Raw genomic sequence first — 56,898 nt, 5'->3', positions numbered from 1 at the left:
ACCTGCGCTGCAGCGGAACGCTGGTCGCGCCCGATGTCGTTCTGACGGCCGGCCACTGCTTTGTCGGCAAGAAGGGCCGCCTCGACCCCGCGGTCAGCTTCATGCTGGGCATTGACGGCGATACTTACGATACATTGGTCGGCGTCAAGCATGTCTACGTGAGCCAGGTGCTGCTCAAAGGCATTATTCGCCACCCTCATTCGATGACGATTCCGCCCGCAGTCGCCCCCTACGATTTCGCCTTTGTCCGCCTGAGTCAACCGGCGGGCAAGGAATTCGGTTACCTGCCGCTGTTCCAGGGCAATGCCGCTGCTCTCAAATCCCTGCTGGTGCGGAATAACTGGCGTGTCACCCAGGCCGGCTACCCGGTCGATACCAACGGGGTGATGATGGCGCACAAATCCTGCCAGGCGATCGAATTGCAAGACGACGGCCGGCTCGGCCATCGCTGCAATACCCTGCCCGGAGACAGCGGTTCGCCCATTCTTGCGCAACAGAACGGCAAGTATGTGGTGATCGGGCTGCAAAGCTCGGCGCCGAGCGCGCGCGACCGCCAACGTGCGAACAATATGGCGTTGACGGCCCCGGTATTCGGCGGACTGCTGCAGCGCTTCATCGCCGGCAAGTTATAGCCGCCCGGGCAAGGCGGCGCCGGCCCGGCTCACTGCGCGGGGATGCCGAGCGCCTCGCCCTGTGCGGCGATCAGCTCGCGTATGCCTTTTTCTGCCAGCTTCAGCAACTCCGCCATTTCATCGCGGCTGAAGGGTTCGCCTTCGGCCGTTCCCTGGATTTCGACAAAATGCCCGGAGCCGGTCATCACCACATTCATATCGGTTTCGCAGGCAGAGTCTTCCGGATAATCGAGGTCCAGTACCGGCGTCCCCTGGAAGATGCCAACCGAAACCGCGGCGACAAAGTCGCGGATCGGACTTTGCTCCAGTTTGCCGGCGGCCAGCAAACGGCCTATGGCATCATGTAGTGCCACAAAAGCACCGGTGATGCTGGCGGTGCGGGTTCCACCATCTGCCTGAATCACATCGCAGTCGATCACGATCTGCCGCTCGCCCAGGCGCTTGAGGTCGACCACGGCACGCAGCGAACGGCCGATCAAACGCTGGATTTCCTGCGTACGCCCGGACTGCTTGCCGCTGGCCGCTTCGCGCCGCATACGGCTGCCGGTGGAGCGCGGCAGCATGCCGTATTCGGCCGTGATCCAGCCCTGGCCCTTGCCTTTGAGAAAACCGGGCAAGGATTCTTCTACGGTGGCAGTGCAAATGACTTTGGTATCGCCGAACTCCACCAGCACGGAACCTTCGGCATGGCGAGTATAGTTGCGGGTAAGACGAACGACGCGCAGGGCATCGGCGGAACGTGAAGAAGGTCGCATGAGATCCATCCGGGCAAAAGGTCTGATTATACGTGGCCGTCCCGGAACCGTGTCCCGCATGCGAGTACATTGAGTCGCAGGATGGCAATTGCTATAGTGACCGGGCCTGGATTACCCGGATATGCCAAGCAATTCGGGCCTGATCGCTGTAGAATTTATGGATGTATTGCAGGAGCCCACTATGATTTTGAGTATGACAGGCTTTTCCTCCACAACCAGAGAGTTTCCTGGGGGAGTTTTAAGCCTTGAGCTGCGCGCCGTCAATCACCGCTACCTCGATGTCCAGATGCGGCTGCCTGAAGAATTGCGCATTATCGAGCCCCATTTGCGCGAGCAGATTGCCGGGAAGGTATCGCGTGGGAAACTTGAGTGCCGCCTCGGGCTCAATCAGGTCGAAAGCAGTGCACCGACGCTGGAGCTGAACCGCGACTTCCTGGCCAAGCTGCTGAGCGTCGCTTCCGAGGTGCAGGAACTCGCGCACGATACCCGCGGCCTGACGGCGGGCGAGATCCTACGCTGGCCGGGCGTACTGCGGTCAAACGAGCTTCCCCCCGAGGTCCTGCACAAATTGTGCTTCGAGGCCCTGGTAACGGTTCTGCTCGACTTCAACGCTTCGCGCGAACGCGAAGGCGAGAAGCTCAAGGCCGTGTTGCTCGAACGCGTGGTCGCCATGGAGTCGATCATCCAGACGATCAAACCCAAGCTGCCACTGATTCTGGAAGCGTATATGGGCAAGCTGTCGAGCCGCCTGCGCGAAACGCTCGATAATGTCGACGACGATCGCATCAAGCAAGAGTTCGCCCTGTTCGCCCAGAAAATCGATGTCGATGAAGAACTGTCGCGCCTGAGCACGCATCTGAGCGAGGTAAGGCGCATTCTGAAGGTCGGCGGTCAGACCGGCAAGCGGCTCGACTTTCTGATGCAGGAGCTCAACCGCGAAGCCAATACGCTGGGTTCCAAATCGGTATCGACGGAAACCACCCAGGCGTCGGTCGAACTGAAGGTGCTGATCGAGCAGATGCGCGAGCAGATCCAGAATCTCGAGTAGCCTGTCACCGCATGCCACACCGTGGCAGAGAACCCACAAAAGCCCCGCCAGCCGGGGCTTTTTTCATGCATATTGCATGCAACAATATTTTTTGGCATACACTAGACATGCCGGCGCCGGGATTCACAGCCATCAGTCGATATCGCCTTGCCCCGGTGCCCTTTCCAGGTGAGGATCACCATGATTGCATATCAATCGCCTTTTTTTTCTTATTACACCGGGCACCCGCTGAAGGCGATCGGGTGGGTTCTCACGGTCATGCTGACGCTCGCCGTTACCTTGATGCTAGACATCCGCTCAGCGCTAGGCGGAATGATGCTGATCGGTGTGCTCCACCCGGTATGGGTGAGCATGCGTTTATCCGATTTGGTCGGCCGCAAGGCAGTGGCTTATGGCGACAGTCCCGAGCAGCGCATCGTGTACGTACAGGGCATTCCCGTTTCCGACACGGTCAAGCCCTTGCGTAATGTACTGTTTTTTTCGGCAGAACACATGCGCAAGGAATTGCCCCGGTTCGCCTTGTTCCGCGTCCTGCTCTACCTGATCTGCGCGGCGATAGCCGTTAGAGACCTGTTGCAGGAGTTGGCCGTCTGGCAGCACTCTCCGGATTGGCATGCTTCGGGACCCGTTGTGGCCAGCGCCTTGATCGGCTTCTTCGCCTGGCGGGCGCGACTCTGCTTCGCGTTGTGGCAATCGGGGGTTCGCGGGCAGTGGCGGATCGCTTCATCCACGCTTGACGGCATTCAGGTCTCGGCGGCCTACGTCAGCCGGCCAGGCGATCGCGATGCGGCTGGCGTGCCTTATCTTGAAGCCCTGCTCGCCCCGCGCTGGCGGTGACGCCTACCCTTGCCGGGCGAACCGCCATGCGACGATGGGCGGATGCATTTTCGCGCGATTCCCGCGACAAGACGTGGCGTTAGCATGATGAACGGGTGCCGGATCAGGCAGGGTCCGGGTACGACGGCAAGGCGCCAACTGGGAAAAATGGCGTATTGTCAAAGGCTTAAATTCGTGCCATAGTTAAATCACCCATATAGCATACCGACATCCTTCAGTGGACGTTCGCCATGAGCATTGCCGCGGTTTCAAGCTACTCCTCTCAACCCTCTGCCCAGACAGGCAGCAGCCTGCATGCGCTCGCCATCGCCGTACAGTCGGGCAACATCGCCGCCGCGCAACAGGCGTTTAACTCGCTCAGCCCCCATGCCACCCAGGGCATAGGTTCGGCGCCGCTGCAACAACTCGGTCAGGCGCTGCAATCCGGCGATTTGCGTCAAGCGCAAAGCGCGCTGTCGCTGATCCAGGCCACGCAGGCCCGCGCGGCCGAAATCGGTGCCAGCAGCGCTGCGACTAGCAGAGCCATCGAGTCCGCTCTGGGCGGCAACGTGGATACTTCCGCTTAGCATGTTCAGCGCGGCGGCAGCAGCGGCCTCTCCGCCAGCGGCGTCGACAAAATGATAGAGGTTCGGGTTTCGCCCAGGTGATTGACGCGAGCGACCAGGGCTTCGAGGTGGGCCACATCGCGCGCAACGAGACGGAACAGATACGAGTCGGCCCCGGTCACATGGTGACATTCGGTCACCTCGGGCATGGCGGTCAACACGTCAAGCAAAGTCTGCTTGTAGGGCTGCGGCACCGTGATTCCCACGATAGCACACAGCGTGTAGCCCACTTTCTCAGTGGCGACGCGCGCATGGTACCCCTTGATGACGCCCGCCTCCTCCAGCCTCTTCAAGCGCTCAGAAACCGCCGGCACGGATAACTCTACCGCCCGCGCCAGCTCGGTCAGCGAAAGCCGGGCTTCGGCCTGCAGGCACTCCAGTATCCTCCACGATTTTCCATCGATTTCCATATTTCAGCCAATCTGTACCATCAATTTAATATATTAATAATAATAGACAATACGCCTTAAATCGAGCATCCCAATCGACGTCACTAGCCCTCAAACTAGACTCCTGCCACCTCTACATCCCCGGGAGAATACGATGAGTGCCGTGACCTTGTTTACCCAGTCTGCCCTCGCCGGGCTGGCTATTGCCGCTCCGATCGGGCCGATCGGCATGCTTTGCCTGCAGCGGACCATACGACAAGGCCCCGCCCACGGCATGGCGACCGGCCTCGGAGTCGCCAGCGCAGACGCCTGTCATGCCCTGCTCGCGGCGCTGGGAGCGGGAGCGGTCGGCCGGCTGCTGCTCCCGCTGGCCCCATGGCTGGCTCTGGCCGGGGCCGGCTGTCTGATCTGGATGGGCTACGGCAGCTTTTGCCGCCAGCGTCAGGAAGCCGCCTGCGCACGCGGTGCCAGTAGCTTGTGGTCCAGTTGGGCATCCGCCCTCGCGCTGACCATGAGCAATCCGCTGACCATACTCTCGTTTCTCGCCCTGTTCATGCAGCTGGCCGGCCGCGCCGCACCCGGCATCATGGAAAGCGGGCTGATGGTCGCCGGCATTTTCACCGGTTCGACACTGTGGTGGCTGCTGCTGACGCAGGGTTTCGGCCGTTTGCTGCTGCAGCTGGGGCAAGCGGTCGGCCACCGTCTTCAGCAGTTGTGCGGGCTCATTCTGATGGGGATGGGTGCCTGGCTGGGGGCGATGGCAGCGGCGCGTCTGGCGCTGTGAGCGCTCGATGCGCCTGACGCGGGAATGGCAGCGACAAGGTCGCCCTGTTCCGCCCATGCCGCCAGGAGCGATCGAGGCGCGATCCGCTTACTTGATCGGTGCCGCATTCTCGTTCGCATCGACGGTAAACAAGGGGGTGCCGATACTGACGCCGGGGCTGGCCCGGGCAGGGAGGGGGCGGCAAACAGGGTGCCGCTCAGTCGTCTGCCGCTTCGTTGGCCACTGTCGGCTCCAGCACGCCCTTATTCCCTGCGGATTTTTTCCACACCCCGGACAGGCTCCAATCGCCATCTGGCGACAGCACATCCATATCCCAGCGCGTGGCCTGCGAGGCCTTGAAAGTGCCGCTGTACTCGCCGGGCGCACTCTGGACAACGGTGACCGTCTGATCGAAACGGCTGAGGGTGGGATGGCGCAAGCGCAGTTGCAATACCGGCGGCAAGGGCTGGCTGTCGGTATGGCTCAGTTGCATCGCGATCGTTCCGGCTGCCGGATCGAGAACGATGCGACCGGCCAGCCCGCGCTTCGCCGCCGCGGCGCCAGCGTGCAACGTCTTGTTGATCGCCTGGCCCGAGGCATAGTAGTGGCTATCGACCATCGGGTCCTGCTTGCTATACGCCTCGTAGGCCAGGTAGGAGCCGACACAGACGGCGGTCGCCGGCAGTGCCAGCAACAACCAGGGCCAGAGCTGCCGATACCAAGGAACAGCACTGCGATCACTCATGCTCGACGTCCTTGCGCGGAGAAGGGTGACCCATTATCACCTATTTTGGGTAAACATTTCAGCCCCCGCGCGTCTGGCGCTGGGCCAGCCATGCTCCAAGCTCATAATCCTTACCCGCGGCCTCGTGCTCGAGAAAATAGACGAAAGCCAAAATTTCCGCTACCGCGCGGTAAAGCTCGGGCGGGATCTGCTGATCGAGGTCAACCTGCATCAGCAAGGACACCAGCTCGGGCGAATCGTGCACGAATACCCCCGCGGCACGGGCGCGGTCAATGATGCGCTCCGCCATCTGGCCATAGCCCTTGGCGACGACATTCGGCGCACGCCGACCTTCTCGATAGCTAAGCGCAACCGCGGAGCGTCGCAGCGTGCTGCCTTTGTCAGCCGCCATCGCTCTTGACCGTCATGCCTGCCAGCGTGATGCCGGCGGCAGCCATGGCATCGACCAGACGCTGGCCATTCGCCTCGATCAGCCGCCCAGCGGCCTCTTCATCGGTGGTAAAGGCAACCTGGACCGCGCCGCCTACCAGGCGCACACGCGCCTTCATGCCGCCAAGCACGGGCATGTTCAGCGACAGTTGCGTCGACCAGCTGCGCTCATCGTCTTCGCCGCCTCGCGCCTCGCGTTCTTGCGCGGTCTCGGGCTGGATCTGCATCTGCATAGGCTGTCCGGGCCAGGCATAGCCCTGCAGCAGAACCTGTTTGTGTTCGAGGGTGTCGAGCTGGTTCTGGACCAGGCGGCCGAGTTCGGGCGTCGTGGCCCCGGCATCGTGCGCATGGGTGGCGGCTCCGATATCCAGCGCAGCGGCCCGCAATTGCGCAGCCTCCCCTATCCGCGCCTGCGGCTCGAGCCGCAGGGTGTCCAGCGGCAAGCGCCCGCCTTCCCAGGCTTTCAGGTGCGACTCGTAAAACAGCCCGCTGCGCTCCACCGTATGCTGCAACTGGGTGGCTACGCTGGCCGGGTTCTGCTGCCCGGCATCGACAAGCACCGTTGCCGCCGGCCGCGTCTGTACGGTCAATCCGGCCGCCGTGTCTCCACCCGCCGCCGCGCCCGACAGCATCAGACCGCTGCTCGCCCCGGTGCCCGCCTCGGCACCGGCCGGGGCCTCCTGTGCCGCGCTCAGCAGATCGGTCAGATAGCGCGATGCCCGGCTCAGCTGCACGTCGACAGAGGCATTGCTGTCGCCGCTGCTCGCCGCACCGGCATCGCCGCCTGCCGTTCCCTGATCCAGCAAAAAGCTCAACTGGGGTTTGACACTCGCGACGCGCAACTGAATCAGGTCGCCGTTCAACTGAGTGCCGGCGGGGAGATTCAGGGTGAACAAGCCGTTCTTGATCAGTACCGCGACCTGGTTCGGCCCCAATCGCTCAGCGACGCGGGCATTGACCACTTCATCGAGCAACAGCAGCGGCGGGCGCAACGGCAAGGCGCCAGCCTGAACCAGCAGGCGGCCGCCTTCTCCCAGTTGACCGAGCGAGTTGACCGGCTGCGTCGAGAGTTCGGCCGGCGCCGGCGTGATCGAGGCCAACGGCGAAATCATGAGGTGGAGTTGTTACGGTACAGGGAAAGAATCAATTCGGCTTCGCTGCGCGAGATGCCGCAGCGAGACGCGACTTCGGCGGCGCCGAGGCCCTGCCGTATCATTTCGATGGCCTGGTTGTAGGGCGAGACCACGGCATCGTCCTGCGCCTTGCCCTGCTGGCGCTCGAAACGTTCGGCCAGGCGCAGCAGGTCGCGCTGCTGATTGCTGATCTGATGCTGCAATTGCTCGATATAGAGGGCCGTCACCTTGTCGCCGTCACGCTCGAGCCGACGCAGGCGCTTATGGAGATACCATCCCTGCGCGACGATCACCGCAAGCAGGATGACATTGCTGGTCAACAAGGCAAAGGCGGACATGAGGATATCTCCGGCGGACCGATTCCCTTTAAGGATAGCAAGGACTGATGCCCGACCGCCAAGGATAACGCATCCAGCATCAAGAACGATATGATTGCCGCAGGCGCTTTTGTTGCGTCAGCGAGGACATCCGGGCTTTGAGCTCCAGACAGGTACGGTCCAATATAGCTTCGATCTCGCGATTTTTCACCAGTGCCCGCGCAAATGCGGCGCGGCTCTCGGCATGGGACTCCAGCCAGGCGCCGCTGACGCCCTGCTGAATCTGTTCGAAATACTCGCTGCGCTGCTGCAGCATGGCGACGAAGTCGTCCCACTCTTGCCGCTGGGCCAAATCCAGCATGCGATCGGTCAGCCCCAGAAAGTCGTCGAACACCTTCTCGTCCATCGCGCTCACGCCGCAGGCGTCGTATGATTCTTGCGGTCGAGTTGTTGCCAGGCTGGCAGAATGGTTTCCAGCAAATCGCGAACTTCCGCCAGGATGGACTGGTCGTTCTTCATGTTGGCAATGCTGATACGGTACTTCATATAAACATACAGCTCGTTCAGATTATCGGCCGCCTCGCTGCCCGCCTCCAGATCCAGCGCCAGACGCAGCCCCTCCAGTATCTGGTTGGTCTTGTTGATATAGCGCGCCTTTTCCTCGTATTTCTTGTGCTCCATGGCGATACCCGCCTGAAGCAATGCCTTGAGTGCGCCCTGGTACAACATCACCACCAGTCCGGTCGGGCTTGCGCCATAAACGGCCGACTTCATGGCATCGTTTTCGTAGGCCTTGTTGAACTGTTTGCGCAAAAATGCATTAACCATTAAATGCTACCTTTTAACCAGAAGAAGACGACGACGACGAAGCCAGCATGGAAGACATCTGCGACGAAGTCTGCTGCATCTTTTCCAGCGCCGAGTTCAGATCGGAATACTGTTTCAGATACTGCGCCTGCAAATGGGTCAGATTGGAGGTCAGCCTATCCTGCTGCTGCTTTTCGCTGTCGATGCTGCTATTGATCGCCGCCTTCTCCGACAGGACGATGCCGTCCGGGCCGAGCAGATCGTTGATCGTCGTATTGTAGCGCTGCGCCACGCCATCGTTATTCGAATTGCTGAACAGGCGGGACACCTCTTCGGGCTTCGCGCTGAGTGCGGCCTGGAACTTGGCGCTGTCCAGCGCGAGAGTGCCATCCTTCTGCGTCGTGATGCCGACCTGTGCCAGATACGCGTAGGACGTGGTCGAATCGACCCCGGAAATCGGCACCTGCAGCATGTTCTGCAACGTATTTCGCATGCTGCGCAAACTGCCGTTGGCCTTCATATTGCCGTCCAGCATCAGGCCGATCTGCGTCTGCACCGAATTGTAGGCCGAGACGAAGTCCTTGACGTTGCTCTCGACCGCCTTGGCGTCCTGGGTCACGGTCAACGTCGCCGAGCCGATCTTGTTCAAGCTCAGATTCAGACCCGACACGGCATCACCGACTTGATTGCTGCTCGAAGTGATGCCGACGCCGTTGACGGTAAAGGCGGCGTCGCCCGCCGCGCTGGATTCGGAGATTCCGGTACTGCTCTGGGTCAGTCCATCCAGGCTCGCGGCCGAACCGGCCGGTGCATCGACGGTGCCGGCGCCTGTCACCAGCGAAAAGCTGTTGTCCTTGCCGGCCAGATGCGAAGCCAGTACCAGCTTGTAGTGGCCGTTGCTCTTGACGATGGTCGCATCGACGCCGATGCCGGCGCTGTTGATCTGCGACTGCAAATCATTCATCGAAATATTGCCACCGCTGCCCGCGACCACGTTCACCGTCTGCACGCTGCCGCCGATATTGAAAGACAGGCTGACCGGCGCGCCGCTGATGGCCGCATTGGGATCGGTGATCGCCGAGCCGTCCGACTTCTCGTCGAATACCAGCTGGCGCGGAGAAGCCAGGGCAGTGGTGTTGATCGTATAGGTGCCCGGCATCGCCCCTGCCGAGGTCGTTGCCGTCGCCGTCGCTTCGTCGCTGGACGAAACGGCGTACTGCTGCAGGAAGGATCCGCTGGACAAAGCCGTCATCGACGTCTGCAGGCTGGATAGGTCGGAACTGAGCGAGCCGATGGAGCTCAGCTCAGCATTGTAGGTCTTGACGCGGCTCTGGCTGGCCGTCAACGGACGGGATGCCACCGACATCAGCTGACTGACCAGTCCCTGAACGTCGAGCGGGCCGCTGTTCGTGGTAATCGAAGCTGAAGATGACATCGGTACGTCCTTTCAAAGGGCGGCGCAAGCCGTCCTCTATTCAGGCCTGATCCTTGAGCAACATGCCCTTGAAGTCGTCGATCGCCTTGGCGATGCGCACGATGTCCTCGGACGGGATCTGGCGAATGATTTTTTGCGACTGCTTGTCGATGACCTTGATCACCTGGATATCGGTATCCTTGTCGACCGAAAACTGCAGCTGGCTATCATACAGCGTCGCCGCCTTGTTGAGCTGGTCGATCGCATCCTGCACGTCGCGTTTGCTCGGTTTGGCGTTGCCGATCTGCTGGGCCTGCGCGCTGATGGTGCTCAGCAGGGCATCGTTGGCCTGGATCGAGCCATTGCCCGGAGTCGTCGACGAATTGGCGGCATTGTCGCCCTGGCTCTGACTGACGGCAGACACGGCCTGCGCCGACCCGGGCAAAACGATAGTCGAACCGGCATCGCCCTGCGGCTGGACAAGTTCGACTTGCTGCCGTTGCAAAGACACGACACCCGCGTTGTTACTCAGCGACTGAAGAGGTGGAATTTGCATGTCCGGCTCCTGCTAAGAAAGCCCTGGCGCACCGGAGCGCCAAGGCTTTTACACTGATCGTCAGGCTCCGAAGGCGCTGCGCTCGGAGTCTTCCATCTATTACTGTAGCAGGGTCAGCGCCGCTTGCGGCAGAGAGTTCGCCTGTTTCAGGATAGAAGTACCAGCTTGTTGCAGAATCTGGTTCTGCGTAAGCTTTGCGGTTTCCGACGCGAAGTTGACGTCCACGATACGGCTCTTGGCGGCAGTCAGGTTCTGCGTGTAGTTGGTCAAGTTGGCAACCACCGCGTTGAAGCGGTTTTCCACCGAACCGAAGGTCGAGTTGACGTTCGACACGGTACCGATGTCGGCGTCCAGCGACGACAGTTCGGCCTGGGCGCCACTCTGCGACAACACGTTGATCACGCCGGTCGCCGTCAACGAAGAGTTGTACGAAGACAGTTGCGACGTCATGTCGGTCGCGGAAATGGTGATCTGGTTGGTCGCCGAGCCGGACGAACCGACCTGGAAAGTCAGCGAATTGCCGCCCGACAACAGCTGGGTGCCGTTGAACAGGGTGGTTTGAACGGTCCGCGAAATTTCCTGCGTCAGTTGGTCGACTTCGTTCTGCAGCTGCGAACGGTTGATATCGCTGACGGAGGCGTTGGCTGCCTGCACCGCGATTTCACGAATCCGCTGCAGGTTGTTGCTCATTTCGCCGAGAGCGCCTTCTGCGGTCTGTGCGACCGAGATACCGTCGTTGGCGTTGTTGATCGCCTGGTTGTTACCGTTGATGGCCGTGGTCATCGTCGCGGCAATCGCCCAGCCTGCCGAGTCGTCGGCAGCACTGTTGATGCGCAAGCCAGAGGACAGGCGTTCGACGGACATTTGCAGCTTATCCGCCGAGGTGTTCAGGTTCCGCTGAGCAATCAGCGAAGTAATGTTAGTGTTGACGGTTAATGCCATGATCAGTCTCCTAAGGGGTCTCCAGCATGCCTGCCTCGATGCCTACACTCCTATATCGGACTGCATGGCGACGACTTTAGCCCTTCTGTACATTTTTTTTACGACCGCCCGCGCCCGGGGCGGTCGCCGCGCTCAGCGCGGGCGGAAACCGGTCAGCGCCCGCTCCCAGTCGTCGAGATGATCCTCGAGGAAATAGCCGTGCCTTACCCATTCGCGCAAGGCGTCGCCCTCGCGCGCCGCCGCGTCGAGATCGTGCACGCGCTCGCGGATCGCCTCGACCCAGGCCGCGGTGGTGTTCGGCACCCGGCATACCGGCGCATTGTCGCTGCGGTAAGGGTAGACGTCCGAGCACACCACCGGCCATCCCATAGCGCCGTACTCGAGCAGACGCAGATTGCTCTTGGCCTCGTTGAACGGATTCATCTCCAGCGGCGCGATGGCGAGATCCAGATCGAGCGCGGCCATCTTCCCGGGATAGTCTTTGAACAGAACGCAGGGATACTCTTCCTTGACGTAGGGCAGCAGCTCCGGCAAGCACATCCCCATGAACACCCAATCGACCTCGTCCGCCGTCGCCTTGACCACATCGACGATCAACGCCAGATCGCCCTGATGCTGCTGGGCGCCGACCCAGCCCACACGCGGCTTGTCGCCACGGCGACGCTTAGACTCGAGCTGGTCCCACATTTCCTTCGGCAGACGGTTGGGCACGACATGGATATCCCCGATCATATCCGCGCAGAAATCGGCCAGCGGCTGGGTGGAAACGATCAGGCGATCGCATAGCTTGAGCGCCTTGCGCAACCGGGTGCGCGCGTCCGGCATGCTCTTGCGCCAGATGCGGCTCAACACGCTCTTCTCCGGTATCGCGCCGACCAGATCGTCGAGGCCGAACACCAGCGGCAGGTCGGGCAAGAAACGCCGGTATTGCTCCATGCCGTGCTGGATGCCTTCGGTCAGCACCGAATGAATCAGCAGCACATCGGGACGCATGCGCTGCATTTCCACCACGCTGAGCACGGGGATCAAGCGGTGGACCGGCGCGATGGTCACCGTATCGAGCCGAGCCGCCTGCTGCAGCGCATGGAACGGGCGCACGACCCGATACTCGCCACTGCCCCCGGGAATCGGCAGGCCCAGCACCTTAGGGCGATCGCCGACTTCTGGCGTCCACGGAACGACAAACTGCGGTTCGTAGGCCATCTCGCGATTGCGCAGCGACAGATGCCGGTTATAAGCCGGATCGCGCGCCAACTGCGGCAACCAGCGGTCGACCATACACTCCAGCTCGCGCCGCTCGCGCACCGCCGCCTCGAAAGCCACCGTCGCTTCGAAAGTCACCTTGCCTATGCTCTTGGCGTGATGATGCACCAGCGTGGCATAGGGGCTGTACACATTGATCAGCCCGGATTGCTGTAGCTTGAGGCAAAAATCGACGTCATTGAACAACACGGTCAGACCGGTCGCGTCGAATCCGTCCACGCCCAGATACTTGCTGCGCGCCACCATCAGGCAGGCGGCGGTGACCGCGGAATAATTCTGTTCGGTCTGCAGCCGCTTCATATACCCGGGTTCGTCCAGCAGCGCGGTCTCGAAGACATGGTCGGCCACCGACAGAACACCGCCTGGCAAGCCCAGAACGATACCGGCGTGTTGAATGCGCCCGGTTTCGGGATAGACCAGCCGCGCACCGACCGCCCCCACTTCCGGGCGCTGGGCGATCGCCAGCATGCGCTCCATCCACTTGGACTGGATAACCTCAGTGTCATTATTCAAAAGCAGTATATATTCGCCGCGAGCGGCCTCCACCCCCAGATTGCACTGGGCGGAAAAATTGAACGGAGCAGCGTAAGGCAGGATCCGTACCCGCTCGCCGTACTCGCTCGTCAGTTCGTCGTAGTAAGCGAGCGTGTCCGGGTCGGTCGAACCGTTATCGACCAACAGCAATTCGAAAGCGGGATAGTCGGTCTTGGCAAACAGACTGTCGATGCAGGGCTGCAGAAACTCAAGCTTGTCGCGGGTGGGCACGATCACCGACACCAGTGGCTGGCCGACGACCTGATAGTCGATATGCAGAGTGTCCGCCGCATAGCCGGGACCGACGCGGGCGGCGATCTGCAACCGCGCCAGGTGGTTTTCCAGCGCCACCTGGCGTGCCGCCAGCCGCTCGGCGGCATTGCCGCCGCTCGCGGCCGGAAGATGGAACAGAATATCGTCGACATGCGCGACCACACCCAGGCTGAAATGCTCGGGCAAGCTCAGCAGATGGTTCCACACCTCGGCACCGGGGTAGACGGCGAAACCGCCTAGCGCCGCCACCCCCTCCAGCGACATGGCGACCGCTGCGCCGACATAATCGTAGGCGCGCAGATAGTCGAGGCTGAAGTCGGGCTTGAAGCAAGGGTCGAAGCAGGCCTCGCCCGCGCACAGATCATGGTCGCTGTACACCGCCAGCGCACCGGGAGACGCATGAATCGCGTCCCCTATCCGCAGCAAGGCATGCGGCGCGGGTCGCGCACCGGCCGGCAGCCACATCATCCAGTCGCATGGAAGCTCGGCCAGGGTGCTATTGAGCAAACCGGCGATGCGCTCGCTCGCGTCCAGCGTCTCCACCCGCCGCCAGTTCCAGTGCTCGCCAACCGGCATCAGCCCCGGTGGCGGATCCCAGTCGGCCAGAACCGTCAGTTGCCAATGCGGGTACAACTGCTGCGCCAGCGCGGAGACGGTCTCGCTCAGACGCTCGCGCTCGCCGGCACGCACAGCCATGATCAAGTTGAAACGCGGTTGAAGCGTCCACTCCTTCATCATGCGCTCGGCCATCATCTGGGCATCGATCTCGCGCAAACTATGCAGGGCCGTCCATCCCTGCCAGGCCTTCAGCGCCTTCTGGGTCGTCCACTGCAGCGGGGTCGGCACCAGTGCGCCGAGCGCGTCGGCGTTGAAACCCTCCAGCCGCGAGGCCACCGCCGCCGGCAACACCGCCCTGAGCGCATCGATCCAGCGCCGCACCTGACTCTCCAACGCCCGTTCGCCGGCCAGATGCGCGCGCGCGCGCGTCGCCAGATCGTGCCGCAGAGCCTTGTCGCGGATCAGACTGGCGAGCGCCTGCTCCCAGCTCTCCCGGTCATTATTGACGACCAGCGCGAGTCCCAGGCGCTTGGCCTCGGCATAGGCCGGAACATCGCTGGCCACGCAGGCCGCTCCGACCGCGCTGTACTCGAGCCATTTGAGGTCGGACTTGCCGTCGTTGAACGGGTTTTCTTCCAATGGCGCGATACCGATGTCGATCTTCAGCGTCGACAGGTGCGCCAGGTAGTCTTGATAATCGACGGTCTTGGGCACCAGCGTCACATTCTGGACCTGCTCGAAGCCATGCGGCAGGCTGCCGCCCCAGAACAGGAAACGCACCTGCGAGCCGAAGGTATTCACAATGCGCAGCAAGGCGTCGCTGATAAGGCGCAGATCGCCGTTATGCGTGGCGGTGCCGCAAAAGGCGATGGTCACCGGTTCGTCGCCGTTGTCAGCCAGCGGGTAATCCTGCCAGCGCTGCCGCGCCAGCAGGTTGGGAATGACCTGCACCCTGTCGTTCCACGGGCGCATGGTGGCGGCCAGATGCTCGGTGCTGGCAATCAACCGCGACATCTTGGGCAAGTGCCGTTGCCAGCACACCTTGAGTTCGGTCGGGGTGTAGTCTTCGAACTGCGGATGGGCGGCAGGCAGCGCGGGGAGCCAGTCGTCCACTTCGAACAACACCGGTTTGCCGCTGTCCAGCACCGGCTGCCATAGCGAGCGCGTACGCTCATTCAGCATCGCGCGCTGAACCAGAAAGACATCGGCCCAGCCCAGGAAGGTCGTCAGGTCACTGCTGTGCTCGTTGAAGGCACGCAAGGTGATACCCGGGAAAATGCTGGTCTCTACCCATGGCGTAAGCAGTGAGAACGGGTCGATCACACGCAGGCGGCCGCAGGCCGAATCCGCCGGATCGAAACTCAGGATGCCCAAGCGCACCCTGGCGCCGTCGCGCCGCCCGAGCCAGGACGGCAGTACCGCTCGCGGTGCGGCCGCCTGCACCGGGACGGTTGCGGCGACTTGGCTAGCCGCGATGATGGGCACCGCTTCCCGTTCCGCCTCGAGTCGGACCGATGCGGCCGGCAGTGCCGGCGCCGCATTGCGCCAGCTCTTGTTGCCGTCGCGATCCAGCGGCAACGGCAACGCCGTCAGCAGCCGATCGCGCCAGGCGCGCGCGGGAGTCCCTGCCAGCAGGATTTCTGCGGCACGTGTCACATCGGCGGTCGCGATCTCCTCCATGCACTTGGCATGACCAAGACGACAGACAGGCGCAGCCAGCGGCGCAAGCTGTTTCAGGCAACCGCGACATTCGATATCGGCGATCAAACCCACGGATGCGCCGTTCTGAGGCAGGCGCTGGGCCGGCTCGGCCATGCCAAACAAGCCGAGCACCGACGTGCCGACCGCCGCCGCAACATGGATCAACCCCGAATCAGGCGCGATCAGGAGATCCGCCACCGCCAGCGCGGCGGCCGTTTCTGCGAGCGAGACACGGCGCACCAGTGAAACGGCAACGCGCGCCTCGACGCCGGGCAGGGAATCCAGGTCCAGATCGCGGCCATGCCCGAGCAGAACGATCGCGCAATCGCCACGCGCGAGCAGCGCCGCGATCAACTCGCGCCATTGTGCAAGCGGCCAGATGCGATCCGGCGACGTCGCCGCCAGGTGCACGGCCACGATGTGTTGTGGAATCGACGCCGTCAGCCAGCCGCGGGCGGCAAACTCGCGCGCGATCGGGCGGTAGTCCTGCGGCAGGCGCATGAGCTGGGCCTGCCCGGGCGCCACCGAGGCAACATCGGCATAGGCTTCGACGATGTGGGCTTCGCGGCGGCGTTCATAGGCCTGGTCCAGGTCGATGAAGATATCGTCGTCGCGGCGCGCGATCTGCATGCCGCCGAGCAGGTCGATGTCGGGATGACCAAAGAAGGCTTCGACAACCTGGGTCCGCACCACCAGCACCTGTTCGGGATACTTGCGACGCAAGGCCGGCAGCACCGACGACGCCAGCAGGGCATCGCCCATCGCGAAGCGGCGCTGCACCAACACCCGCTGCGACAGGCGGCGCGGACGCGGCCCTTGCAGTCGCAGCAAAAATCCCTCGTCCTCTCCCGTCACGGCCCGCCCGCCATGCAGGCGGCCAGAAACGAAAGTCTCGGGAGCAATCAGCGACAACCGCAAGCGGATCAGTTCGACAGACTCGAACACGCGAGCGCACAGAGCGCGCACCCTAGCCTCGTTCCAGTTGCTCCAGTGGCTGGGATTCAGATGCGTGCCGGCCCAGCGCTCGGCCGGTAAACTCAGCAGCAGCCGGCCGCCGGGAGCGATGCGCTCGGCCAGATCCCACAAAAATATTTCAGGATCGTCGACATGCTCGATGGTCTCAAAAGAAATCACCGTATCGAAAGCCGCCTTGTCCAGCGTATCAAGCAAGCGCGCCTCGAAGCGGCAAGCGGGTGCGCCAGGCGGGATGAAACGGCGTGAAAACCCGATCGCCGCCGCATTCAGATCGATGCCGGTGTAGTCGCTCATCGTGCCGCCATCGTGCAGCAGATGCCAGCCGTAGCCGGCCCCCGAGGCACAATCGAGCACGCGTCCAAGCGTGCCCAGGCGGGAAGCCAGACGATAGCGGGCGGCATGCTGCACCAGCGTCGAGTAGCCCTCGAAACCGGGCAAGAACCTCCCGTCGGACAAGGCCGTCACCGTCGCCGCCAGCGATTCGTCGGCAACGACGGTCTGCCCGGGCGCTACCTGAGCGGCGACGGCATCCAGCATGTCGCTGACCCGATCCAGTTCGGCATCCGGCCAGACTTCGCACAGCGCGGGCCAGACCCAGCGACCGTCGGGCTGGCGGTAAAGCGCCATCCATTGCGCGAGTTGCCCGTCGGGGGACTGCAGCATCAGGTCGTAGGCGTCGGATACGACGAAGCGGTCGAAACGCACGGCTTCGCGCCGGATAGCCGCCAGTCGGCTGTCGCCTGCGGCCCAGCTTGCGGCCTGGTCGCGCGCCACGACCTGAACCGCGTCGATTTTCTCCTCGCGCGCCACGACCCAGCGTCCACCGGCGCGCAACAGCTCCCGCACCGGCCGGTATGCCGGGTAATTCTGGCGAAAAGCATTGGCCAAGGCGGCCAACGGACTGCCTGGGCGCGCACGATCGGATGCCAGCCATGGCCGATCCTGGCGCACGAAGGCGGCGAGAACGGCCTCCACCTCGTCCAGGCCCGCGTACTCGGCCAGCAGCAAGCCGACCCACTGCACCAGATCACGCTGCAGGGCGGGCAGCAAAGCCGCATCCGGCAGTGCCGTCCAGTCCACGCTGACGCAGCCGGGTTGCGGCAAATAAGCGATCTCTACCCCACCGCCACGCTGCAAGGCCGACAGGACGCCACGATGCACGGCATTGGCCAGCGGCAGCGGCTCGTCGTGCAGCGCCGCCCGCAGCCAGCCTCGCCGCAGCCACAGCATGGGGCTGTCGGCCAGAAACCAGTCCGGCTCGGCGCTGCCCGCCAGCGTGCGTGCCCAATCGTCGAGAGTCGAAACGGTATCATTGCGATAGGCATCGGCATCGGCACGGCAACGCGCCAATCGTTGCGGCACGAATCCGGCATCGCCCCACTCCGCATCGAACACCTGCCAGTCCGCAGTCGTGCTGCTCGCCAGCGCCGGCCATGCGCTATCCAGCGGTCGCGAACGCAAACCGCAGAACGCGACCCATTCGCCGCGCGCGCTGTCCAGATCCGAACGCCGCACTTGCGGCAGGCCATTGACGAAGGTGCACATGGTCACGGCGTCGAAACCGGGCGGCAAGCTTCCTGCGCGCGCCCCCCACCCGAGTTCGCGGTTGCACAGCAGTAGCGCCTGAACCTGTGGCGGCAGAGCGAGCCGGGGCGAGGCAAACAGCTCTTCGAGCTCGGAGAGGGTTTCAACGGTCAGATAAAGCGTGGCGATCATGATCGGGTCTCGATATTCGGTAAGATGGCGCAGCCGGCTTCAGTCGGCGCGGGGTTCGCCAGCGGCATGGGCATCGAGCGTCGCATGCAGAGTCTGGTTCAAAGCCGGCAGGGCCTCGAAATAGCGATCGAAGGCGGGTAGCGCCCGCATCACCTCCAGTGTCTCGCCATGCATGCCCAGGGTGTTCGAATAACGCAGCAGGCAGCAGTGCAGTACCGATGCGACGGCAAGCTCGCGTTCGAGCGACGGTTCGAAAAACAGCTCGATCGACTGGATATACTCCAGGATCTGTTTGCAGTATTTGGCTATCGCCAGCTCGCGCTTTTCCGCCCTGTCTTCATCCGGACTGATCTTGGACAGATAGGCATCGGCATCGTTGAAATCATCGCCTTGACGCAGAAACAGCAAGTCTTCGGGCACATAGACAAATTCGCCGCGCAGCGCGGCTTCGCACAAGATGATGTGATCGCGGCCTATCGTCACCTTGGACAGATCAAGTCCCTTGAGGATCTGCGTGCGATAGATGCCATAGAACTGGTAGGCAAACACCAGACCCCACATCGTCACTTGCAGCCGCGACAGCGCCGCCATGCCGCGCGTATCGAAGCAGCCCGGAATCCGCCGCGTCAGCTGCATCTGGTTGTTGAACCAAAGCGCCCCCGGATAGGCGAGCGCGGCACCGGGATTGGCCTCCAGCGCCGCCAGACATTTGGCGGCGAATTCGGGATCCCATAAATCGTGCCCTGCAGCGAACATGAAATACGGCGTATCGACCCGGTCGACTACAGCCTGAAAATTGCCGAAGGCGCCGATATTCCGTGCCTGGCGCACGACCTGGATGCGCGGGTCCTGCGCGGCAAAGCTCTCGGCGATGGTGGCGGTGTCGTCGCTGGAGGCATTGTCCGAAACAATCAGGCGGAAGTCAGTGTAACTTTGCTGCTGCAACGCCGTGATCGCCGCCGCGATGAACTTTCCTTCGTTATAAACCGGCATTCCGATAGTCAGCATGATAGTGATGCTCCAATGGCCTCAGGCCGGACAAGGTAGGAGAGAGCGGTGGCGAAGGACGGGGCGGGCACGAATCCGGAACTCACCGTTTCAGACCTCTTCGTCGGCCAGGAAAGTCTGCAGCCGTTGCGGGTCGCCCCAGAACGCCAGCGCTTCGTATTCAGGGTAAGGAAACCGCCCGAGATCCAGCGACAGCGGAAACGGCAACGCGGCGTTCCAGCCCTCGACCAGCCGGCGCACCGAGATCGGGGCGCCGGAACAGACATTCATCACGCCCGGCTCGCGCGAACTCAGCGCCAGGCGCGCCAGATAGTCTGCCAGCGCCGTCACCGGCAGATAATCGCGCAGCTGCTCGCCGGCCGACATGGGGAAGCGCCCGGCGCCCTCCTCGCTCGCGCGCCGGAACTGGCTGTACAGCGCGTTCGGCGCCTGGCCCTCGCCCCAGGTATAGAACAGCCGCAGCCAACCGAGCGCGAACGGTGTCTCCCGCTGCAAACACTCGAGAGCCTGCAGCAAGCCCAGCTTGGCCGTTCCGTAGGCGGTGACCGGCAGGGCCGGCAGCGATTCGCTCACCGCGCCGGACGGGCGCCCGTATTCCATGCAGGTACCGGCCACCAGCAAGCGCGGCAGCCCGGCACGCACCAGACCGGCCAGCCAGGGGTAATGCCAGCGCTGCATCTGCTCGATATGATGCATACCGTGATAGTCGGGCAATCCTTCCCAAGCCAGGTGCAATACGGTATCCGGGTGGCCGAGCGCGGCAAGATCGCACGCATCCGGCTGGCTCAGATCGCACACCATCACGTCGCACCACGCCGCCAGTTGCGCGGCAGCGGCCCGGCTGCGGCAGCACGCCAGCGGCCTCGCCCCGCGCGCGACGAGGGCTCGCAGTATATGCTGGCCGAGAAAACCGGCGGCGCCGGTCACGGCAATGCGTTGCGCGCTCATTCGATGACCAGTTCGGGGATGGGAATCACGAAGCGCCCTCCCCACTCGCGGATATAGGCCAGTTGCTGCTCGATCTCGGCTCGCAGATTCCACGGCAAGATCAATACGTACTCGGGGCGCGTGGCACGAATACGGGACTCATCGACGATGGGGATGCGGCTTCCGGGCATGGCCTGCCCCTGCTTATGCGGGTTGCGGTCGACGACATAGGGCAGCAACAGGCTCGTGACCCCGGCGAAGTTGAGCAGGGTATTGCCCTTGGCGGCGGCGCCGTAGGCAACCGTCGTTTTGCCGGCTCGCGCCGCGTCGGCCAGAAACCCGAGCACGGCTACCGCCGCGCGTTCGGCGCGTCGGCCCATCTGGCGGTAGAAGTCCAGCCCGGCCAGCCCCGCGCGGGCCTCCTCTGCACGCAAGGCCGACAGCGCCGGCGAATCGCCGCGCCGGACGACGGCGGGCGCCACCCACAGTCGCAGGCTGCCGCCATGCGTGCTCAAGCGTTCGACATCGAAGGCGGCAAGCCCGTGACGGGCGAGCAGCGGTTCGACACTCAACAGACTGAGATAGGAAAAATGCTCGTGATAAATCGTATCGAACTGATTTTGCCCGACCAGCTCAGGCAGGTATTGGAATTCGAAGCTGATGACCCCGCTCTCCTTCACCAGACACGCGAAGCCGGCAACGAAATCGTTGAGGTCGGGCACATGCGCGAGCACATTGTTGGCCACGATCCAGTCGGCGCCGCCGCGCTCGGCCCGCAGTCGCGCGGCCAGCGCGGCACCGAAAAACTCGCCCACCACGTCGATGCCACGCGCACGCGCCGCCGCGGCGGCCGCGGCCGTGGGCTCGATTCCGTAATGGGGAACGCCACGTTCGGCGACATACTGCAATAGATAGCCGTCATTGGCGGCCACTTCGACCACCAGGCTGTCGGCACCGAGTGCGAAACGCTGCACCGCACTCTCGACGCAGGCGGCGGCATGAGCCAGCCATGACGTCGAAAAGGAGCTGAAATACGCGTAGTCGGCGCCAAACAGCTCTTCGGCAGCGGTCGCATCTTCGACCTGCGCCAGCCAGCAATGCGGGCACACCATCAGACGCAAGGGGTAGCGTCGTTCCGGCTGGCGCAAGCCTTGTTCCGTCAGATAGGCGTTGGACGGGGGATGCGCCCCCAGGTCGAGCACGCATTGATCGAACGACTGTCCGCACTGGCGGCATTTCATAGGGCAACTCCGTCAAAATCCTGGGCCAGCCAGGCGAAGCCCGCATCGCGCGGCGACAACTGCGCCACCGGCAGCGGCCAAGGAATCGCCAAACGCGGATCTTCGGCGTGAATGCCGCCCTCGGCTCCCGGCGCATACGCGGTGGAATGGCAATACAGCAACACACTGTTCTCTTCCAGTGCCTGGAAGCCATGTGCAAACCCCGGCGGCAGCAGCAGGCTTTCCGGACGGCCGGCAAGCAGTTCGATCCCGATATAGCGCAGAAAAGTCGGCGAATCGCGGCGCACATCGACGGCGACGTCGAACACCCGGCCCGACAGGCACGTCACCAACTTGAATTCGGCATGAGGCGGATACTGGAAGTGCAAGCCGCGAACCGCGCCAACCCGCCGTGTCAGCGAGCGATTGACCTGCACCGCCCCCGCGCTGAAACCGGCCGCCGCCAATTCTTCGGCGCAGAAAAGCCGTTCGAACTCGCCGCGTTCGTCGGCCAGCGGCCGGCGTCGGCACAGCGACAAACCGGCCAGCGGCGTTGGGGCGAGTTCGAAGCGGGCGCTCATGACGCCAGGTCGAGCCAACGCAAATCGGCATCCAGTCGGCCACTCGCAAGATGCCCCGTCAAGGTATGCAGACGGACGAACAGTGATTTGTCGAGCGCCTGGGTGTGCCCGACGCCAGCGAACCCCTGCACCAGCGTGTCGATAGCCTCGTCCAGGCCGATACGGGGCTGAAAATCGGGTGCCAGCCGCGCGAACAGCGAAAAATCGACACGGTAGGAGCGCTTGTCGGGCTGCCCGTTGGGATCGATAGCCAACTCGACGCCCGGCAATCGCGCGACCACAGCCTGCGCCAGCTCGCGCACCTGATAATTCCAGCCATCGCTGCCGGCATTGACGGCCAGAAAGTCATCGCCATCTGCGTCGCGGCAACACCCCCAGGCGATCGCGCGCGCCATATCCCGCACTTCGATCAGCGGGCGCCATGGCGTGCCGTCACTGAGCACCTCGACGCGGCCGCGGGCGAGCGCGCCGAACACAAAATCGTTAAGCACCAGATCGCAGCGCGGGCGCGCGCTAAAGCCGCAGGCGGTGGCGAAACGCAAGGCGGTGACGGTAAAACCGGGGGCCGCCAGCGCAGCCAGGCCGCGCTCGGTATCCACTTTGGAACGCGCATACGCGGTCAGCGGATTGAGCTCATCGCTCTCCTTGCGCGCCGCCCCTTCGGTCTGTCCGTAGACACTGCAACTGGAAGCAAACACAAAACGCGCCACGCCGGCATCGCGCGCCAGGCGCGCCAGCCGGAGTGAAGCGCGATGATTGATGGCATCGGTCACCGCTTCGAAGCGGTTTCCCATCGGATCATTGGATACGGCCGCCAGGTGCACCACGGCATCGACGCCGGCCAGGTCGGCGGCGTCCAGATCGCGCACATCCTTATAGCGGCTCGCATCGAGACCGATTTCGGGGACATGCGTGGTGCAAGGGGCCAGGCGATGAGCGAACCAGCCGGCATCCACCCCGGTCAGACGGCAATGCGGCCAGCGCGCGCGCAGTTCGGCTATCACGCGGGGGCCGACATAACCCTGATGCCCGGTAATCAGTATGTGCATGATCTATTCCCACCGCTTCCATGGAGCCAGTCCATCGGCCCAGAGTTGTTCCAGATAATTCTTGTCGCGCAGGGTATCCATCGGTTGCCAGAATCCGTGGTGCCGGAAAGCCATCAACTCGTTGGCGGCGGCCAGCGCAGCCAGCGGCCCCGACTCCCAGGCCGTGTCGTCGGCCGCGATATAATCGAGCACTTTCGGCGACAGTACGAAGAAGCCGCCATTGATCCAGGCGCCGTCGCCCTGTGGCTTTTCGACGAACGCATGCACGCGGTCGCCATCGACATCGACCGAACCGAAACGGCCGGGTGGCTGCACCGCGGTCAAAGTCGCGAGCTTGCCGTGGGCACGATGAAATTCGAGCTGCCGGCCAATATCCACGTCCGAAACGCCGTCGCCGTAAGTGAAGCAGAACGCCTCTTCACCGGCCAGGAACTCGCCGACCCGTTTGAGACGCCCACCGGTCAGGGTATCGGCTCCGGTGTCGACCAGGGTGACTTTCCACGGCTCGGTATGGCGATGATGGACCTGCATGCTGTTGGATTCCATATCGAAGGTGACATCCGACATATGCAGGAAATAATTGGCAAAGTACTCCTTGATGACATATCCCTTGTAGCCGCAGCAGACCACGAAGTCGTTGATACCGAACCCCGAATAGATCTTCATGATATGCCACAGGATAGGCTTGCCGCCGACCTCTATCATGGGTTTGGGCTTCAAGTGCGTCTCTTCGCTGATACGCGTGCCGAGCCCCCCGGCCAAAATCACGGCTTTCATCACGTCCTCCTCGTGTCGCCCCGCTCTCCGCCTCAGGCGGAGCGGACTGCCACCGCACGTTCAAGAATGCGTTCGACGGATTGCATCGATTGTTCAAGCCGCGAACTTGCTGCCGTGAAGTCCACCTGCGCGGAACTGTCGGCGCAGCCGGCCGCCCAATTGGAAACCACTGCCAGCATGGCATACGGCAATTCCAGCTCCCGAGCGAGGACGGCTTCCGGCATGCCGGTCATGCCGACCAGATCGGCACCATCGCGCTCATAGCGCCTGATTTCGGCCGAACTTTCCAGCCTGGGTCCCTGCGTGCACGCGTAGACGCCGCCGTCGGCCACCCGCACGCCGGCCGATGCCGCGCCGGCCAGCAAACGCGCGCGCAGGGCCGCGCTGTAGGGTTGAGTAAAGTCGACATGGACGACCGGTTTGTCCAGACCTTCGAAATAAGTATGTTTGCGGCCCCAAGTATAATCGATCAGATTATCGGGAATCGCCAGCGCACCGGGGCCGAGGTCGGATCGGATGCCACCCGCCGTACCGACGGCCAGAATACCTTTGACATTATGCTCTTTCAGAGCCCAGATATTGGCGCGGTAATTGATTTCGTGGGGAGCCAGGGAATGTCCGTAGCCGTGGCGCGCAATGAACACCACATGCTGGCCGTTGATACGGCCGAAGGTCAAGGCACAGGAAGGATCACCGAAGGGCGTTCGCACCACCTGCCGGTGAGTCACATCGAGAATGGGTAAGTGGGCGAGCCCGCTACCACCGATAATGGCCAGCATCAACGATCCTTGTTTATGACGTTATGCCGGCCATTATGGCTTAATTCACCTACTTATAGTAAGCGGCGGGAGGGCCCCGCCGGAGACAAAACCGTTATTTCAAGGCCATGATCGCCGGCAGATTGCGCCAGGCGCCACGAACGTCCATGCCATAACCAAAGACATAGCGATTCGGAACGTCCATGCCGACAAAATCGGCTTTGATCGGTTTGTCCTGATCGATCAGCTTGTTGGCGAATACACCGCTATAAAAAGACTTGGCACCCATTTCCATTACTTTGTCGCGAATGGCTGCCATGGTATGACCTTCGTCGAGAATGTCGTCCAGCACCAGGACCACGCGGTCGCGCACGTCCTCCTTCGGCGCCTGACGCCACACCAGCTCGCCGCCGTGGGTCTTGTCGCCGTAGCGGGAGACATGCACATAATCGAAATCGAGGGGGAAATTCAGACGCGGCAGCAACTGGCCGGTGAATACCACGGCGCCGCCCATCACCGACAAAACCAGCGGGTAGGTTTCTCCCAGCTCGGCGGTTATTTCCACAGCCATGCGATCGACCGCAGCGCTGACCTGCTCGGCGGTGAACAGAATATCGGCGCTGTTGATAATCCCGCGGGCTTCGGCAATGTTAGGCATGTTTGACTCCTTAAAACCTTTAAAATTCGACACTTAGGCATCTATCCGCCCAAGTGTCTTCACGTAAAGGTTCAGATTTTACCCAGCTTGTTCAGATATGTCTCAAATTCCGCACCGACTTCGTGGTGTTTAAGCCCATAGCTGACCGTCGCCTTCAAATAACCGAGCTTGGAGCCGCAGTCGTAGCGGACCCCGGTGAACGGCAAGGCAAGTACCGTCTCCTCTTTCAGCAGGGCAGCGATGCCATCGGTCAGCTGGATTTCGCCGCCGGCGCCGGCGCCGGTGGTGACCAGCTTTTCGAAGATGCGCGGCGTCAAGATATAACGGCCGACGACGGCGAGATTGGAGGGGGCCTCTTCCGGACGCGGCTTCTCGACGATGCTTTTCACTGCCTGGCGAGCGTCTTCGCCAAGCTCGACCTCGACGATGCCATAGGAACCCGTCTCTTCCGGCGCCACCGTCTCCACGCCCAGCACCGAGTTCGCGCTCTCTTCGTACAGACGGACCATCTGCTCCATGGCGCCCGGTTCGCCATCGATCAGGTCATCGGCCAGAATCACGGCAAAAGCCTCGTCGCCGACGACGGGACGCGCGCACAGAACCGCATGGCCGAGCCCCAGCGCTTCGGTCTGGCGAATGTAGACGCAGGTGACCGACGGCGGGATGATGCCTTGCACCAGTTCCAGCAATTTTTGCTTGTTCTTGTTTTCCAGCTCGGTTTCCAACTCGTAGGCCTTGTCGAAATGATCTTCGATCGAGCGCTTGTTGCGACCGGTGATGAAAATCAATTCGGTGATCCCGGCAGCAATAGCCTCTTCGACCGCATACTGGATCAGGGGTTTGTCCACGACCGGCAGCATTTCCTTGGGGCTGGCCTTGGTCGCCGGCAGAAAACGGGTCCCCAATCCGGCGACGGGAAAAACGGCTTTGGTAATTTTCTTCATGAAAATATCCTGTAATTGGTCAAATTGACACTAGCATACCTTACCGCAAAACGACGGCGCCACCTTGCCACGTCGTGCGCCACTCCAGCAAGCGGCGACACGCGGAATCCAGCAACTCGCGCCATTCGCCGGCTTGCGACTGCCGCAAAATCCGCATGCTGGGGTACCAGGGCGAATCTTCGCCCCGAGCCAGGAAAAATGGCGCGCTTTCGGCGCGCATCATAACCCAGACCGGGCATCCGAGCGCACCGGCGAGATGGACGACCGATGTGTCGACACTGATGACGAGGTCAAGCTGCTCGACGATGGCCGCGGTATCCGCAAAATCGCCAATCGCCGGCGCGGCAAGCCGCCCGCGGAGGCTTGGCGGCAGCTCGCCCAACTGCAAAGAGACGAAATCGATGCCTTCGACATCGAGCAAAGCGGAAAAAATATCCGGAGAAATAGACTTGTTCTGCCGCCCGTGATCGGCGATGCCGACCCCCCAGGCCCCCGATTCCCAGACCAGTCCGACCCGCGGACGACCGTCGCGGCGGGCTGGAAGCGCAGCGGCCATGCTCGCCGCCACCTCGTCCGGGGCATGCAGATAGGGCGCCTGCGGCACCTGCTCGATCCCGACATCCAGCAAGCCCGGCAAGGACATCAACGGCAGATGCAGGTCGAAAGCCTCATCGGCCTGTTCTTCCTCGACGCATTGCACCGGCAGAGTGGAAAACAGCCGCCAGAACGTCCGTGGGCAGGCCAGCCGGATAACGGCCTGCGGTTCGCGCAGCCTGAGCGCCGCCAGAAAACGGACCATCTGCAGGCTGTCGCCCAGGCCCTGCTCGGACCACAGCAGCAGCCGGCGCCCGCCCAGAGGCTCGCCAAGCCACCGCCGGCCTGAATAGCGGGACTTGAGCACGGCCCCCCAGCGCGACTCGTACATGGGCCAGGCGGCGTGGTAATCACCCTGCAGGAACAGAGCGATGGAGAGATTGAAGCGCAGGTTGTCGTCCGCCGGCTCCAGCTCCAGTCCGGTTCGATACGCGGCCACGGCTTCATCCAGACGCAAGGCGCAGCACAGCGCATTGCCCAGGTTATTCAGCCGCGCCACACTGGCGCCGGCGATGTCGATCGCCCGCAAATGGCAGTCGACCGCTTCGCCGTAGCGCAAACCGTACTGACGCACGACTCCGAGATTGCTCCACGCATCGGCCTGGGATGGATCGTGTTGCAGCGATTCGGTCAGCATCTTTGCGGCCAGGTCCAGCTGCCCGAGCTCCTTGAGCAAAACGCCGAGATTGGTCTTCACCGAAGTCGCGTCCGGAGCGAGCGCGGCCGCCGCCATGTAGTCATCCATCGCACGGTCGTAGCGCTTGAGCTGCATCCAGGCGTTGCCGCGATTGCACATGGCCTGCCAATCGTCGGGGGACCGCTCCAGGCAGAGCGTGAAAGCGGCAACGGCTTCGTCGCAACGCCCGGCCGCCGCCAAGTCATTACCGCGTGAAAATGCGTCGTCGTCCATCGTCACTCTCCTGCGGACGGCGGCAGCAATGCCATCAGGCCGGCCTCGTCCAATACTGCCACTCCCAGTTCGACCGCCCGATCCAGTTTACTGCCTGCGGCCTCGCCTGCCACGACATAGTCGGTTTTTCGGGAAACACTGCCCGCCACTTTGCCGCCGGCCGCCTCGACCAGAGCTTTCGCACGATCGCGCGACAGGTTGGGCAAAGTCCCGGTCAGCACCAGTGTCTTGCCTTCCAGCGGCTGCGGCGCAAGCTCGGCAGCGGGATCGACCCTAGCCAGGACCTCGTCGATATAGGTGCCGAGCCGCAGTACGTCGCTACGGTGGCCGTCTTCGTCCAGCCAGTCCGCCAGCGCGTTGACCACTTCGGCCGGCAAGGGCAGCTCCAGTACCGCACGCCGGTCGAAGCCGGCCAGTTGCGCCATGCTGCCGATACGCGTCGCCAGCTGCTGGCTGCGGACCTCGGTCAGACGCGGAATGCCGAGGCGAGCCAACAGAGCGGCCACGGTCAGGCGTCCGGCCAGCCCGGGCGCCGGTGCGTGTTCGTCACACGGCGAGACATAGGCCAGCAACTGGTCAAGCGCCGCGATATTCGTCTCTTCGGCAAAAAATTCGGCCAGCGAGCGCGCCACGACAGCGCCGATATCGGGCAAGGTGGCCAGCACGGCGACTGGCGCGCTGCGGATCAGGTCAAGTTGTCCGAGCGAATCGGCCAGCGTCTTGGCCGTCGACTCGCCAACATGGCGGATGCCCAAGGCGAACAGCAAACGGTCGAGTGGCGGGCGGCGGCTGGCTTCTATCCCGGCGAGCAGGTTCTCCGCCCAGCGCGTCGCGACTTGCCCCTGTTTGACGGTCTCCGGGGTCACTCCATCGCGTTCGTCAGCCCGGCGCTTCATTTCCAGCAGATCATCCAGCGTCAGCCGGTACAGATCGGCAACGCCGCGCACATAGTCGAGCGCCACCAGATTATCGACATAGCGCTCGCCCAGACCCTCGATGTCCATCATCCGCCGCCCGGCAAAGTGCTGAATCGCCTGACTGCGCTGTGCGCGGCACGCAAAACCGCCCGAACAGCGCGCGATCGCTTCGCCCTCCTCGCGCAGCACATGGCTGCCGCACACCGGGCAAACCGCCGGCAGGCGGTAAGCTGCCGCCAGGGGCGCGCCGTCGTCTCCGAGCGCCCGCCGCTCCAGGACGACAGCAACGACTTCCGGAATCACATCGCCCGCCCGGCGCACAATCACGGTATCGCCGACGCGCACATCCTTGCGTCTGACCTCATCCTCATTGTGCAGGGTCGCATTGGTCACGGTGACGCCACCGACCGAAACCGCGCGCAGACGTGCGACCGGCGTCACCGCGCCGGTGCGGCCGACCTGCTCCTCAATGGCCTCGACTTCGGTCAGCGCCTCCTCCGCCGGGAATTTATGGGCAATGGCAAAGCGCGGCGCGCGCGAGACAAACCCCAGCCGCTCCTGCCAGTCGCGCCGGTCGACCTTGTAGACGACTCCATCGATGTCATAGGGCAGGGCGGGGCGACGCTGCATGACCTCTTCGTAGTAAGCAATCAAACCGGCGCGGCCGACGACGACCGGGCGCAGCGCGGCATCGGCCACCGGCACGCCCATCCGCGCCAGCCACGCCATCTCTTCATGGTGGGTCTCAGGCCAGGGCGCCCCCTCGATGCGCGCGATCGCATAGGCGAAGAAAGACAGCTTGCGCGCGGCGGTAATGCGCGAGTCGAGCTGGCGCAGGCTGCCGGCAGCCGCATTGCGCGGATTGGCGAATGTTTTGTCCTCTTGCTGCAATTGGGCGGCATTGAGGGCCTCGAAGTCTTTTTTCAACATCAGGACTTCGCCCCGGACTTCGAGCAGGGCCGGCACAGTCTCTCCTTCCAGCCGCAGAGGAATCGAGGCCACCGTGCGAATATTGGCAGTCACATTCTCGCCGCTGACACCATCGCCACGCGTCGCCGCCAGAGTCAGGAGTCCATGCTCGTAGATCAGGCTGACCGCAAGACCGTCGAACTTCGGCTCGACCGCGTAGCCTACCGCGGCGGTCCCGAGCTCGCGTTCGATGCGCTCATCGAACTGGACCAGCTCGGCATGGCGTTCCAGCGGGTCCACCGCGGTCATATCGGAAAACGCATTGTTCAGCGACAACATGGGCACCACGTGCGACACGCTGTCGAATTGGGCAAGAGGCTGCCCACCGACGCGCAGGGTCGGCGAGTCGCTGGTGCGCAGCGCGGGATGATCGCGTTCGAGCTGTTGCAACTCGCGAAACAGGCGGTCGTACTCGGCATCAGGCACGCTGGGGGCGTCAAGCACATAGTACTGGTGGGCGTAGCGGTTCAGCAGCCGGCGCAGATCGGCGGCACGCTGTTCATCGGAGAAGAGGCTCATGATTCACGGGAAAGGAAAGGGCGACCGGTCCGGCGGCAAAACCGCGAACCGGCCGGGTCGGTTCAGGCGAACAGCCGTAATGCGGCGACGCTGCCGGGAGCGATGCCACGATCATCCATGCTGCCGTAGATATGCTGCAACTGCTCACGGATGCGCGCCAGCCCGGCATCGCTCAGCGAACGCCGGTTGTCGTCGACCAGTTGCGCGTCGAATTCCTGCGCCAGCTCGCGCGCGAATTGCACCGCGCGATCGAACACCTCGACCCCGCCCGCCACGCGCGGCACGTCGAACAGCAGCGACAGCGCCGGAAAACTCTTATCCAGCAGCGTATGCAGGGTGAAGGGCATCTGGTCGGCCGCCATCAGCGAGTACAGGGTATTGCCCGAATCGGCCAGGTAGTGAAAAGCGCCATCGGGTTCGAGCTGCATGCCCGCCGACTCGGCAAAACTGCGCAGCCGCGTCCCCTCGACCGGGGCACGCGGCACGACATTGATTCCGATCAGGACGTCGACATCGGCACAAAAGCGGTCAAGCTCGCGTGCAGCCACCAGCTTCTGCTGGCGCTGCGGGAAGCTGACCGCCGCATCGTATTCGTCGGCAAAACGCGAAACCTGCTGGCAGAAACCGGCCAGCTCCTGCTCGGAGACCGAACCGCTGCGGTCGACCAGCTGCAAGCCGATGTGGATCTGTTTGTAACGTGTCCCGGGCAGAATCTCGGCCTGCTTCCACAGGCCTTTCTCGGTGCGCCCGAGGATCTGGATGCGCTTGGCCACGTTGAAGCGCGGCATGGCCGCCAACTCGTGCGGCTCGTGAAATACGACTTCGGCGATGAAATCGAGCGAAGGATCCAGCATGGAAACCACCAGCGCCTGATGGTCGGCGGAGTCCATATTGGCGATGCCGTCATCGGAGACGACCGCGACATCGGAATCGGAATCGGCCTCGACATCGACTTCGAAGCCGGCGTCGACCGGAGGCGCGGCGGCTTCGAAGTAACTGTCTTCCCGCTCGAGCGTATCCGCGTCCAGCAGCACCGGTTCCATCCGGTCGGCACGCACGCCTTCGCGCACATTGTTTTTGGGTACGTTCAGCAACACGTCATCCTGAGGACGAACGAAAGCCTGACGCGTCCGTCTGCGGAAGCGCCATTCCTGAAAAACGTTGAACCCGTAGACGAGCACGATGATCGCACCGCCCAAAACCAGTAAACCTATCTGCAATTCGCTCATCGGCCAGTCCGCATTAAGGCGAATAATTCGTGGGTATTATAACGAAAGGCTGGTCGCGCAACATCCCAATCGGCCATTCGCGGCAAATGCAACGGCATTGACCCGTGGCCCTCGCCGACAACCATATCATTTTTCTTGCCGCAGCAGCGAAATTCCCGCCCTGCGACCCTCCGGGCGAGTACCGCCCAACCTGCCCTTTGTGCCGTTTCAGACTGTTCGAACCTCTGGCAAACTGCGGCCTGACTATTTGGTTGCGCGCCACAGTATTCAAGTATCCATGCACACGGCACTTGAAAATACTTCACACACGAACTATTCTAACTAGGACAATAGGAGCTATGATGACACAGCACCCGAAGGAGCCGTTCTTGCCCGTCTTGCGCGAACTCGCCCGTACCTTCCAGGCCTTCGAACAGCTGTCGGCACAACATATCCGCCAACTCGGACTGACGCCGCCGCAATTCGACGTACTCGCCACCCTGGGCAATACCCCGGGCATGACGTGCAAGGAGCTGTCGGAAAAAACCCTGATCACCAAGGGCACCCTGACCGGCGTCGTCGACCGCCTGGTCGACAAGGGCATCGTTTCGCGCGCACCGCTGGAACACGACCGGCGCAGTGTCTTCATCGCACTGACACGCCATGGCGATACGCTGTTCCAGCAAGTCTTTCCTGAACATATCGCACACATCAAACATGCTTTCAAGCAGTTTGACGCCAGCGATCTCGATCGGTTCCAGCTTGACTTGAAACGCATGCGCCTGGCTTTTTCCACCACATTGGAGCGACACCGAAATGCACTCTGAGCGTTACGCCCTCCCCACTATTCTTTTGCACTGGCTGGGAGCCATTCTCATCGTCGCGGCTTTCGGTCTGGCGCTCGCGCTATCGGGCATGCATCTGTCTCCGCTGAAATTCAAAATGATCGCCTGGCACAAGTGGCTGGGCATCACCGTGCTGGGCGTCACCGCGCTGCGGCTGCTGGCACGCCTCGTCTGGAAGGCGCCGGCCATGCCCGCCGACATGTCGCCGGCCATGCAGCGTATCGCACACCTCGGCCATCTCGCCCTCTATCTGTTCATGCTGGCCATTCCGCTCAGCGGCTGGGCAATGAGCTCGGCCTACGGCATTCCCATCGTATATCTCGCCAAATTTACGCTGCCCGATCTGATCGGTGCCAATGAAGCCCTCGGCGCCCAGCTCAAGACCGTGCATGTGCTACTGAACTGGACGCTGGCCGCCATCGTCGCCGGACATGTCCTCGCGGCACTCAAGCATCATTTCGTCGACCGCAACGGCTTGCTCTGGCGCATGAGCCCTCACGCCCCCAAAAACTGAACCGACCTCAGGAGACTCACAGATGAAGAAACGACTGGCGCTCGCGCTGATCCTGTCCGTACCGCTGGCGCAGGCCGCACCGATCGATACGGCACAAAGCCATATCGGATTCACCATGAAGCAGGAGAATGCGCCGGTGGAGGGGAGTTTCAAAACCTTCAGCGGCAACGTCACGCTCGACCTGGCCAAACCGGCCGCCGGTCGCGCCGATATCGTGATCAATACCGGCAGTATCGCGCTACCGACCCGTGAAGCGGAAAACGAAACCCACAAGAAGGAATGGTTCAACAGCGCCCAGATCCCGACTGCGCGTTTTACGGCCACGTCGATCAAGAGTCTGGGAGGCAACCGCTATCAGTTCGCGGGCAAGCTGACGCTCAAGGGAATCACCCGTGACGTATCGGCGCCCTTCACTGCGCAAAAGCAGGGTGCGCTGACCGTGGTCGACGGCGTGCTGCCGATCTCGCGCCTCGCCTACAAGATAGGCGAGGGAGACTGGTCCGACACCAGCACCGTCGCCGATGAAGTCCGCATCAAGTTCCATATCGCCTATCACGGTTAAGCGCCGCGACAGGCACGATTCCCCGCACTGCCCAACAACAAAGAAGGAAGACCACATGATGAAACGCACTGTACTGAGCGCCCTGCTCGCCGCCGCCTCCAGTTTCGCCCTGGCCGCACCGCTCACCTACAACGTCGATTCGACGCATACCTACGCCGGCTACGAGATAGGCCACGTCGGCCTGTCCTTGCAGCATGGCCTGTTCACCCAGGTCGGCGGCACGCTGGTCGTCGACGAGGCAGCCCATAGCGGCACGGTCGACGTCAGCATCGATGCCGCCTCGCTGGCCACCGACTACCCGGCTCGCGACAAACACCTGAAGAGCGATGCCTTCTTCAACGTCGCCAAGTATCCGACCCTGACGTTCAAAGCCTCGCAACTGAAATATGATGGCGACAAATTGACCGATGTCTCCGGTTCGCTGACCCTGCTCGGAGTCAGCAAGCCCCTGACCCTGCATGTGACCCATTTCGCCCATGCCAAGAATCCGATGACCGGCAAGGACAGCTATGGCGTGAACGCCGAAGGCTGGATCAAGCGCAGCGAATTCGGCATGACCACCTATCTGCCGGCAATCTCCGACGACGTCAAACTGCAGATCACGCTGGAAGCCGTCGCCGCCAACTAAGCACTGGCATCGCAAGCGCGCGGCCGCCCGCCGCCGCACGCTTGCCATCAACCGCTGGCAAATCCTGCCGGAGTGGGGAGTAGACATGCATTTCAAGCGCCTCGTATCGAGCCTGGCCTTCGTGGCGGCCCCCGCACTCGCCGCACCGCTGACTTACACCATCGACCCGGGGCACACCAACGCCGGCTTCGAAGTCGGCCACATGGGACTGTCCTTGCAGCACGGCGAATTCACCCAGGTCAGCGGCAGCATCGTACTGGACCCGGATAGCCACAGCGGCCGCATCGACGTCACCATCGATGCCAACTCGCTCACCAGCGACTACCCGGCTCGTGACTCGCACCTGAAGGGCGAATCCTTCTTCAATGTAGCCAAGTACCCGACTCTGACCTTCAGCGCCACGCTATTGAAATTCGACGGTGTGTCGCCGGGTGAAATCAATGGCAATCTGACCCTGCTGGGCGTCACACGCCCGGTCGCGCTGCGTGTGACCCACTTCGCGCATGCCATCAACCCGATGGACGGCCGCGATAGCTATGGGGTCAATGCCGACGCCTGGATCAAACGCAGCGATTTCGGCATGACCGCCTACCTGCCGCTGCTTTCCGACGACGTCAACCTGCATATCACGGTCGAAGCCGCAGAAGCGAAAGCGCCCAGCGCCGAAAATTAACCCTCGTCGAGGCGAAAAGGGATCAGTTGCAGCAGCATCGACTCCACCGGCTTGCCACAACGCAGGGCGGGACTCAGACGGCGCCCCTGCAACTCGGCAAGCGCAGCGGCGTCGAGCCGGGGAAAACCGCTGCTTTGCACGACAATCGCCTCAAGCACCTCGCCCCCGGCTGCGATGTGGAGATTGAGGCCGACCACGCCCTGCTCGCCGCGCTGGCGCGATATCTCCGGATAACGCGGTTTCCAGGCCTGCGTGTAACGCGCCTTGAGCAGCGGACAATCGCTGCCTCCCGCCCCCGGGACGGCACCGCCTGCCGACACGCCACGAGCGGCAGGCGGAGGCGACGAGACCGCTGCCGTGGCCTGGACGGCAGCGGGCGCGGCGATGACGGGATGCCCGGACACCGCTGCCGCTGCCTTGTCCACAGGTTTATGCACAGGGTTGTCAACACGTCGGCGATCACCCGGACGGTGCACGGCAGGCGCGGCCGCAGGAGCGTCCTGACGCGCCGCTCGCGGCAATGCCGCCGCCAGCTCTACGCTTAGCGCTGGCGGCGCCTCCGGGTGCGCGCGGCGCAAGCCGGCGACATGAAACAACACTAGTGCGTGCGCAGCGCAAGACAAGAGCAGCGCGACCGCCAGCGGCCCGACCTGTCGCCTCATGCTCCTCTCATTCCGCCTCGCGCATTTTGAGCGCCTCGACAATGTCGACGGCGACGATGCGGCTGACCCCTTGCTCCTGCATTGTCACCCCGACCAGTTGCTCGGCCATTTCCATCGTCAACCGGTTGTGCGAAATATAAAGAAACTGCGTGCGCTCCGACATTTTTCGGACCAGATCGCAGAACCGGCTGGTATTGGCATCATCCAGCGGCGCATCGACCTCATCGAGCAGGCAGAATGGCGCCGGATTCAAGCTGAACAGCGAGAACACCAGACTCATCGCCGTCAGCGCCTTCTCCCCACCGGACAGCAGGTGGATGGAGCTGTTCTTTTTACCCGGCGGTTGCGCGATGATTTGCAAGCCCGAATTGAGCAGATCGTCGCCAGTCAGCATCAGCTCGGCACGCCCGCCGCCAAACAGCGTCGGAAAAAACTCTCCCATGCGCTGGTTCACCGCATCGTAGGTCGACTGCAGCATCTCCCGGGTCTCGCCGTCTATCTTCTCTATCGCCTGCTCAAGCGTGGCCATCGCAAGCTGCAGGTCGTCCGCCTGTTCGGTCAGATAATCACCGCGCCTGCGTGCCTCTTCCAATTCATCCAGAGCCGCCAGATTGACGGCCCCCAGCCCTTCGACCGCCCGTGCGAGGCGAGCGATTTCGGCGACCAGGGTCGCGGGCTTGATATCGGTATTGAGGTCGGCGAGCAAGGCATTCTCGTCGGCACCGGCCGCAGCCAGTTCTTCGCTGAAGCGCTCCATGGCCAGACGCGCTTCCTGATGCCTGAGCAAGCAGGCCGAACGCGATTCGCGCAAGGCAGGCAAGGCGGCGTGCACTTCCTGTTGCTGTACCCCCAGCTCCCGCATCCGTTCGGCCAGGCCGTTCAGCCGATCGCGCGCAAGCGCCAAACCGGATTCCAGTATCTCGCGCAAGCCCAGAGCCACTTGCATCGCATCGCCGTCATCCTCTTCGTCGACGCTATCCTGCTCTGCCACGAGCGCCTGCAAGCGCTCAGCCAGGGCTTCGTCACGCTGCTCGAGTTCATGGGCGCGGCGCGCATACTCGGCGCATTTCTGCTCGGCCTCCTGCATCGCCAGTCGCAACTCATGCACCAGGCGCTCAGCATCGCGTGTTTTATTGCGCGCCAAGCCCAGCCCGGTCTCCGCGTTCAGGCGTTGCAGTCGCAACGCATCGAGCTGCAAGGACAGTTCTTCCTGCTGCATGGCCGCTTCTTCCGCTCGCAGCGCTTCTTCTTCGCCCTGCGATTGCGCCCCTCGCCGCTCTTCTTCCAGCCGCGACTGCTCGGCCTCGATGGCGGCCAGGCGCTGTGCGCCCTGTCGTGCCGCCTGATCAAGCTTGACGTGCTCCAGCGTGGCCGCATTGAGGTCCGCCTCGAGTCGGGTTACCGCCCCTTTCTGCGCCCGCACCGCTTCAGCCAGCATCGCCGTGTTCTGGACCAGGGCCGCACGCCGCTCGAGCAAGGCCTGCCGCTGTGGAGCCAGCACCTGCCCACGTTCGACGGCGGCATCCAGACGCGCTTTCTGCGCAAGCACGCCATCCTGGCTGGCGGCGGCGTGGAACCGCACACTCGCCGTGCCCACACGATGCCCTTCCCGCGTCAGCAAAGTCTCTCCCGGCGCCAGCCGCACCCGGTCGCGGCGCGCTTGCGCCAGGCTATCCGCCAGATAGACGCCGGCCAGCCATTCGTCGAGAGCGGCATCGAATGGTGCGGCGGCGCTGACTTTGGCGCGCAATGTCGGCCACTCGCCGCGCGTCGTGCCGCCCGTCGCAGCACCGGCCTCGACCAGGGTCAAGCGCGCAGGCGGCGCCTCGCCCAGCCATTCGGCCGCACGAGCGCTCAAACGTTCGTTCAGTACGGACTCAAGCGCCTGTCGCCAGTCGGCATCGACTTCCAGCGTCTGCCACAGCTGCGGCGCCGCAGCCAGGCCATGTGCCTGCAGCCAGGCATCCAGGCGCTCGCCCGCCGCACTCTGCGCGAGCAAGGCGCTCAAGGCGGCCACATCGGCTTCGGCGCGGGCATTGTCGCTATTGAGCTGTGCGAGTTGCTCGTCCAGATGTTCGCGCTCGCTGGCGAGGTCGGCCAGCTTGGCTTCGTCCGCCACCACGCGCGCGCGCACGGCGGACAGCGCGGCGCGCGCGCGTTCGACCTCCGCCAGCGCCGCATCCTGCGCGCCCTGATCGGGCAGGTTGAGTTCCGCCAGCTCGCGGCGCAAGGCGGCAGTGCGCCCGTCGCTCCGCGCGGCGACCGCCGCCAGGTGCTCCTGCCGCTGCCGGGCCAGGTCGCGTTCTCGCAACAAGGAGGCTTCCTGGGCCAGGCACTGGCTCAGGGCCTGATCGCAGCGACGAAACTCGGCATCGGCCTGCGGCAGGCTGTCGGCTCCGTCTTCCAGAAGCATCTGCGCCTCTTCCAACCGCAGCATTCCTTCCTCGCGCCGCGGCAGCCATTCGTCAAGCTCGACCGCTACCGCATTGCGCGACTCGGCCAGCCGCTGTCTCTCCTGGCTGCCCTGCTCCAACTCGCGATCGACGCGCACCCGCGTCTGCGCGCGATGGCGCTGCTGCTCTTCCAGCCGCGCCAATTGGGCATTGGCATCCGCCAGGCGCTGCTGTGCCTCCTGCATGGCATCGCCGGCGGCAAAGTGCGACTCGCGCACTTCAGCGAGCTCGGCCTCGTACGACGCCGAGCGCGCTTCCAGTTCCGCCTCCCGCGTCTCGATCTGGGCCAGTTCGGCGCGCGCTCCGGCCTCGGTGCGCTGCGCCTCGTTGCGGCGCGCGGCAGCCAGCAGATTCTGCTTGTGTGTCAGCGTACCGCGCAGGTCGTTGTACTGTGCGGCGGTCTGCGCCTGCTCCGTCAGGCGTTCGACCTGACGTGCCAGTTCCTGCCGCAGATCGTCGACGCGCAGAAGATTGTCGCGCGTGTACTGGATCCGGCTCTCGGTTTCCCGCCGTCTCTCCTTGTAGCGCGACACACCGGCCGCTTCTTCCAGGTAGGCGCGCAGCTCCTCGGGACGCGCCTCGATGATGCGCGAGATCATCCCCTGCTCGATCACCGCATAGCCGCGCGCACCGACGCCGGTGCCGAGGAAAAGATCGGTGATGTCGCGCCGCCGCACCTGCTGATTATTGATGTAGTAACTCGACTCGCCCTGCCGGGTCAGCACGCGCTTGATGGCCACCTCGCTGTACTGCCCCCACGGACCGAGCAGTTGACCGTCGCCATTGTCGAATGCCAGCTCGACGCTGGCGCGCGAGACCGGTTTGCGCGTCGTCGAACCGTTAAAGATGACATCCTGCATCGACTCGCCGCGCAGCTGCTTGGCGGAAGACTCTCCCAGAACCCAGCGCACGGCATCGATGACGTTCGATTTGCCGCAGCCATTGGGGCCGATCACCGCGACCAGTTGCCCGGGAACCGCGATCGAGGTCGGGTCGACGAACGACTTGAAGCCGGAGAGTTTGATATGGGTTAGCCGCAAGACATCCTCGCATTCGGCACGACAAAGGGAATCATTTTATCAAGCATGCGCCTACTATGCGCAGACAACAGTTGTGCCATAATGGGCACATGGAATCGCTATCGCTTTCCAACCAATTTCTGATCGCCATGCCCAATATGGCGGATCCCCTGTTTGCCAAATCGCTGATCTATCTGTGCGAACATGGCGAACACGGGGCAATGGGGCTGATCGTAAACAAGCCGTCCGGCGTTGCCATGGCGCAGCTCTTCGACCAGATCGACCTTCCGCTCGACGACGAGGATCTGCGCGCAAGCCAGGTCTTTTTCGGCGGTCCGGTGCAGCCCGACCGTGGCTTCGTGCTGCATAGGCCCGTCTGCAACTGGCAGTCCAGCCTGCTGGTCACCGACGACATCGCACTGACCACGTCCAAGGACGTCCTGATTGCGGTTTCCGAGGGCAAGGGGCCGGCAAGCATGCTGGTCACGCTCGGCTACGCCGGCTGGGCCAGCGGCCAGCTTGAAGAAGAAATCGCCGCCAATGGCTGGCTTACCGCGCCGGCCGATACCGGCATCATTTTCTCGCTCGCGCCCGAGCTGCGCTACGCTGCAGCACTCTCGTCGCTGGGCTTCGATCCGTCCCTGCTGTGTGGTGATATCGGACATGCATGAAGGCGCGGTACTCGCTTTCGATTTCGGCGAGCGCCGTATCGGTGTCGCCGTCGGCGAAACGCTGATCGGGATCGCGCACCCGCTGGAGACCATAGACACCCTGCTCAACGATGAGCGCTTCGCGCGCATCGCCGCGCTCATCGCTGAATGGAAACCCGCGCAACTGGTGGTCGGCCTGCCTGTTCATGCAGACGGCACCGAACACGACATGACCCGCCTCGCACAGCGCTTCGCCAATCGGCTGCATGGCCGCTTCGGCCTGCCGGTTGCGCTGGTGGACGAACGCCATACCTCGCTGCTGGCCGAGTCGCTGCTGGCCGAAGCCGGCCTCAGGGGACGCAAGCAAAAACCCGTGCTCGATCAGGTTGCCGCCCAGGCCATACTGCAGACCTGGTTCGAGCAAGACTGATCACGACTCGCGCGGCGTCTTGGGCTTCAGGCCGCGATCGAGGCGCTGCTGCGCACGCTCCGACTGCCTGCGTGACTCCTGCTCGCGCCCCCGCGCCTCCCAAACCACCCATTCTTCCGGCAGTTCGAGCGAGAGACGCCCGATGGAGCCGGCACGAAAGTCCGTCAGTACGATCTCGGCCGCTTTCTGGATATTGACCTTCCCCCCGCCCAGCATCGCGCCGCGACGACGACCGATGGCGTCGAGCAACTGCGTATCCTGCAGCCCGACAACCTCGTCAAGCTTGTAGCGGGCCTGCAGGGCTTCCGGGTAACGGCGGGCCAGGTAGGTCAGCAGCACGAGCACGACTTCTTCTTCATCGAGGGCATTGCGACCGACGGCACCGCTGGCGGCCAGGTTGTAGCCGCCTTCCTCGACGATGATTTTCGGCCACAGCATTCCCGGGGTATCGATCAATTCGATATCGTCTGCCAGCAAGATGCGCTGCTGCCCTTTGGTGATGCCGGGTTCGTTGCCGGTTTTGGCGATGCGCCGCCCGGTCAGGCTATTGATCAGCGTCGACTTGCCGACATTGGGAATCCCGCAGATCAGCACGCGCAAAGGCTTGTCCAGCCCCGAACGCGAAGGTGCCAGCTCGCGGCAGGCTGCGATGAGCTTCAGTGCCGGAGCCCGCTCGCCGGCATCCAGCCCGATCGCCAGCGTACCGGGACGCGCACAATAGTAATCCAGCCACAGCTTCGTCACTTCGGGATCGGCCAGGTCCTGCTTGTTCAGAATCTTGAGCGTTTTCTTGCCGCGCGTGCTACGCCCTATCATCGGGTTCGCGCTGGAACCCGGCAGACGGGCATCCAGCATCTCGATCACCACGTCGATATCGGTAATCCGCTCTTCCAGGGCCTTGCGGGCCTTGTTCATATGTCCTGGGAACCATTGGATCGCCATGCTTTAGTGCTTTCGTAAAGGGTCCAGCAAGTGCATCAGACCGTTATGTTGTAGTTCGAACAAAAGCTCCAGCAAGGCGCCCAACTCCCCGGCAGGAAAACCCTCGCGCGCGAACCAGCACAGATAGTCAAAGGGCAGGTCTGCCAGCGTCCGGCCCTCGTACTTGCCAAAAGGCATGGTCCGGGTCAGGAGCAACGATAAATGGTGCATGAGGAAGCTTTCACCGCGCCGCATCTGGCGGCGGCCGGCGGGACGTTACGACGGCATCGGCTTGCCGTCGACGAAAAACAGGAAACCCTTGATTACGCGATAAACGTACCAAACCCACAATCCGAACAGAATGAGAAACCCAACCAGCACGAAAACCGTTGCATAGCCAACCAGACCAACCAGTACCGTGGTCCAGAAGGTGCGGATCTGCCAGTCGAAATGACTGGCGAACACGGTGCCGCGCACATCGGAACGCTTGACGTAGTTGATGATCACAGCCGCAATGGCGGTCACGCCGACAAACAGACTAATGGCCTGCAGGATATACACCACTTGAGTCAATTTGTAATAGCGGGAATCCTGATAATGTATCGGAAGATAATTCATTCACGCATTTTTACCTACCCCGCACAAATCTGGCAAGCCATTGCGGAATTTCTGCCAGGTAAATTCGGCGTAATTGCGCAGAATGTTCAGAAAACGATCCCGCATGCGTCGATATGTCCGCCAGCGGCCTCCAACCATGCAGCAGCAAGCCCGCTTCGCTCGCCCCGACCAGCACCGGCTGCACCTTTTCCCACACCCGGTCGAAACGGGCGGCCAAGCGGCACAGGCGACGGTTGGCCTCGTCCAGCCGCGGCAGCTGCGCGGCGGCCAGCTCGACATGACTGAGGCCAAGGATCAGAATGCGAGCCGCCAGCCAGTCGGCGGCATCGGCAAAACGTCCGGGCGAATCGCCCTCCCAGTCCTTGCGCGCGCTAGCCAGCAGCAGCGCCGCGGTACGGATTTCAGGCAGCAGCGACTCCAGCGCCACCGATCCCGATTGCGCGCGGCGCAAATCGGCGAGGCAGCGCAGCAGGTCTTCGGCCGGCATCGTGCCGCCGGAGAGCGCTTCGACATCGGTCAGCAGTGACAAGCGCATCAGCGAGACGTCGCGCGTCAGGGCTTGGCTTTCCAGCGCAATACGGCGCGCGTCATGAATTTCATTCATCGATGTGAACCCCTTCGCTTGCATTGCCTTGCGGCAGGGGATCATTTTTCGGAAAGCAGGAAAAACAAATGCCGCCTGTACCGCAGCGGCATTCGTCAGAGAGTATCCGGTCAGTCTTCAGTCCGGCTAGAGTCCTTGGAGCCGCAACGAGCTGCGGTACCAATAAAAATAAGCGGAAGAAAAGAAAACCGGACGAGTCATGCGTTCATCCTGCCCAGTCGCGAGCCGACTGTCAAGGCCGTTTACCCAAAACAGCCTTGACTGCGGCCGCGCCCTCTGCCGAATCACATATTCGGGTAGTTGGGGCCGCCGCCGCCCTCGGGGGTCGTCCATACGATGTTCTGCATGGGGTCCTTGATATCACAGGTCTTGCAGTGCACGCAGTTGGCGGCGTTGATCTGCAGTTGCGGCGCCCCGTCGGCAGCGGCCACGATTTCATACACGCCGGCCGGGCAATAACGCTGTTCGGGCGCCTGGTAGCGCGCCAGATTGACCGCGACCGGCACCGTTGCGTCTTTCAGCTTCAAGTGCGGGGGCTGATCCTCGCTATGACTGACGTTGGCGACGAAGACCGACGAGAGACGGTCGAAAGTCAGGACGCCGTCCGGCTTCGGATACGCGATCGGAGTCGAATCTTCAGCCAGTCGCAGGCTCGAATGGTCGCCGTGCTTGTGATGCAGGGTCCACGGCAATTTGCCGCAAAACACCGTTTCCAGCGACGCGTACATCATCGCCGGCCACAGCCCCCAGCGGAACGACGGACGGATATTGCGCACTTTCCACAGCTCGTCATACGCCCAGCTCTGACGGAAAGCGGCCGGGTAGGCGGTCAGCGAACTGCCGGTCGCCGCGTCGGCGGCGATGGCGTCAAAAGCGGCCTGTGCCGCCAGCATGCCGCTCTTCATCGCGGTATGCGTGCCCTTGATTTTGGGAACATTCATGAAGCCGGCGCCATCGCCTATCAGCGCCCCCCCCGGGAAAACCAGCCGCGGCAGGGACTGGATACCCCCTTCGGCCAGCGCGCGCGCGCCGTAGGACACCCGCCGCCCGCCCTCGAATACGCCCCGCACCGAGGGGTGGGTCTTGAAACGCTGAAATTCTTCGAATGGCGACAAATAGGGATTTTTGTAGTCGAGCCCGATCACGAAACCGACCGCCACCAGATTGTCCTCCAGGTGATACATGAAGGAGCCGCCATACGTCTCGCTATCCAGCGGCCAGCCGACCGTATGCACGGTGCGCCCGGCTTCGTGCTTGTCGGGACTGACTTCCCACAGCTCCTTGATACCCAGGCCGTAAGTCTGCGGATCGGAATCGGCATCGAGTCCGAAGCGCGCTATCACCTGCTGTGTCAGCGAGCCGCGGCAGCCTTCGGCAAACAGCGTCTGCTTGGCCCACAGTTCCATCCCGGCTTGCCAGGCCGCGGTTTTTTCGCCGTCGCGCCCTATCCCCATATCGCCGGTCGCGACTCCCTTGACCGAGCCATCGTCGTGATAAAGCACCTCGGCAGCGGCAAACCCCGGGTAGATTTCAATACCGAGCTCCTCGGCCTGCTGCCCGAGCCAGCGGCAGAAATTGCCAAGGCTGATGATGTAATTACCTTCATTGTGCATCTGCGGCGGCGTCGGCAGCGGAATCGACTCCGTCTCGGTCAGCAAGCGGAAGCAGTCGCTACCAGCCGGTGTATTCAGCGGCGCCCCGCGCTCGCGCCAGTCGGGGATCAATTCGTCGAGCGCGCGCGTTTCGAGGATGGCGCCGGACAGGATGTGAGCGCCGATTTCGGACCCCTTCTCCAGCAAGCAGACGCTCACCTCGCGGCCGGCCTTAGCCGCCAACTGTTTCAGACGGATCGCCGCAGTCAGACCGGCCGGTCCGCCTCCCACGATCACGACGTCGTATTCCATATATTCGCGTTCCACCATGCCTCCTCTGGCTCCGCATTTCATTGGTCGGTGCGAATGATGCAATGAACCGGTGCCATGCGTCAAAAGCGATCGGATATTTGAAAATGCTAAATCACACACATAGCCCGCAGTTGCTCAATCTTCTCGGCATCGTAGCCCAGCTCCGCCAGAATGGCCGCTCCATGTTCCCCCAGTCGCGGCGGCGGGAGGCGATAGGCAATCGGCGTCGCCGACAGGCGAATCGGGCAGGCGACCATGGGCACGTCGATACCCGTTTCGTCGCGCAGGGCGAAGGTCATGCCGCGATAACGCGCCTGTGCGTCGCCCAGCGCCTGGTCGACAGTATTTATCGGCCCGCAGGGCACGCCGGCCGCATCCAGGGCGGCCAGCCAGTCTCTGCACCGGCCTTGTACAAAAACCTCTCCCAGCGCCGCACACAGCTCCTCGCGCAGCGCAACCCGCCCTGCATTGCACGCATAGCGTGGATCAGCCGCCAGATCTTCGCGCCCCAATACACGGCAGACGGCAGCGAACTGGCCGTCGTTGCCGCAGGCCAGGATGAAATGCCCGTCGGCGGCGGCAAACACCTGATACGGGACGATATTCGGATGCGCGTTACCCAGTCGCGGCGGCACGCTGCCGCCGACAAGCCAGTTCATATTGATATTGGCCAGCATCGCCAGCGCACAGTCGAACAAGGCCATATCGATATACTGTCCGTGCCCGCTGCTCTGGCGTGCGATCAAAGCGGCCTGTATGGCATTGGCGGCATACAGCCCCGTCACCAGATCGACCACGGCTACCCCGACCTTGTGGGGCTCTCCCGCGCTCGGCCCGGTCACGCTCATCAAACCGGACATGCCCTGCATGATGTAATCATAGCCCGGACGGGCACGATAGGGACCGTCCTGGCCAAAACCGCTGATAGAACAATACACCAGCCGAGGATTGAGCAGCGCCAGCGAAGGGTAATCGAGCCGGTAGCGCGCAAGCGCGCCGACCTTGTAGTTTTCCAGCACCACATCGGCGCGCCGGGCCAGTTGCTGCACGATTTCCTGCCCTTCCGCCCGCGCGATATCCACAGTCAGCGAGCGCTTGCCGCGATTGGCCCCCAGAAAATAGGCGGCACGCCCATCAGCCAGCGCAGGCGGCGTCCATTGACGCGTGTCGTCGCCGCAACCGGGCCGCTCGACCTTGATCACATCGGCGCCCAGGTCGGCCAGCAACTGGCTGGCCCAGGGACCGGCCAGCACCCGCGACAGGTCGAGAACGCGCAAGCCCGCCAGCGCGCCGCTCATGGCTCAATCCTGCCCGCCATGGAACGCCTGTATCCCGGTCTGCGCCCGGCCTAGGATCAACGCATGGACATCGTGCGTGCCCTCGTAGGTGTTGACCGCCTCCAGATTGACCATATGCCGCATCACCTGATACTCGTCGCTGATGCCGTTGCCACCGTGCATGTCGCGCGCCAGACGCGCGATATGCAAGGCCTTGCCACAATTATTGCGCTTGATCAGCGAGATCATCTCCGGTGCCTCGCACCCTTGATCCATCAAGCGCCCGACCTGCAGCGCCGCTTGCAGACCGAGCGCGATTTCGGTCTGCATGTCCGCCAGCTTCAGCTGGATCAGCTGGTTCGCCGCCAGCGGGCGGCCGAACTGATGGCGCTGCAAGGTATACTCCCGCGCCGCGCGCCAGCAGAACTCGGCCGCCCCCATACTGCCCCAGGCGATGCCGTAGCGTGCCTTGTTCAGGCAGGAGAACGGCCCCTTCAGCCCGCGCGCGCCCGGCAGCAGCGCGTCATCAGGCACGAACACGTCGTCGAGCAGAATCTGGCCGGTGACGGAGGCGCGCAGGCCGATTTTGCCCTCGATCGCGGGCAGGGCCAGCCCGGCGGCCCCCCGTTCGACCAGGAATCCGCGGATTTCGCCACCATCGTCGCGCGCCCAGACCAGGCACACATCGGAGACAGGGGCATTGGTGATCCATGTCTTGGCGCCGGACAGGCGATAACCGCCGTCAACCTTGCGCGCTCGCGTCCTCATGCCGCCCGGGTCGGATCCGGCATCCGGTTCGGTCAGGCCGAAGCAGCCCACCGCTTCGCCGCGTGCGAGCGGCGGCAACCAACGCTCTTTCTGAGCCTCGCTGCCGTAGGCGTGAATCGGGTACATCACCAGCGAAGACTGCACGCTCATCGCCGACCGATAACCGGAATCGACGCGCTCCACCTCGCGTGCGATCAGACCATACGCCACCGACGACAAACCGGCACAGCCATAGCCGTCGAGCGTGACGCCGAGCATGCCGAGCTCGCCCATTTCCAGCAGAATTTCGCGATCGAAGCGTTCTTCGCGAAATGCCGACAGCACGCGCGGTTGCAAGCGCCGTTGACAGTAATCGGCAGCGGCATCGCGCAACATGCGCTCGTCTTCGTTGAGTTGTCCTTCGAGCGATAGGGGATCGCTCCAGTCAAACGCGGCAGTCATGCGGTGCTCTCCTCTTCCGCCTGGCCACGTCGCGCCGCAACTGTCGGCGACATGGCGTAGAGGCGTTGTTTTTCATGGCAAAAGGCGCGACTGGAGCACCCTGCCAATGCAGCCTAGCAACAGGATGACCGGGGCGTAAAGAAATATGACAAATAAAAATAAATGCATGCGAGACATGTGTGCCGGACTCGCGACACGGAAGGCAGACGCATGGGCAAGCGGAGAGCGCCGGGCACCATGGCGGCACCCGGCGTGGGATCAGGCGCCCTGAATGTAATGCACCAGATGGTCGATGACGACTTTCTGCTCGTCGATGGTCGCGCGCACCAGATCGCCTATGGAGAGCAAACCGATCAGCCGTGCGTCCTCCAGCACCGGCAGATGGCGTATCCGCTGCTCGGTCATCAGTGCCATGCAATCGTCGAGTGTGTTGTCGGGACCGACATACAACACGCGCGACGTCATGATGGAGCACACCGGCGTACTGGCGGAAGTTCTCCCTTGCAAAACGATGCGACGGGCGTAATCGCGTTCCGAGAAAATCCCGACGACCGCATCGTTTTCCACCACCAGAACCGCGCCGATATCATGCTCGGCCAGAGCCTGCAGGGCCTGATAGACCGTGACGTCCGGCCCGACGGTGATCGGATCGCGCTTGCTCTTGCTTGCCAATAACTGACGTACTGTCTGCATCTGTCCCCCCTTTTGGTTGCGACATGGGTTATCACACTATAGGCGGTCGCTGGCGGCAATGGAAAGCGCGTCCGGTATCAGCCGGCCCGGATCATTGTGCCGACCCCCGCACTGGTCATGATTTCCAGCAGCAGTGCATGCGGAACGCGGCCATCGATGATATGCACCGAGTCGACGCCGTTGCGCGCCGCTTCGAGCGCCGAACTGATCTTGGGCAGCATGCCGCCGTGAATGGTGCCATCGGCGAACAAGGCGTCGACTTCGCGCGCGGACAGCCCGGTCAGCAGATTGCCATTCCGGTCGAGCACGCCCGGCGTATTGGTCATCATGACGAGCTTGGCGGCCTGCAGCGTTTCAGCCAGCTTGCCGGCCACCAGGTCGGCATTGATATTGTAGGCCTCGCCCTCGGCCCCGACGCCGATCGGCGCCACCACCGGAATGAAATCCTGACGGTCGAGCAGCGACACCAGCATCGGATCGATAGACTCGACCTCGCCGACCTGCCCGATATCGATACGATCCTCGTCCTCGGAGTGCAGATACATCTTTCGCGCGCGAATCAACTGCCCGTCTTTCCCGGTCAAGCCAACCGCCTTGCCGCCGTGCTTGTTGATCAGAGCCACGATTTCCTTGTTTACCAGCCCGCCCAGCACCATTTCGACCACATCCATGGTCTCGGCGTCGGTAACGCGCATGCCCTGGATAAACTCGCCATGCTTGCCGACTCGTTCGAGCAGGCTATTGATCTGCGGGCCGCCGCCATGCACCACCACCGGGTTCATGCCGACGAGCTTGAGCAGCACGACGTCCTTGGCGAAGTCTTCTTTCAGCTTGTCATCCGTCATCGCGTTGCCGCCGTACTTGATTACGATGGTCTTGCCGTTGAAACGGCGGATATACGGCAGGGCCTCGGTCAGAATCAACGCCTTGTCGGTGGCAGAAACCGTCACATCATTCTCCTTTAGCAGCAGGTGTCATTTCACTGCCAGCATTGTACTCATACACATTAATCTGCTGTTATCAATAATTGCATTCAGCAAGAGCGATCGCCGCCGTCCCGTGTTTAACTTTTTCAACCACGTGTAGCTTTTTTCTAAACACGTAATTAGAATCAAACTCACCCGGCCAGATGCCGCCACCGTCAGCGCAAACCGCGCCAGAGGAGCCGCCCATGTCCCAAGACGATCTACAGCAACGCAAAGCTTCCGCCACGCCTCGTGGCGTGGGCGTTCTCTGCGACTTCTTCATCGAGCGGGCGAAAAACGCCGAGCTGTGGGATATCGAAGGAAGGCGTTTCATCGATTTCGCCGGCGGCATCGGCGTTCTCAACACGGGCCACCTGCACCCGCGGGTGCAGGCCGCCGTCGCCGCACAACTGCAAAAATTCAGCCATAGCTGCTATCAGGTCGTCCCATACGAAACGTATATCGAGGCGGCGGAACGGCTCAACCGCCTGGCCCCCGGTCGCCACCCCAAAAAGACGGCCTTCTTCACCACCGGCGCGGAAGCCGTAGAGAACGCCGTCAAAGTCGCCCGCGCCGCGACCGGCCGACCGGCAGTGATCGCCTTCGGCGGCGCCTTTCACGGCCGTACCCTGCTCGGCATGGCGCTGACCGGCAAGGTCGTACCGTACAAGGTCGGCTTCGGCCCCTTCCCCGGCGACGTTTATCATGCGCCCTTCCCCAACGCATTGCATGGCGTCAGCGTCGCCGATGCGCTGGCTGGACTTGAAAAGCTGTTCAAATACGACGTCGAGCCGCAACGCGTCGCCGCCATCCTGTTTGAACCGATTCAGGGCGAGGGCGGTTTCTACCCGGCACCGGTTGAATTCGTCGTCGCCTTGCGCGCCCTGTGCGACCGCCACGGCATCCTGTTGATCGCCGACGAGGTCCAGTCCGGCTTCGCGCGTTCGGGCAAACTGTTCGCAAGCGAATACTTCCCGGTCGACGTGGACCTGCTGGCCTGCGCCAAAAGCCTGGCCGGCGGCTTCCCCTTGTCCGCTCTGATCGGACGCGCCGAGTTGATGGACGCTCCGGGGCCAGGCGGCCTGGGTGGAACCTACGCCGGCAATCCACTCGCACTGGCAGCGGCGCTGGCGGTGATCGATGTGATCCGCGATGAAAATCTTTGCCAGCGCTCGCTCGACCTCGGCCAGCGACTGCGGGCGCGGATTGCAGCGCTCGACATGCCGCGCATCGCCGACATCCGCGGACAGGGAAGCATGCTGGCACTCGAGTTTCTGCATCCTGATACCCGCGAAGCGGATCCCGTCTTCACGCGCAAGGTGCAAGCCGCAGCCCTGGAGCGCGGCCTGATCCTGCTCAGTTGCGGAGTCTACGGCAACGTTATCCGTTTTCTCTACCCCCTGACCATTGAAGACGACATCTTCGACGAGGCGCTGGACATCCTGGTCCTGGCGCTACAAGCCTGAACCCGCCACCGGACCGCCAGTCGGTCCAGGGAGACAACCGATGCTCAAGCTGAACGACCCGACTCTCATCAAGCAGCTCTGCTATCTCGACGGCCGCTGGCAGGCCGCCGACGATGGCGCCACCCTGCTGGTCACCAATCCGGCCACCGGCGAAAGCCTCGCTACCGTGCCCGCCATGGGCCGGGACGAAACCCGGCGCGCGCTCGACGCGGCGCAGGCCGCCTTTGGAGACTGGAAAAACCGCACGGCCAAAGAGCGCGCCGCCGTGTTGCGTAAATGGTTCGAGCTGATGATGGCCAACCAGGAAGACCTCGCGCGTATCCTTACCGCAGAACAGGGAAAGCCGCTGGCTGAAGCACGTGGTGAAATCGCTTACGGTGCCGCCTACATCGAGTGGTATGCCGAAGAAGCCAAGCGGGTGTACGGCGACACCATCCCGCACACCCAGGCCGACCGCCGGGTGCTCGTACTGAAACAGCCCATCGGCGTCACCGCCGCCATCACGCCCTGGAACTTCCCCAACGCCATGATCACGCGCAAGGCAGCGCCGGCACTGGCCGCAGGCTGCTGCATGGTCGTGCGCCCCGCGAGCCAGACTCCGCTGTCGGCGCTGGCCATCGCCGAACTCGCGCACCGTGCCGGCATTCCGGCCGACGTGTTCTCGGTTGTCACCGGCAGCGCGACCGAAATCGGCGCGGTGCTGACCGGATCCGATATCGTCAAAAAATTCAGTTTTACCGGCTCGACCGAAGTCGGTCGCAAATTGATTGCCCAATGTGCGCCGACGGTCAAGAAGGTCTCGATGGAACTCGGCGGCAACGCCCCGTTCATCGTTTTCGACGATGCGGATCTGGATGCGGCGGTCGAAGGCGCCATGATCAGCAAATATCGTAATTCCGGGCAAACCTGCGTCTGCGCCAACCGCTTCTATGTCCAGGATGCGGTTTACGACGCTTTCGTCGAAAAGCTCGCGCGCGCGGTCTCCTCGCTCAAGGTCGGCAACGGCGCCGAGGACGGCGTCAACCAGGGGCCACTGATCGACGAGGCCGCCTTGGGCAAGATAGAGGAGCATATTGCCGACGCACTGCAAAAAGGCGGCACATTGCTCACTGGCGGCCACCGCCACGCGCTGGGCGGCAGCTTTTTCGAGCCGACCGTCATTCGCGACGCCAAGCCCGATATGAAGGTGGCGCGTGAAGAAACCTTCGGGCCGTTGGCTCCCGTGTTCCGCTTCCACGACGAAGCCGAAGTCGTTTCCGCCGCCAATGCGACCGAATTCGGACTCGCCAGCTACTTTTACGCCCGCGACCTCGGGCGCGTGTTCCGCGTTGCGGAGAACCTCGAATACGGCATGGTCGCGGTCAACACCGGTCTACTGTCCAGCGAAACGGCGCCCTTCGGCGGCGTCAAGCAATCGGGGCTCGGCCGCGAAGGGTCGCACTACGGCATTGAAGACTACCTGGAAATAAAATACCTCTGCCTTGGCGGTATCAACCGCTAAAGGGTGTCGCGGACGGCGGTCCGTCCACGGTTTCGTCCGGCGCGAGCAGGCAATTGCCGCCGCTGCTCTTGGCCCGCTGACAATGGGCAGCGGCGCGCGCCAGCGCTTCGTCGGGGTCGTGGTCATCCGCGACCAGGCGGATCATTCCGATGCTGACCGTCACCGGCGGCCAGATGGCCGGCTCCGCATCGGCGACCGATGCCTGCACGCAGCGCCGGACATCCTCCAGCAGGGCCTGTGCCCACTCTGTTTCGCAGCACAGCAGCAGGATGGCAAATTCGCCCCCCACCAGGCGCGCGGCAACATCCGTGCGCCGAATCCTGGACTGAATCGCCGCCGCCACCCTCTCCAGCATCCGGTCGCCGCCCTGCTGGCCCATGCTGCCGAGCATGCTCTCGAAATTGTCGATGCCCAACACCGCCAGGACATGCCCGCCACCGTCGCCGGCCACCGTCGCGTACGCTGCCATGAAGCCATGCCGGTTGTACAAACGGGTCAGGGGATCATGACCGGCATCCCGTCGATGAACGCGTTCGCGCTCGCGCCGCTCGCTATCGTCGCGCAGCACATAGACCCGCCCTTCCACCTTGCCGGGAGCCGGGCTCAGGACCGACAAGGTCAGCAGCACCGGCTGCAATCGCGCGTTGCGTCCGACCAGATCCAGCTCGACGTCCAAGCGTCCCGCCAATGCCTCGAGTTGCGCATTCGATAGCGCCAACCCCGTATCCGGCATGGCAAAGGCAGCAAACCCGGCCAACGGTCGCCCCATCGTCTCACACGCAGCGATGCCGAGCAGAATCTCTGCCGACCGGTTCATATACCCGATCTCGCCTTTATGGCTGGTGAAAATGATCGCGTCGGAGACGGCCGCCACGATGGCCATGCTGCGCTCCTGCTCGGCCAACAGGGCGAGTCGCATGCTTGCGCTTTCGGAAACATCGTGCGCGAATCCCAGAAAGCCGCTCCCGGACGGCAACAGCCTCAACTCGACCTGCGCGTACAAGCGATGCTCATGCTGCAAACGGCCAGCAGCAACAAAAACAGCGCCTGCCTGCCGACCCGCCCAGCGCTGTTCGAGCTCTTCCCTGTCCTCGCTGCAAATCAAATCCAGCCACGGTCGCCCCAGCCAATGGCTTGCAATTGTCGTTCCGAGCAGGGACAGCATTGCAGGGTTCAGATACTCGATGCTTGCATCGGCGTCAACGACGAAAACCGCCGCGGGCGTTCCTTCGCATAGTCGGCGCAGATAGCTTTCCCGCTGTTCGAGATTTTCTATCGTGTCGTGAAGCCGCCGCAGCGCCTGATTGGCCGCCATGGCCAGCGACTGGACATCGCGGCAGTCGGAATGAAGGATGAAGCCGGGACGGAATTCGAGGAGTTGCTGGCGCAAACGGCGCAAGGGCCGCAGCAGAAAACCGATCAAATGCCATTGCAAGGGCGTCAGACACACCCATAGCAATGCGGCGAGAAACAGATTACGGCGCATGCGGGCCAGGATATGCGCCGACTCGTCGGCCGGCTGGATCGCAGCCACGACCCAATTGATGCTTTCCAGTGGCGTGTAGACCACGCGCAGCGCGCCTTCGTCGCCATCGACCCCGCCGCTTCCACCGGTCGCCGGATGGCGCATGATCTTATCGTAGGTCAGCGCCGACAAGGGTGGCGTATCGTCGCCAAAGCGCAGCGCCTGGCGCCTTGAATCGCTGGCATAGACAAGGATGGATACACCGTGCCCTATCATGCGCACACTTTCCAGGCCGTGCCGCATGGAGGGCGAATCAAGATCGATGGTAGCAGCCAGCATCCCGCGATAGGCACCGTCGAGGCCGAGCATGGGGGCACAGAAAACCGCGGTGCCAGGAAATGTCAGCACGCGGGCACGGCGGTGGGCGGAAGGATCGAGAAGGCAGTGCTTGCCGTACAGGGAGAGGCCGAGCGGGACATTGGCCGACGCGGCACGCTCCACCGCATCGGGGCCATAGAGAGCGATACCATCAAACACCGGCCGCAGCAGGCGCAAGCGTTCTTCCAGCATCGGATCTGCCTTGCCAGGCGCGGGCATGGTCAGCGCAGCATTGGCCAGCACCGACTGATGCAGGGTGATGCGGGAATCGAGGTCGGCGGCGACGCGTGTCGCCAATGCCGAGAGGTTGCGCTCCTGCCCGTTTTGAACGTTGCGCCGCGCTTGCGAGTAAGCAAATAGCGCGAAGGCCGTGAACAGCATCAGACCAAACAGCATGACAACCAGCGCCAGCCGCATTCTCAACGAGGAGAAAAAAGGGTGTGGCTTGAGATTCATGATCGGCGGACAGGGCGGAAGCACACCATCATGTTACCCCAAAGTCATCAACAACCAGTAGGAGACCATGCGAATCAGTTGATCAGTGCAAACGGGCCAAACGCTCCGACAGAGGAATCCCGGCCTCGCGCAAGCAATCAGCCAGATCCTGCCACGCGCAATCGCGATCCGGCGCCAAATCCGGCACCATCAGCCAGACAGTGCGCGCACTGATCGCCTCTCTGCCACGCACCTTGAGCGAAACCAGGTAGCCGTGCTGATCCGGAGCATATTCGGCGATCGCTTCAAGGTCGTCGAGACCGCCTTCCTGACTGGCGACCAACGCCACGGTCAGGCCCAGACGCTTGCGGTTCCACCCATGCACGGCGGTTTCGAGTGCCTCCCACCACGGAAGAGGTGCAAACAGCTCGGCTTCTCCGTAGGGCATGTCGCTGCCGATCGCTTCCATCATCTCGGGCATCACCGCATCGAGCGCAGGACGCGCGAGACGCCGCGCCTGGGCAAGCGGCAGCGTCGAGCGTTCGACCAGAAAGGGAATCCAGCACAATACCAGCTGCGGATCGTGCGCCCGGCTCGACGCCTCATACGTCGCGCGCGCCGCATCGGGGTCGAAGGGGGCATAATCGCAGCCCGCATCCATCACCGAGGCCAGGTGTATCAGGTCCTGGCAGGCATGCTCATTGAGCATTTCGACGGTGAACAAGGTAGGGGAGACCCACAGAATGGCTTTTTCCGGCAACTCGAGTGCATCCGCAAGCAGGGGTTCGATGCGTTCGAGCTGGGGAAAATGCCACCATACTCCGCCTTGTGTACGCGAAAAGGCAAAGGGCAAGGCCCATAGCTCGAAAGACAGAATGGAACCATCCGGACGTACCAGCTCGGGGAAAGCGATGCTGTCGCGCGCGCAATTGAGCAGGACGTTGCGCGCCTCACGCTCGTTGCTCAGCGCTAATTGCGCCTCGGTAAAAATCGCACGGTCTCCGGCCCCCATCGCCTGTTGCACGGCAGCCATCAGCCGAAGCTGGCTCATCGGATTGGCGGACGCGTCGCGCGCCGCGCTGGTCAACACCTTGATCGCATCGATTCGTTCTGCGGGCGGCAAAGGCTTGTCCGGGCCGACGCGCATTTCACGCAACTTGAACCCGGCGTCGCGCTCGGCATAGATCTGCTGCAGGGTCATATAGACATTCATGGCCTCGTCGCAGACAGCCTGCAGGCGCGATGCAGTCGGCACCTCGCCCTGAAAGGTAAAATCGAAAAGCCGGAAACCCGGATTGCAAACGTAGACAGTGACCCCGCTCTCTTCATCGAACAGCACGGCACTGGCGAACGCTTCCTGATCGCGCTCGTCGAATTCGGTATCGTCGTTACCAACCAGTCGGCACACGAATGCCGGCGCTTCGGTATGCACCAGGTATTCGCACGGCTCCAGTCCGGCTGCATCGAGTGCATCCCCGAAAATGAAGCGGTTAGGCAAAAGGGCGGAACCCTTGATACGGGCATTGCGAGGATGGGGCTTCATCTATGGCTAATCGCTACACTGGCAAACTATTGATTTTAACGCCTTATCCATCGTCGCATGAAGATGTTTATGGCAAACAAGCGACGGCGGACCCTCTTGAGGGGGCAACCGGCATTTCGGCGGCTCTCGTATCATTATGCGCCGTTATCACGCTCGCCCCTTTAACAGTGACCAAAGATACGTCAAGATTCCGCACAAGACTACGGCATCAGAGGTGTTTTGTCATGGCGGAAAAGCCCGTTCTTTTAATCAGTGCCTGTCTGCTCGGCCAAAAGGTTCGCTACGATGGCAAGGGACAGATCTTGCCCGCCGCGCGACTGGCCGCGCTCAACGCGCACTATACCCTGCAAGCGGTCTGCCCCGAATGCGCTGGTGGCCTGCCCGTACCGCGACCGCCAGCCGAGATCGTCGGCGGGGACGGGGCTGCGGTGTGGGAGCGTGTGGCGCAGGTCTTCGGCAATGACGGAACCGAGATGAGCGCAGCGTTTCTCGCGGGAGCCGAGGCGGCACTGCAGCTGGCCAAGGCTGCCGACGCCTGTGGCGCCCTGCTCAAAAGCGGCAGCCCCTCTTGTGGCAACACACGTATCCATGACGGCCGCTTTACCGGAGGGATGGTTCCCGGGCGCGGCGTGACGGCCGAGTGGCTGCATCGCAATGGCATCGCGGTATGGGACGACTCACAAGCGGACGGGCCCTGCGCGATCGATAAAACGATCAGCCCTGCCGGATCTGCTGCCAGCTGACTCCGTTTTCGCACGCGGCGGCGAGCGTTGCGAAGAATGCTTGCTTGCTTTCGAAATTATTGTTGTAGCTGATGCTGCCGATGTGAACCCAGCTGTCATCGACCACCTGCACCGTGCGCGGCGCATCCTGTGTCGTGGGCCGCAGCGGGCGGTTTATGCTGTCGGCAAAACGCTGCACGGTGCGGTCGAGCTGGCGGTAGATGTACTTCCAGTTACGCCCGCCGGTGTCGAGTCCGAACGAGAAGTCATACAGGAAGTTCAGGGGCAGGTGCCCGACGCGGTCGAAGCGGAACATGCAGTAGCCGGCCCACAACTGCCAGCCCCATTCACTTTCGTTCAGCAGGCCGAAGCAATCCTGTTCTCCCAGCCGCTGGTTAAGGCTCAAGGGCTCCATCGGAATCATGTCGTGGTCGAAGTAGGCGAAGTTCTCCGGTTCGATGGCCTGGATGATGTTGCGGTAGATCCAGGTCATGGCCATGCCATGCGAGCGGTTTACATGCCGTGTCCGATTCGATGGCAGCGCCAGATAGTGTGCGCCATGGCGGCGGCAGACCTCGGCGATTTCGGCGCGTTTGGGCGCACGCGAGTTGTCGAATGCCAGTACCGTGCAGTCGGTCAGGTGCTTGCGGCTCATGGTCAACAGCCAGTCCAGCGCCCACGGTTGTTCGAAAGCCACAACGGCGGCGATATTCTTTCCGCGCAGCGGGCGGCAATCGACCAGGAATTCTGCTTGCCCTTCTGCCTTGCGCCCCAGGTATAAATTCAATAGCAGGTCGTTGCGGAATTGTTTATAGGCATCGCTAAATGGCTCGAGCTTGACCATCTCGGAAATAGTGTACTGCCGCAAACTACGCATCTTTGTGCCTCGATTTTCCGCTGGCCGCAGCATCCCGCGGCACTGTTAATTTGTTAAGGAGGGAATCGTAACGGAATCTCCGCGCCTCCGATACCCTGCGCTGGATAAAGCGGGTAAAACGGCTTGCTGCTGACGCCCAGCGGCCTCGCTCGTGGGCATTTTGTGCTCATGGGCGGCCCAAGGTCCGGCTCGCGAGAGTCTAGTGTCCGGGGGCGGTGGTGGCGTCTCGTTGGTGGAGGTTCAGGGTCTGTGGACGGTGGTGGCGTCTCGTTCGTGGGCGTTCAGGGGCCGGGGGCGGTTGCGGCGTCTCGTTCGTGGGGGGCGGTTGTCCGTGGCCCGACGACGAGCCGGCCTCCCGTCCTCCTTCGGGTGTTCAGGCGTCGGCCGGGAGGCCGGCTCGCCGTCCGTTTACATCCGGCGGACGCCGGCATGACCCCGTGACGCCGGGGGCGG

General features: G+C 62.8%; 53 protein-coding genes (1 of these 53 only partly in view). 15 read left to right on the top strand and 38 right to left on the bottom strand.

Features of this window, described 5'->3' with window-relative positions; genetic code table 11:
* Positions 1-632, top strand: partial view of a trypsin-like serine peptidase gene (locus tag G520_RS0109185; RefSeq protein ID WP_028535391.1) — the 3' portion only. The gene continues 175 nt to the left of window position 1, outside the view; only the last 632 of its 807 coding nucleotides appear in the window; its start codon lies beyond the left edge, outside the window; it ends in the stop codon at positions 630-632.
* A gap of 29 nt (positions 633-661) precedes the next feature.
* On the opposite strand, the gene rph is transcribed toward G520_RS0109185, so the two are convergent.
* The gene (gene rph / locus G520_RS0109180) at positions 662-1,387 is read right to left on the bottom strand and encodes a ribonuclease PH (protein WP_028535390.1); all 726 of its coding nucleotides are present in this window, start codon (positions 1,385-1,387) and stop codon (positions 662-664) included.
* Positions 1,388-1,568: 181 nt separating this feature from the next.
* Here rph and G520_RS0109175 point away from each other — a divergent pair, with 181 nt between their 5' ends.
* The 3 genes from G520_RS0109175 (at position 1,569) to G520_RS0109165 (ending at position 3,838) form a co-directional block, all read left to right on the top strand.
* Positions 1,569-2,435 carry a YicC/YloC family endoribonuclease gene (locus G520_RS0109175; protein WP_028535389.1) on the top strand — a complete coding sequence of 289 codons (867 nt, stop codon included), beginning with the start codon at positions 1,569-1,571 and terminating at the stop codon, positions 2,433-2,435.
* A 180-nt stretch (positions 2,436-2,615) separates the two neighbouring features.
* A complete protein-coding gene (locus tag G520_RS0109170; protein ID WP_028535388.1) occupies positions 2,616-3,272 on the top strand; it encodes a hypothetical protein in 657 nt (218 codons plus the stop codon).
* A 230-nt stretch (positions 3,273-3,502) separates the two neighbouring features.
* Positions 3,503-3,838: a hypothetical protein gene (locus tag G520_RS0109165; RefSeq protein WP_028535387.1), complete on the top strand. Its 336-nt coding sequence runs from the start codon at positions 3,503-3,505 to the stop codon at positions 3,836-3,838.
* Between the two features lie 5 nt (positions 3,839-3,843).
* Here G520_RS0109165 and G520_RS0109160 read toward each other — a convergent pair whose 3' ends face one another.
* Positions 3,844-4,287, bottom strand: coding sequence for an Lrp/AsnC family transcriptional regulator (locus tag G520_RS0109160; protein ID WP_028535386.1), 444 nt, complete (start codon positions 4,285-4,287; stop codon positions 3,844-3,846).
* A 133-nt stretch (positions 4,288-4,420) separates the two neighbouring features.
* Between G520_RS0109160 and G520_RS0109155 the strand changes: the two genes are divergently transcribed.
* Complete coding sequence (locus tag G520_RS0109155; protein ID WP_036665884.1) at positions 4,421-5,050, top strand: LysE family translocator; 630 nt, start codon at positions 4,421-4,423, stop codon at positions 5,048-5,050.
* Positions 5,051-5,246: 196 nt separating this feature from the next.
* On the opposite strand, the gene G520_RS22270 is transcribed toward G520_RS0109155, so the two are convergent.
* The 22 genes from G520_RS22270 to G520_RS0109045 all read right to left on the bottom strand — a co-directional run bounded on the left by G520_RS22270 (position 5,247) and on the right by G520_RS0109045 (position 31,452).
* Positions 5,247-5,774: a FixH family protein gene (locus G520_RS22270; RefSeq protein WP_051229296.1), complete on the bottom strand. Its 528-nt coding sequence runs from the start codon at positions 5,772-5,774 to the stop codon at positions 5,247-5,249.
* Between the two features lie 58 nt (positions 5,775-5,832).
* Positions 5,833-6,165, bottom strand: a complete 333-nt coding sequence (locus G520_RS22265; RefSeq protein WP_036665882.1) for an EscU/YscU/HrcU family type III secretion system export apparatus switch protein — start codon at positions 6,163-6,165, stop codon at positions 5,833-5,835.
* A complete protein-coding gene (fliK, locus tag G520_RS0109140; RefSeq protein ID WP_028535384.1) occupies positions 6,155-7,315 on the bottom strand; it encodes a flagellar hook-length control protein FliK in 1,161 nt (386 codons plus the stop codon). Before fliK ends, G520_RS22265 begins: the two co-directional genes overlap by 11 nt.
* Positions 7,312-7,674, bottom strand: a complete 363-nt coding sequence (locus G520_RS0109135) for a DUF2802 domain-containing protein (protein WP_028535383.1) — start codon at positions 7,672-7,674, stop codon at positions 7,312-7,314. The genes fliK and G520_RS0109135 overlap by 4 nt, the downstream gene beginning before the upstream one ends.
* Before the next feature lie 79 nt (positions 7,675-7,753).
* The gene (locus tag G520_RS0109130) at positions 7,754-8,059 is read right to left on the bottom strand and encodes a flagellar protein FliT (RefSeq protein ID WP_028535382.1); all 306 of its coding nucleotides are present in this window, start codon (positions 8,057-8,059) and stop codon (positions 7,754-7,756) included.
* 5 nt (positions 8,060-8,064) lie between these two features.
* Positions 8,065-8,481 (bottom strand): flagellar export chaperone FliS, encoded by a 417-nt coding sequence (gene fliS / locus G520_RS0109125; RefSeq protein WP_028535381.1) that lies wholly within the window; start codon positions 8,479-8,481, stop codon positions 8,065-8,067.
* A gap of 13 nt (positions 8,482-8,494) precedes the next feature.
* On the bottom strand, positions 8,495-9,895 hold the full coding sequence (gene fliD, locus G520_RS0109120) for a flagellar filament capping protein FliD (protein WP_028535380.1): 1,401 nt from the start codon (positions 9,893-9,895) through the stop codon (positions 8,495-8,497).
* Between the two features lie 40 nt (positions 9,896-9,935).
* The gene (locus G520_RS0109115) at positions 9,936-10,430 is read right to left on the bottom strand and encodes a flagellar protein FlaG (RefSeq protein ID WP_051229295.1); all 495 of its coding nucleotides are present in this window, start codon (positions 10,428-10,430) and stop codon (positions 9,936-9,938) included.
* Positions 10,431-10,529: 99 nt separating this feature from the next.
* The gene (locus G520_RS0109110) at positions 10,530-11,372 is read right to left on the bottom strand and encodes a flagellin N-terminal helical domain-containing protein (protein ID WP_028535378.1); all 843 of its coding nucleotides are present in this window, start codon (positions 11,370-11,372) and stop codon (positions 10,530-10,532) included.
* Positions 11,373-11,504: 132 nt separating this feature from the next.
* A complete protein-coding gene (locus G520_RS23955; RefSeq protein WP_051229294.1) occupies positions 11,505-18,392 on the bottom strand; it encodes a glycosyltransferase family 9 protein in 6,888 nt (2,295 codons plus the stop codon).
* A gap of 39 nt (positions 18,393-18,431) precedes the next feature.
* Positions 18,432-19,400, bottom strand: coding sequence for a glycosyltransferase family 2 protein (locus G520_RS0109100; RefSeq protein WP_028535377.1), 969 nt, complete (start codon positions 19,398-19,400; stop codon positions 18,432-18,434).
* 90 nt (positions 19,401-19,490) lie between these two features.
* The gene (locus G520_RS0109095) at positions 19,491-20,348 is read right to left on the bottom strand and encodes an NAD-dependent epimerase/dehydratase family protein (RefSeq protein ID WP_028535376.1); all 858 of its coding nucleotides are present in this window, start codon (positions 20,346-20,348) and stop codon (positions 19,491-19,493) included.
* The gene (locus tag G520_RS0109090; protein WP_028535375.1) at positions 20,345-21,568 is read right to left on the bottom strand and encodes a class I SAM-dependent methyltransferase; all 1,224 of its coding nucleotides are present in this window, start codon (positions 21,566-21,568) and stop codon (positions 20,345-20,347) included. The genes G520_RS0109095 and G520_RS0109090 overlap by 4 nt, the downstream gene beginning before the upstream one ends.
* Positions 21,565-22,128, bottom strand: coding sequence for a dTDP-4-dehydrorhamnose 3,5-epimerase family protein (locus G520_RS0109085; protein WP_028535374.1), 564 nt, complete (start codon positions 22,126-22,128; stop codon positions 21,565-21,567). The genes G520_RS0109090 and G520_RS0109085 overlap by 4 nt, the downstream gene beginning before the upstream one ends.
* Positions 22,125-23,177: an NAD-dependent epimerase/dehydratase family protein gene (locus tag G520_RS0109080; RefSeq protein ID WP_028535373.1), complete on the bottom strand. Its 1,053-nt coding sequence runs from the start codon at positions 23,175-23,177 to the stop codon at positions 22,125-22,127. The genes G520_RS0109085 and G520_RS0109080 overlap by 4 nt, the downstream gene beginning before the upstream one ends.
* Before the next feature lie 3 nt (positions 23,178-23,180).
* The gene (gene rfbF, locus G520_RS0109075; RefSeq protein WP_028535372.1) at positions 23,181-23,954 is read right to left on the bottom strand and encodes a glucose-1-phosphate cytidylyltransferase; all 774 of its coding nucleotides are present in this window, start codon (positions 23,952-23,954) and stop codon (positions 23,181-23,183) included.
* Between the two features lie 32 nt (positions 23,955-23,986).
* Positions 23,987-24,733: an S-methyl-5'-thioinosine phosphorylase gene (locus tag G520_RS0109070; RefSeq protein ID WP_028535371.1), complete on the bottom strand. Its 747-nt coding sequence runs from the start codon at positions 24,731-24,733 to the stop codon at positions 23,987-23,989.
* Between the two features lie 94 nt (positions 24,734-24,827).
* On the bottom strand, positions 24,828-25,370 hold the full coding sequence (locus G520_RS0109065; protein WP_028535370.1) for a hypoxanthine-guanine phosphoribosyltransferase: 543 nt from the start codon (positions 25,368-25,370) through the stop codon (positions 24,828-24,830).
* Between the two features lie 71 nt (positions 25,371-25,441).
* Positions 25,442-26,314, bottom strand: coding sequence for a UTP--glucose-1-phosphate uridylyltransferase GalU (galU, locus tag G520_RS0109060; RefSeq protein WP_028535369.1), 873 nt, complete (start codon positions 26,312-26,314; stop codon positions 25,442-25,444).
* A 40-nt stretch (positions 26,315-26,354) separates the two neighbouring features.
* Positions 26,355-27,818: a tetratricopeptide repeat protein gene (locus tag G520_RS22255; RefSeq protein WP_051229293.1), complete on the bottom strand. Its 1,464-nt coding sequence runs from the start codon at positions 27,816-27,818 to the stop codon at positions 26,355-26,357.
* A gap of 2 nt (positions 27,819-27,820) precedes the next feature.
* Entirely contained in the window at positions 27,821-30,223 is a 2,403-nt protein-coding gene (gene ligA / locus G520_RS0109050; RefSeq protein ID WP_028535368.1) for an NAD-dependent DNA ligase LigA, read from the bottom strand.
* A 62-nt stretch (positions 30,224-30,285) separates the two neighbouring features.
* Entirely contained in the window at positions 30,286-31,452 is a 1,167-nt protein-coding gene (locus G520_RS0109045; RefSeq protein ID WP_028535367.1) for a cell division protein ZipA C-terminal FtsZ-binding domain-containing protein, read from the bottom strand.
* 338 nt (positions 31,453-31,790) lie between these two features.
* Here G520_RS0109045 and G520_RS0109040 point away from each other — a divergent pair, with 338 nt between their 5' ends.
* The 5 genes from G520_RS0109040 to G520_RS0109020 all read left to right on the top strand — a co-directional run bounded on the left by G520_RS0109040 (position 31,791) and on the right by G520_RS0109020 (position 34,653).
* Complete coding sequence (locus G520_RS0109040) at positions 31,791-32,258, top strand: MarR family winged helix-turn-helix transcriptional regulator (RefSeq protein ID WP_246542688.1); 468 nt, start codon at positions 31,791-31,793, stop codon at positions 32,256-32,258.
* On the top strand, positions 32,248-32,790 hold the full coding sequence (locus tag G520_RS0109035) for a cytochrome b (RefSeq protein ID WP_028535365.1): 543 nt from the start codon (positions 32,248-32,250) through the stop codon (positions 32,788-32,790). The genes G520_RS0109040 and G520_RS0109035 overlap by 11 nt, the downstream gene beginning before the upstream one ends.
* Before the next feature lie 22 nt (positions 32,791-32,812).
* Positions 32,813-33,352 carry a YceI family protein gene (locus G520_RS0109030; RefSeq protein ID WP_028535364.1) on the top strand — a complete coding sequence of 180 codons (540 nt, stop codon included), beginning with the start codon at positions 32,813-32,815 and terminating at the stop codon, positions 33,350-33,352.
* A 55-nt stretch (positions 33,353-33,407) separates the two neighbouring features.
* Positions 33,408-33,980: a YceI family protein gene (locus tag G520_RS0109025; RefSeq protein WP_036665878.1), complete on the top strand. Its 573-nt coding sequence runs from the start codon at positions 33,408-33,410 to the stop codon at positions 33,978-33,980.
* An 85-nt stretch (positions 33,981-34,065) separates the two neighbouring features.
* The gene (locus tag G520_RS0109020) at positions 34,066-34,653 is read left to right on the top strand and encodes a YceI family protein (RefSeq protein ID WP_028535362.1); all 588 of its coding nucleotides are present in this window, start codon (positions 34,066-34,068) and stop codon (positions 34,651-34,653) included.
* Here G520_RS0109020 and G520_RS23950 read toward each other — a convergent pair.
* Complete coding sequence (locus tag G520_RS23950; RefSeq protein ID WP_051229292.1) at positions 34,650-35,315, bottom strand: energy transducer TonB; 666 nt, start codon at positions 35,313-35,315, stop codon at positions 34,650-34,652. The two genes, G520_RS0109020 and G520_RS23950, sit on opposite strands and share 4 nt — an antisense overlap.
* Positions 35,316-35,322: 7 nt before the next feature.
* Positions 35,323-38,808 carry a chromosome segregation protein SMC gene (smc, locus tag G520_RS0109010; protein ID WP_028535361.1) on the bottom strand — a complete coding sequence of 1,162 codons (3,486 nt, stop codon included), beginning with the start codon at positions 38,806-38,808 and terminating at the stop codon, positions 35,323-35,325.
* Positions 38,809-38,897: 89 nt separating this feature from the next.
* Here smc and G520_RS0109005 point away from each other — a divergent pair, with 89 nt between their 5' ends.
* Together G520_RS0109005 and ruvX are read left to right on the top strand one after the other, a co-directional pair.
* Positions 38,898-39,458: a YqgE/AlgH family protein gene (locus G520_RS0109005; RefSeq protein ID WP_028535360.1), complete on the top strand. Its 561-nt coding sequence runs from the start codon at positions 38,898-38,900 to the stop codon at positions 39,456-39,458.
* Positions 39,451-39,867, top strand: coding sequence for a Holliday junction resolvase RuvX (ruvX, locus tag G520_RS0109000; RefSeq protein WP_028535359.1), 417 nt, complete (start codon positions 39,451-39,453; stop codon positions 39,865-39,867). Before G520_RS0109005 ends, ruvX begins: the two co-directional genes overlap by 8 nt.
* On the opposite strand, the gene ylqF is transcribed toward ruvX, so the two are convergent.
* The 9 genes from ylqF to argB form a co-directional block, all read right to left on the bottom strand.
* Positions 39,868-40,809, bottom strand: a complete 942-nt coding sequence (gene ylqF, locus G520_RS0108995) for a ribosome biogenesis GTPase YlqF (RefSeq protein ID WP_028535358.1) — start codon at positions 40,807-40,809, stop codon at positions 39,868-39,870.
* 3 nt (positions 40,810-40,812) lie between these two features.
* Entirely contained in the window at positions 40,813-41,019 is a 207-nt protein-coding gene (locus tag G520_RS0108990; protein WP_036665875.1) for a putative quorum-sensing-regulated virulence factor, read from the bottom strand.
* 45 nt (positions 41,020-41,064) lie between these two features.
* A complete protein-coding gene (locus G520_RS0108985) occupies positions 41,065-41,406 on the bottom strand; it encodes a DUF4870 family protein (RefSeq protein WP_036665873.1) in 342 nt (113 codons plus the stop codon).
* A gap of 10 nt (positions 41,407-41,416) precedes the next feature.
* Complete coding sequence (locus G520_RS22245; protein WP_051229291.1) at positions 41,417-42,010, bottom strand: hypothetical protein; 594 nt, start codon at positions 42,008-42,010, stop codon at positions 41,417-41,419.
* Between the two features lie 284 nt (positions 42,011-42,294).
* Positions 42,295-43,932, bottom strand: coding sequence for an electron transfer flavoprotein-ubiquinone oxidoreductase (locus G520_RS0108975; RefSeq protein WP_246542689.1), 1,638 nt, complete (start codon positions 43,930-43,932; stop codon positions 42,295-42,297).
* 89 nt (positions 43,933-44,021) lie between these two features.
* Entirely contained in the window at positions 44,022-45,212 is a 1,191-nt protein-coding gene (locus G520_RS0108970; protein ID WP_028535354.1) for a CaiB/BaiF CoA transferase family protein, read from the bottom strand.
* A 3-nt stretch (positions 45,213-45,215) separates the two neighbouring features.
* A complete protein-coding gene (locus G520_RS0108965; RefSeq protein ID WP_028535353.1) occupies positions 45,216-46,400 on the bottom strand; it encodes an acyl-CoA dehydrogenase in 1,185 nt (394 codons plus the stop codon).
* Between the two features lie 258 nt (positions 46,401-46,658).
* Positions 46,659-47,093: a CBS domain-containing protein gene (locus G520_RS0108960; protein ID WP_028535352.1), complete on the bottom strand. Its 435-nt coding sequence runs from the start codon at positions 47,091-47,093 to the stop codon at positions 46,659-46,661.
* A gap of 77 nt (positions 47,094-47,170) precedes the next feature.
* A complete protein-coding gene (gene argB, locus G520_RS0108955) occupies positions 47,171-48,043 on the bottom strand; it encodes an acetylglutamate kinase (protein WP_028535351.1) in 873 nt (290 codons plus the stop codon).
* A 221-nt stretch (positions 48,044-48,264) separates the two neighbouring features.
* Here argB and gabT point away from each other — a divergent pair, with 221 nt between their 5' ends.
* Together gabT and gabD are read left to right on the top strand one after the other, a co-directional pair.
* Positions 48,265-49,524 carry a 4-aminobutyrate--2-oxoglutarate transaminase gene (gene gabT / locus G520_RS0108950; RefSeq protein WP_028535350.1) on the top strand — a complete coding sequence of 420 codons (1,260 nt, stop codon included), beginning with the start codon at positions 48,265-48,267 and terminating at the stop codon, positions 49,522-49,524.
* Between the two features lie 40 nt (positions 49,525-49,564).
* Complete coding sequence (gene gabD / locus G520_RS0108945; RefSeq protein ID WP_028535349.1) at positions 49,565-51,025, top strand: NADP-dependent succinate-semialdehyde dehydrogenase; 1,461 nt, start codon at positions 49,565-49,567, stop codon at positions 51,023-51,025.
* On the opposite strand, the gene G520_RS0108940 is transcribed toward gabD, so the two are convergent.
* Both G520_RS0108940 and G520_RS0108935 read right to left on the bottom strand, forming a co-directional pair.
* Positions 51,015-53,324, bottom strand: coding sequence for a GGDEF domain-containing protein (locus G520_RS0108940; protein ID WP_084637550.1), 2,310 nt, complete (start codon positions 53,322-53,324; stop codon positions 51,015-51,017). The two genes, gabD and G520_RS0108940, sit on opposite strands and share 11 nt — an antisense overlap.
* 82 nt (positions 53,325-53,406) lie before the next feature.
* Positions 53,407-54,846 (bottom strand): hypothetical protein, encoded by a 1,440-nt coding sequence (locus G520_RS0108935; RefSeq protein WP_028535347.1) that lies wholly within the window; start codon positions 54,844-54,846, stop codon positions 53,407-53,409.
* Positions 54,847-55,070: 224 nt separating this feature from the next.
* Here G520_RS0108935 and G520_RS0108930 point away from each other — a divergent pair, with 224 nt between their 5' ends.
* Entirely contained in the window at positions 55,071-55,589 is a 519-nt protein-coding gene (locus G520_RS0108930; RefSeq protein WP_028535346.1) for a 2-thiouracil desulfurase family protein, read from the top strand.
* Here the strand turns inward: G520_RS0108930 and G520_RS23945 are convergent.
* Positions 55,561-56,445, bottom strand: coding sequence for a hypothetical protein (locus G520_RS23945; RefSeq protein WP_051229290.1), 885 nt, complete (start codon positions 56,443-56,445; stop codon positions 55,561-55,563). The two genes, G520_RS0108930 and G520_RS23945, sit on opposite strands and share 29 nt — an antisense overlap.
* Positions 56,446-56,898 lie beyond the last annotated feature (453 nt).

It is taken from the genome of Paludibacterium yongneupense DSM 18731 (assembly GCF_000422925.1).
Taxonomy (GTDB): Bacteria; Pseudomonadota; Gammaproteobacteria; order Burkholderiales; family Chromobacteriaceae; genus Paludibacterium; species Paludibacterium yongneupense.
Note: the sequence above shows the minus strand (reverse complement) of the source record. Positions and strands in the feature narration are given on the sequence as shown.

Excerpts from the sequence above, each read along its gene's own strand:
- rph (WP_028535390.1), bottom strand. The coding sequence starts at position 1,387 with ATGCGACCTTCTTCACGTTCCGCCGATGCCCTGCGCGTCGTTCGTCTT.
- fliS (WP_028535381.1), bottom strand. The coding sequence starts at position 8,481 with ATGGTTAATGCATTTTTGCGCAAACAGTTCAACAAGGCCTACGAAAAC.
- G520_RS22255 (WP_051229293.1), bottom strand. The coding sequence starts at position 27,818 with ATGGACGACGACGCATTTTCACGCGGTAATGACTTGGCGGCGGCCGGG.
- G520_RS0108940 (WP_084637550.1), bottom strand. The coding sequence starts at position 53,324 with ATGAATCTCAAGCCACACCCTTTTTTCTCCTCGTTGAGAATGCGGCTG.
- G520_RS0108960 (WP_028535352.1), bottom strand. The coding sequence starts at position 47,093 with ATGCAGACAGTACGTCAGTTATTGGCAAGCAAGAGCAAGCGCGATCCG.
- G520_RS22270 (WP_051229296.1), bottom strand. The coding sequence starts at position 5,774 with ATGAGTGATCGCAGTGCTGTTCCTTGGTATCGGCAGCTCTGGCCCTGG.
- G520_RS0109175 (WP_028535389.1), top strand. The coding sequence starts at position 1,569 with ATGATTTTGAGTATGACAGGCTTTTCCTCCACAACCAGAGAGTTTCCT.
- G520_RS0109020 (WP_028535362.1), top strand. The coding sequence starts at position 34,066 with ATGCATTTCAAGCGCCTCGTATCGAGCCTGGCCTTCGTGGCGGCCCCC.
- G520_RS0108970 (WP_028535354.1), bottom strand. The coding sequence starts at position 45,212 with ATGAGCGGCGCGCTGGCGGGCTTGCGCGTTCTCGACCTGTCGCGGGTG.
- G520_RS0109155 (WP_036665884.1), top strand. The coding sequence starts at position 4,421 with ATGAGTGCCGTGACCTTGTTTACCCAGTCTGCCCTCGCCGGGCTGGCT.
- galU (WP_028535369.1), bottom strand. The coding sequence starts at position 26,314 with ATGAAGAAAATTACCAAAGCCGTTTTTCCCGTCGCCGGATTGGGGACC.
- G520_RS0108985 (WP_036665873.1), bottom strand. The coding sequence starts at position 41,406 with ATGAATTATCTTCCGATACATTATCAGGATTCCCGCTATTACAAATTG.
- G520_RS0109025 (WP_036665878.1), top strand. The coding sequence starts at position 33,408 with ATGATGAAACGCACTGTACTGAGCGCCCTGCTCGCCGCCGCCTCCAGT.
- G520_RS0109085 (WP_028535374.1), bottom strand. The coding sequence starts at position 22,128 with ATGAGCGCCCGCTTCGAACTCGCCCCAACGCCGCTGGCCGGTTTGTCG.
- rfbF (WP_028535372.1), bottom strand. The coding sequence starts at position 23,954 with ATGAAAGCCGTGATTTTGGCCGGGGGGCTCGGCACGCGTATCAGCGAA.
- G520_RS0109095 (WP_028535376.1), bottom strand. The coding sequence starts at position 20,348 with ATGAGCGCGCAACGCATTGCCGTGACCGGCGCCGCCGGTTTTCTCGGC.
- G520_RS0109165 (WP_028535387.1), top strand. The coding sequence starts at position 3,503 with ATGAGCATTGCCGCGGTTTCAAGCTACTCCTCTCAACCCTCTGCCCAG.
- G520_RS0108990 (WP_036665875.1), bottom strand. The coding sequence starts at position 41,019 with ATGCACCATTTATCGTTGCTCCTGACCCGGACCATGCCTTTTGGCAAG.
- G520_RS0109065 (WP_028535370.1), bottom strand. The coding sequence starts at position 25,370 with ATGCCTAACATTGCCGAAGCCCGCGGGATTATCAACAGCGCCGATATT.
- G520_RS0109070 (WP_028535371.1), bottom strand. The coding sequence starts at position 24,733 with ATGCTGGCCATTATCGGTGGTAGCGGGCTCGCCCACTTACCCATTCTC.
- G520_RS0109100 (WP_028535377.1), bottom strand. The coding sequence starts at position 19,400 with ATGCTGACTATCGGAATGCCGGTTTATAACGAAGGAAAGTTCATCGCG.
- G520_RS22265 (WP_036665882.1), bottom strand. The coding sequence starts at position 6,165 with ATGGCGGCTGACAAAGGCAGCACGCTGCGACGCTCCGCGGTTGCGCTT.
- G520_RS0109090 (WP_028535375.1), bottom strand. The coding sequence starts at position 21,568 with ATGAAATGCCGCCAGTGCGGACAGTCGTTCGATCAATGCGTGCTCGAC.
- G520_RS23955 (WP_051229294.1), bottom strand. The coding sequence starts at position 18,392 with ATGATCGCCACGCTTTATCTGACCGTTGAAACCCTCTCCGAGCTCGAA.
- fliD (WP_028535380.1), bottom strand. The coding sequence starts at position 9,895 with ATGTCATCTTCAGCTTCGATTACCACGAACAGCGGCCCGCTCGACGTT.
- G520_RS0109110 (WP_028535378.1), bottom strand. The coding sequence starts at position 11,372 with ATGGCATTAACCGTCAACACTAACATTACTTCGCTGATTGCTCAGCGG.
- G520_RS0108965 (WP_028535353.1), bottom strand. The coding sequence starts at position 46,400 with ATGACTGCCGCGTTTGACTGGAGCGATCCCCTATCGCTCGAAGGACAA.
- G520_RS0109135 (WP_028535383.1), bottom strand. The coding sequence starts at position 7,674 with ATGTCCGCCTTTGCCTTGTTGACCAGCAATGTCATCCTGCTTGCGGTG.
- fliK (WP_028535384.1), bottom strand. The coding sequence starts at position 7,315 with ATGATTTCGCCGTTGGCCTCGATCACGCCGGCGCCGGCCGAACTCTCG.
- G520_RS0109035 (WP_028535365.1), top strand. The coding sequence starts at position 32,248 with ATGCACTCTGAGCGTTACGCCCTCCCCACTATTCTTTTGCACTGGCTG.
- G520_RS0108930 (WP_028535346.1), top strand. The coding sequence starts at position 55,071 with ATGGCGGAAAAGCCCGTTCTTTTAATCAGTGCCTGTCTGCTCGGCCAA.
- G520_RS22245 (WP_051229291.1), bottom strand. The coding sequence starts at position 42,010 with ATGAATGAAATTCATGACGCGCGCCGTATTGCGCTGGAAAGCCAAGCC.
- G520_RS0109005 (WP_028535360.1), top strand. The coding sequence starts at position 38,898 with ATGGAATCGCTATCGCTTTCCAACCAATTTCTGATCGCCATGCCCAAT.
- G520_RS0109130 (WP_028535382.1), bottom strand. The coding sequence starts at position 8,059 with ATGGACGAGAAGGTGTTCGACGACTTTCTGGGGCTGACCGATCGCATG.
- G520_RS0109045 (WP_028535367.1), bottom strand. The coding sequence starts at position 31,452 with ATGAGCGAATTGCAGATAGGTTTACTGGTTTTGGGCGGTGCGATCATC.
- G520_RS0109080 (WP_028535373.1), bottom strand. The coding sequence starts at position 23,177 with ATGCACATACTGATTACCGGGCATCAGGGTTATGTCGGCCCCCGCGTG.
- G520_RS0108975 (WP_246542689.1), bottom strand. The coding sequence starts at position 43,932 with ATGGTGGAACGCGAATATATGGAATACGACGTCGTGATCGTGGGAGGC.
- G520_RS0109170 (WP_028535388.1), top strand. The coding sequence starts at position 2,616 with ATGATTGCATATCAATCGCCTTTTTTTTCTTATTACACCGGGCACCCG.
- gabT (WP_028535350.1), top strand. The coding sequence starts at position 48,265 with ATGTCCCAAGACGATCTACAGCAACGCAAAGCTTCCGCCACGCCTCGT.
- G520_RS23950 (WP_051229292.1), bottom strand. The coding sequence starts at position 35,315 with ATGAGGCGACAGGTCGGGCCGCTGGCGGTCGCGCTGCTCTTGTCTTGC.
- G520_RS0109160 (WP_028535386.1), bottom strand. The coding sequence starts at position 4,287 with ATGGAAATCGATGGAAAATCGTGGAGGATACTGGAGTGCCTGCAGGCC.
- ligA (WP_028535368.1), bottom strand. The coding sequence starts at position 30,223 with ATGAGCCTCTTCTCCGATGAACAGCGTGCCGCCGATCTGCGCCGGCTG.
- gabD (WP_028535349.1), top strand. The coding sequence starts at position 49,565 with ATGCTCAAGCTGAACGACCCGACTCTCATCAAGCAGCTCTGCTATCTC.
- ylqF (WP_028535358.1), bottom strand. The coding sequence starts at position 40,809 with ATGGCGATCCAATGGTTCCCAGGACATATGAACAAGGCCCGCAAGGCC.
- G520_RS0108935 (WP_028535347.1), bottom strand. The coding sequence starts at position 54,846 with ATGAAGCCCCATCCTCGCAATGCCCGTATCAAGGGTTCCGCCCTTTTG.
- G520_RS23945 (WP_051229290.1), bottom strand. The coding sequence starts at position 56,445 with ATGCGTAGTTTGCGGCAGTACACTATTTCCGAGATGGTCAAGCTCGAG.
- G520_RS0109030 (WP_028535364.1), top strand. The coding sequence starts at position 32,813 with ATGAAGAAACGACTGGCGCTCGCGCTGATCCTGTCCGTACCGCTGGCG.
- G520_RS0109115 (WP_051229295.1), bottom strand. The coding sequence starts at position 10,430 with ATGCAAATTCCACCTCTTCAGTCGCTGAGTAACAACGCGGGTGTCGTG.
- G520_RS0109040 (WP_246542688.1), top strand. The coding sequence starts at position 31,791 with ATGATGACACAGCACCCGAAGGAGCCGTTCTTGCCCGTCTTGCGCGAA.
- ruvX (WP_028535359.1), top strand. The coding sequence starts at position 39,451 with ATGCATGAAGGCGCGGTACTCGCTTTCGATTTCGGCGAGCGCCGTATC.